This window comes from Micromonospora citrea, assembly GCF_049629545.1.
Lineage (GTDB): Bacteria > Actinomycetota > Actinomycetes > Mycobacteriales > Micromonosporaceae > Micromonospora > Micromonospora citrea_A.
In genome coordinates this window covers 1-57,671 of record NZ_JBNADX010000023.1, presented here as the reverse complement: position 1 = coordinate 57,671, position 57,671 = coordinate 1, and the positions used below count along the sequence as shown (strand labels likewise).

The 57,671-nt window shown below is 74.2% G+C and carries 45 protein-coding genes (1 of these 45 running past the window's edge); 23 read left to right on the top strand and 22 right to left on the bottom strand.

Annotation, left to right across the window (positions count from 1 at the left end; translation table 11 throughout):
- Window positions 1-3 carry the start of a type II toxin-antitoxin system Rv0910 family toxin gene (locus ACPFP2_RS22655; protein ID WP_424091185.1) on the bottom strand. 426 nt of this gene lie to the left of the window's left edge, so 3 of the gene's 429 nt are visible here — the first part of the coding sequence; its start codon is at window positions 1-3; its stop codon lies off the left edge, out of view.
- A gap of 57 nt (window positions 4-60) precedes the next feature.
- On the opposite strand from ACPFP2_RS22655, the gene ACPFP2_RS22650 reads away from it, so the two are divergent.
- Together ACPFP2_RS22650 and ACPFP2_RS22645 are read left to right on the top strand one after the other, a co-directional pair.
- Window positions 61-1,581 (top strand): hypothetical protein, encoded by a 1,521-nt coding sequence (locus ACPFP2_RS22650; RefSeq protein WP_424091184.1) that lies wholly within the window; start codon window positions 61-63, stop codon window positions 1,579-1,581.
- 37 nt (window positions 1,582-1,618) lie between these two features.
- The gene (locus tag ACPFP2_RS22645; RefSeq protein WP_424091183.1) at window positions 1,619-3,079 is read left to right on the top strand and encodes a flavin-containing monooxygenase; all 1,461 of its coding nucleotides are present in this window, start codon (window positions 1,619-1,621) and stop codon (window positions 3,077-3,079) included.
- Window positions 3,080-3,178: 99 nt separating this feature from the next.
- Here ACPFP2_RS22645 and ACPFP2_RS22640 read toward each other — a convergent pair whose 3' ends face one another.
- The 6 genes from ACPFP2_RS22640 to ACPFP2_RS22615 all read right to left on the bottom strand — a co-directional run bounded on the left by ACPFP2_RS22640 (window position 3,179) and on the right by ACPFP2_RS22615 (window position 10,816).
- Window positions 3,179-3,520 (bottom strand): MmcQ/YjbR family DNA-binding protein, encoded by a 342-nt coding sequence (locus ACPFP2_RS22640; RefSeq protein ID WP_424091182.1) that lies wholly within the window; start codon window positions 3,518-3,520, stop codon window positions 3,179-3,181.
- Between the two features lie 86 nt (window positions 3,521-3,606).
- Window positions 3,607-6,414 carry a hypothetical protein gene (locus ACPFP2_RS22635; RefSeq protein WP_424091181.1) on the bottom strand — a complete coding sequence of 936 codons (2,808 nt, stop codon included), beginning with the start codon at window positions 6,412-6,414 and terminating at the stop codon, window positions 3,607-3,609.
- Window positions 6,411-7,523: an ATP-binding protein gene (locus ACPFP2_RS22630; protein ID WP_424091180.1), complete on the bottom strand. Its 1,113-nt coding sequence runs from the start codon at window positions 7,521-7,523 to the stop codon at window positions 6,411-6,413. Before ACPFP2_RS22630 ends, ACPFP2_RS22635 begins: the two co-directional genes overlap by 4 nt.
- Window positions 7,524-7,536: 13 nt before the next feature.
- A complete protein-coding gene (locus ACPFP2_RS22625; protein ID WP_424091179.1) occupies window positions 7,537-8,916 on the bottom strand; it encodes a vWA domain-containing protein in 1,380 nt (459 codons plus the stop codon).
- Window positions 8,913-10,313 carry a hypothetical protein gene (locus tag ACPFP2_RS22620; RefSeq protein ID WP_424091178.1) on the bottom strand — a complete coding sequence of 467 codons (1,401 nt, stop codon included), beginning with the start codon at window positions 10,311-10,313 and terminating at the stop codon, window positions 8,913-8,915. The genes ACPFP2_RS22625 and ACPFP2_RS22620 overlap by 4 nt, the downstream gene beginning before the upstream one ends.
- Complete coding sequence (locus tag ACPFP2_RS22615) at window positions 10,313-10,816, bottom strand: hypothetical protein (protein ID WP_424091177.1); 504 nt, start codon at window positions 10,814-10,816, stop codon at window positions 10,313-10,315. The genes ACPFP2_RS22620 and ACPFP2_RS22615 overlap by 1 nt, the downstream gene beginning before the upstream one ends.
- Before the next feature lie 565 nt (window positions 10,817-11,381).
- On the opposite strand from ACPFP2_RS22615, the gene araB reads away from it, so the two are divergent.
- The 8 genes from araB (at window position 11,382) to ACPFP2_RS22575 (ending at window position 21,374) form a co-directional block, all read left to right on the top strand.
- A complete protein-coding gene (araB, locus tag ACPFP2_RS22610; protein WP_424091176.1) occupies window positions 11,382-13,082 on the top strand; it encodes a ribulokinase in 1,701 nt (566 codons plus the stop codon).
- Window positions 13,079-13,771, top strand: a complete 693-nt coding sequence (locus ACPFP2_RS22605; RefSeq protein WP_424091175.1) for an L-ribulose-5-phosphate 4-epimerase — start codon at window positions 13,079-13,081, stop codon at window positions 13,769-13,771. The genes araB and ACPFP2_RS22605 overlap by 4 nt, the downstream gene beginning before the upstream one ends.
- 146 nt (window positions 13,772-13,917) lie before the next feature.
- Window positions 13,918-14,919 carry an ABC transporter substrate-binding protein gene (locus ACPFP2_RS22600; RefSeq protein ID WP_424091174.1) on the top strand — a complete coding sequence of 334 codons (1,002 nt, stop codon included), beginning with the start codon at window positions 13,918-13,920 and terminating at the stop codon, window positions 14,917-14,919.
- Window positions 14,920-15,108: 189 nt separating this feature from the next.
- Window positions 15,109-16,653, top strand: coding sequence for a sugar ABC transporter ATP-binding protein (locus ACPFP2_RS22595; protein WP_424091173.1), 1,545 nt, complete (start codon window positions 15,109-15,111; stop codon window positions 16,651-16,653).
- Window positions 16,650-17,720 (top strand): ABC transporter permease, encoded by a 1,071-nt coding sequence (locus ACPFP2_RS22590; protein ID WP_424091172.1) that lies wholly within the window; start codon window positions 16,650-16,652, stop codon window positions 17,718-17,720. The genes ACPFP2_RS22595 and ACPFP2_RS22590 overlap by 4 nt, the downstream gene beginning before the upstream one ends.
- Window positions 17,717-18,709: a galactofuranose ABC transporter, permease protein YjfF gene (gene yjfF, locus ACPFP2_RS22585; RefSeq protein ID WP_424091171.1), complete on the top strand. Its 993-nt coding sequence runs from the start codon at window positions 17,717-17,719 to the stop codon at window positions 18,707-18,709. Before ACPFP2_RS22590 ends, yjfF begins: the two co-directional genes overlap by 4 nt.
- Window positions 18,710-18,738: 29 nt before the next feature.
- Window positions 18,739-20,244, top strand: coding sequence for an L-arabinose isomerase (gene araA, locus ACPFP2_RS22580; RefSeq protein WP_424091170.1), 1,506 nt, complete (start codon window positions 18,739-18,741; stop codon window positions 20,242-20,244).
- 101 nt (window positions 20,245-20,345) lie between these two features.
- Window positions 20,346-21,374: a LacI family DNA-binding transcriptional regulator gene (locus ACPFP2_RS22575; RefSeq protein WP_424091169.1), complete on the top strand. Its 1,029-nt coding sequence runs from the start codon at window positions 20,346-20,348 to the stop codon at window positions 21,372-21,374.
- A gap of 106 nt (window positions 21,375-21,480) precedes the next feature.
- On the opposite strand, the gene ACPFP2_RS22570 is transcribed toward ACPFP2_RS22575, so the two are convergent.
- Window positions 21,481-22,737: a hypothetical protein gene (locus ACPFP2_RS22570; RefSeq protein ID WP_424091168.1), complete on the bottom strand. Its 1,257-nt coding sequence runs from the start codon at window positions 22,735-22,737 to the stop codon at window positions 21,481-21,483.
- 210 nt (window positions 22,738-22,947) lie between these two features.
- On the opposite strand from ACPFP2_RS22570, the gene ACPFP2_RS22565 reads away from it, so the two are divergent.
- Both ACPFP2_RS22565 and ACPFP2_RS22560 read left to right on the top strand, forming a co-directional pair.
- Complete coding sequence (locus tag ACPFP2_RS22565) at window positions 22,948-23,424, top strand: macro domain-containing protein (RefSeq protein ID WP_424091167.1); 477 nt, start codon at window positions 22,948-22,950, stop codon at window positions 23,422-23,424.
- 390 nt (window positions 23,425-23,814) lie between these two features.
- Window positions 23,815-24,525, top strand: a complete 711-nt coding sequence (locus tag ACPFP2_RS22560) for a GAF and ANTAR domain-containing protein (protein ID WP_424091166.1) — start codon at window positions 23,815-23,817, stop codon at window positions 24,523-24,525.
- A 9-nt stretch (window positions 24,526-24,534) separates the two neighbouring features.
- Here ACPFP2_RS22560 and ACPFP2_RS22555 read toward each other — a convergent pair whose 3' ends face one another.
- A complete protein-coding gene (locus ACPFP2_RS22555; RefSeq protein WP_424091165.1) occupies window positions 24,535-25,272 on the bottom strand; it encodes a GAF and ANTAR domain-containing protein in 738 nt (245 codons plus the stop codon).
- Between the two features lie 291 nt (window positions 25,273-25,563).
- Here ACPFP2_RS22555 and ACPFP2_RS22550 point away from each other — a divergent pair, with 291 nt between their 5' ends.
- Window positions 25,564-26,196 (top strand): SGNH/GDSL hydrolase family protein, encoded by a 633-nt coding sequence (locus ACPFP2_RS22550; RefSeq protein WP_424091164.1) that lies wholly within the window; start codon window positions 25,564-25,566, stop codon window positions 26,194-26,196.
- Window positions 26,197-26,248: 52 nt separating this feature from the next.
- Here the strand turns inward: ACPFP2_RS22550 and ACPFP2_RS22545 are convergent, their stop codons facing one another.
- From ACPFP2_RS22545 to ACPFP2_RS22510, 8 genes are all read right to left on the bottom strand, one after another.
- Window positions 26,249-26,938, bottom strand: coding sequence for a hypothetical protein (locus ACPFP2_RS22545; RefSeq protein WP_424091163.1), 690 nt, complete (start codon window positions 26,936-26,938; stop codon window positions 26,249-26,251).
- A gap of 216 nt (window positions 26,939-27,154) precedes the next feature.
- Window positions 27,155-28,381: a hypothetical protein gene (locus tag ACPFP2_RS22540; protein WP_424091162.1), complete on the bottom strand. Its 1,227-nt coding sequence runs from the start codon at window positions 28,379-28,381 to the stop codon at window positions 27,155-27,157.
- A gap of 214 nt (window positions 28,382-28,595) precedes the next feature.
- Window positions 28,596-29,075, bottom strand: a complete 480-nt coding sequence (locus ACPFP2_RS22535; RefSeq protein WP_424091161.1) for a Rieske (2Fe-2S) protein — start codon at window positions 29,073-29,075, stop codon at window positions 28,596-28,598.
- A gap of 16 nt (window positions 29,076-29,091) precedes the next feature.
- Complete coding sequence (locus ACPFP2_RS22530) at window positions 29,092-29,745, bottom strand: DUF6529 family protein (RefSeq protein ID WP_424091160.1); 654 nt, start codon at window positions 29,743-29,745, stop codon at window positions 29,092-29,094.
- Window positions 29,745-30,506: a hypothetical protein gene (locus ACPFP2_RS22525; RefSeq protein WP_424091159.1), complete on the bottom strand. Its 762-nt coding sequence runs from the start codon at window positions 30,504-30,506 to the stop codon at window positions 29,745-29,747. Before ACPFP2_RS22525 ends, ACPFP2_RS22530 begins: the two co-directional genes overlap by 1 nt.
- An 87-nt stretch (window positions 30,507-30,593) precedes the next feature.
- A complete protein-coding gene (locus tag ACPFP2_RS22520; protein WP_424091158.1) occupies window positions 30,594-31,610 on the bottom strand; it encodes a LacI family DNA-binding transcriptional regulator in 1,017 nt (338 codons plus the stop codon).
- A gap of 217 nt (window positions 31,611-31,827) precedes the next feature.
- On the bottom strand, window positions 31,828-33,462 hold the full coding sequence (locus tag ACPFP2_RS22515) for a copper resistance CopC/CopD family protein (RefSeq protein ID WP_424091157.1): 1,635 nt from the start codon (window positions 33,460-33,462) through the stop codon (window positions 31,828-31,830).
- Window positions 33,463-33,494: 32 nt separating this feature from the next.
- Window positions 33,495-34,709: a PucR family transcriptional regulator gene (locus ACPFP2_RS22510; protein ID WP_424091156.1), complete on the bottom strand. Its 1,215-nt coding sequence runs from the start codon at window positions 34,707-34,709 to the stop codon at window positions 33,495-33,497.
- 93 nt (window positions 34,710-34,802) lie between these two features.
- On the opposite strand from ACPFP2_RS22510, the gene ACPFP2_RS22505 reads away from it, so the two are divergent.
- Entirely contained in the window at window positions 34,803-36,461 is a 1,659-nt protein-coding gene (locus ACPFP2_RS22505; protein WP_424091155.1) for an FAD-binding dehydrogenase, read from the top strand.
- 73 nt (window positions 36,462-36,534) lie between these two features.
- On the opposite strand, the gene ACPFP2_RS22500 is transcribed toward ACPFP2_RS22505, so the two are convergent.
- Window positions 36,535-37,989, bottom strand: a complete 1,455-nt coding sequence (locus tag ACPFP2_RS22500; RefSeq protein WP_424091154.1) for a cellulase family glycosylhydrolase — start codon at window positions 37,987-37,989, stop codon at window positions 36,535-36,537.
- Window positions 37,990-38,300: 311 nt separating this feature from the next.
- Here ACPFP2_RS22500 and ACPFP2_RS22495 point away from each other — a divergent pair, with 311 nt between their 5' ends.
- Both ACPFP2_RS22495 and ACPFP2_RS22490 read left to right on the top strand, forming a co-directional pair.
- Window positions 38,301-39,101 (top strand): SigB/SigF/SigG family RNA polymerase sigma factor, encoded by an 801-nt coding sequence (locus tag ACPFP2_RS22495; protein WP_424091153.1) that lies wholly within the window; start codon window positions 38,301-38,303, stop codon window positions 39,099-39,101.
- A 261-nt stretch (window positions 39,102-39,362) separates the two neighbouring features.
- On the top strand, window positions 39,363-43,883 hold the full coding sequence (locus tag ACPFP2_RS22490) for a HAMP domain-containing protein (protein WP_424091152.1): 4,521 nt from the start codon (window positions 39,363-39,365) through the stop codon (window positions 43,881-43,883).
- Window positions 43,884-43,908: 25 nt separating this feature from the next.
- On the opposite strand, the gene ACPFP2_RS22485 is transcribed toward ACPFP2_RS22490, so the two are convergent.
- Both ACPFP2_RS22485 and ACPFP2_RS22480 read right to left on the bottom strand, forming a co-directional pair.
- On the bottom strand, window positions 43,909-44,541 hold the full coding sequence (locus tag ACPFP2_RS22485) for a response regulator (RefSeq protein WP_424091151.1): 633 nt from the start codon (window positions 44,539-44,541) through the stop codon (window positions 43,909-43,911).
- Window positions 44,538-45,716, bottom strand: coding sequence for a sensor histidine kinase (locus ACPFP2_RS22480; RefSeq protein ID WP_424091150.1), 1,179 nt, complete (start codon window positions 45,714-45,716; stop codon window positions 44,538-44,540). Before ACPFP2_RS22480 ends, ACPFP2_RS22485 begins: the two co-directional genes overlap by 4 nt.
- A gap of 178 nt (window positions 45,717-45,894) precedes the next feature.
- Between ACPFP2_RS22480 and ACPFP2_RS22475 the strand changes: the two genes are divergently transcribed.
- The 7 genes from ACPFP2_RS22475 to ACPFP2_RS22445 all read left to right on the top strand — a co-directional run bounded on the left by ACPFP2_RS22475 (window position 45,895) and on the right by ACPFP2_RS22445 (window position 55,133).
- The gene (locus tag ACPFP2_RS22475; protein WP_424091149.1) at window positions 45,895-46,959 is read left to right on the top strand and encodes an ABC transporter permease; all 1,065 of its coding nucleotides are present in this window, start codon (window positions 45,895-45,897) and stop codon (window positions 46,957-46,959) included.
- Window positions 46,956-47,654 (top strand): ABC transporter ATP-binding protein, encoded by a 699-nt coding sequence (locus ACPFP2_RS22470; RefSeq protein WP_424091148.1) that lies wholly within the window; start codon window positions 46,956-46,958, stop codon window positions 47,652-47,654. Before ACPFP2_RS22475 ends, ACPFP2_RS22470 begins: the two co-directional genes overlap by 4 nt.
- Before the next feature lie 95 nt (window positions 47,655-47,749).
- Entirely contained in the window at window positions 47,750-48,847 is a 1,098-nt protein-coding gene (locus ACPFP2_RS22465) for an FUSC family protein (RefSeq protein ID WP_424091147.1), read from the top strand.
- A gap of 96 nt (window positions 48,848-48,943) precedes the next feature.
- The gene (locus ACPFP2_RS22460) at window positions 48,944-51,991 is read left to right on the top strand and encodes an AfsR/SARP family transcriptional regulator (protein WP_424091146.1); all 3,048 of its coding nucleotides are present in this window, start codon (window positions 48,944-48,946) and stop codon (window positions 51,989-51,991) included.
- A gap of 604 nt (window positions 51,992-52,595) precedes the next feature.
- Window positions 52,596-53,600: a twin-arginine translocation signal domain-containing protein gene (locus tag ACPFP2_RS22455; protein WP_424091145.1), complete on the top strand. Its 1,005-nt coding sequence runs from the start codon at window positions 52,596-52,598 to the stop codon at window positions 53,598-53,600.
- Window positions 53,597-54,364 carry a hypothetical protein gene (locus tag ACPFP2_RS22450; protein WP_424091144.1) on the top strand — a complete coding sequence of 256 codons (768 nt, stop codon included), beginning with the start codon at window positions 53,597-53,599 and terminating at the stop codon, window positions 54,362-54,364. The genes ACPFP2_RS22455 and ACPFP2_RS22450 overlap by 4 nt, the downstream gene beginning before the upstream one ends.
- Before the next feature lie 4 nt (window positions 54,365-54,368).
- Window positions 54,369-55,133, top strand: coding sequence for a CHAP domain-containing protein (locus ACPFP2_RS22445; RefSeq protein ID WP_424091143.1), 765 nt, complete (start codon window positions 54,369-54,371; stop codon window positions 55,131-55,133).
- A gap of 143 nt (window positions 55,134-55,276) precedes the next feature.
- Here ACPFP2_RS22445 and ACPFP2_RS22440 read toward each other — a convergent pair whose 3' ends face one another.
- Window positions 55,277-56,491 (bottom strand): hypothetical protein, encoded by a 1,215-nt coding sequence (locus ACPFP2_RS22440; RefSeq protein WP_424091142.1) that lies wholly within the window; start codon window positions 56,489-56,491, stop codon window positions 55,277-55,279.
- Window positions 56,488-57,671: HesA/MoeB/ThiF family protein (locus ACPFP2_RS22435; RefSeq protein ID WP_424091141.1), on the bottom strand; the 1,184-nt coding region annotated here is incomplete at its 5' end. The genes ACPFP2_RS22440 and ACPFP2_RS22435, both read right to left, overlap by 4 nt.

Below are 57,671 nucleotides of genomic sequence, written 5' to 3'. Positions count from 1 at the left end.
CATGACCGGGACGCTACGAAGCTATTGGCAGCATGTCAACAAGCTGCTACGTTCGGCCGCATGACAGGCCCCGCCGGCGTCGACCCGGCCGCCGCGGTCCTCATCGGAGTCGGCCAGGCGGCCCACCGCGACCGCACCGCCGCCACCCCGGCAGCGGCGCTCATCCGCACGGCGGCCCAGCGGGCGCTGGACGACACCGGCGCCGCCGCGGCCGTCCGCGCCCGGCTGCGCACCGTCGGCGTCGCCCACTGCCTGAGCTGGTCCGCCACCGACCCGGCAGCCACCCTCGCCGCCACGCTCGGCGCTCCCGCCGGCCGTACCCTGAGCACCCACCCCGGCGGCACCGCGCCCCTGGACCTGCTGCACCACACCGCCGCGGTGATCCGGGCCGGCGACGACCAGGTGACACTGCTCGCCGGTGGCGAGGGCATCCGGGCACTGCGCGCCGGCCTCGCCGACGACCCGGAGACCCCCGACGTCCCCGGCGCCCCGCAGGTCCTCGGCACCGACCGCGCCCCGTCGCACCCGGCCGAGGAACGCGCCGGGCTCTACCAGCCGCTCAACTACTACCCCCTGTTCGAGAACGCGATCCGCGCCGCCGGCGGCTGGCCCGGCCTGCGCGCCACCGACGCCCCCGGCATCGTCCCCGTCGCCGAGCACACCAGTTGGCTCGGCGACCTGTGGGCCCGATTCGCCCAAATCGCCGCGGCCAACCCGTACGGGTGCGTCGACGGCGACCCACCCGACGCCGAGCGGATCACCACCCCCGGCCCGGCCAACCGGCTCATCGCCCACCCCTACCCGAAGCTGCTGACCGCGAACATCGCCGTCGACCAGGCCGCCGCCGTGCTGCTCTGCTCCGCCGGCACCGCCGCCGCCCTCGGCGTGCCCCGCGACCGGTGGGTCTTCGTCGCCGCCGGCGCCGGGGCCACCGACCACTGGCACGTCGGCGAACGTGCCCACCTGCACCGCTCACCCGCCATCGCGTCCGCCGGGCGGGCCGTGCTCGCCGCCGTCGGCCGGGGCGTCGACGACCTCGCCCACCTCGACCTCTACTCCTGCTTCCCGTCCGCCGTGCAGGTCGCCGCCGCCGAACTCGGCGTCGACCTCGACCGGCGCACCCCGACCGTCACCGGCGGCCTGACCTTCGCCGGCGGGCCCGCCAGCAGCTACACCTTCCACGCCCTCGCCGAGCTGACCGGGCGGTTGCGCGCCGGCGCGCCCGACGACGCCGCCCTGGCCACCGCCGTGGGTTGGTTCCTCACCAAACACGCCGTCACCGTCCTCACCGCCGCGCCACCGCGCACGCCCTTCCGGTACGCCGACGTGCAGGGCGAGGTGGACGCCACGCCACGCCGCCGGCTCACCGACGGGCACCGGGGCGAGGCCACCGTGGAGTCCTGGACCGCCACCTACGACCGCGACGGCGAGCCGTCCGCCGCGTACGCGAGCTGCCTGCTGCCTGACGGCGCCCGCGCCCTCGCCGGCAGCACCCACCCCGACACCGTCACCGCCGTGGCGCAGGCCGACCCGATCGGCGCCCGGGTACGCCTCGACGGCGACGGCACCTTCACCATCTGACCCGACCGGCGCGCAGCGCGGGTGAGGAGTGCACGACGTGGACAGTGACCGCACGCCCCGGGTGGCGATCATCGGCTCCGGGTTCGGCGGGGTGGCGGCCGCCGCCGCGCTCCTGCGGGCCGGCTACGACGACATCGTGCTGCTGGAGAAGGCCGACGGGATCGGCGGGGTGTGGCGCGACAACAGCTACCCCGGGTGCGCCTGCGACATCCCCGCACCGCTGTACTCGTACTCCTTCGCGCTCAACCCGGACTGGTCGCGGCGCTTCCCGTCGCACGCGGAGATCCTCACCTACCTGCGCCGCTGCGCCGACGACCTGGGCCTGACCGGCCGGGTCCGGCTGCGCACCGAGGTCACCGACGCCACCTGGGACGAGGCCGGCTCCTGCTGGCGGGTGCGCACCGCCACCGGCGAGGAACTGGTCGCCGACGTGCTGATCCCGGCGGTCGGGCAGCTCTCCCGGCCGGTGGTGCCGGCATTGCCCGGCGCGCGGCGCTTCCCGGGCCCGGCCGTGCACACCGCCCGCTGGGACCCGACGGTACGCATCGACGGCGCCCGGGTCGCCGTGGTCGGCACCGGCGCCAGCGCGATCCAACTGGTCCCGGCGATCGCCGGACGCGCCGCCCACGTCACCGTGTTCCAGCGCACCGCCCCGTGGACCCTGCCCAAACCGGACCGCCGCTACGGGGCGCTGCGCCGCGGCGCGTACCGGCGGTGGCCGTGGCTGATGCGCCTGCCCCGGGCCGGCGTCTGGGCGATGACCGTGGTGACCGGGCTCGCCGTCACCGGCAACCGGGCCGCCGGCGCCCTGCTGCGCGCGCTGTCGGCCGCGCAGCGCCGTTGGCAGGTCCGCGACCCCGACCTGCGCGCCCGGGTCACCCCGGACGAACCGATGGGCTGCAAGCGGGTGCTGTTCACCAGCGACTGGCTGCCCACCCTGACTCGACCCGACGTCGACCTGGTCACCGAGAAGATCGTCGAGGTCACCACGGACGGCATCCGCACCGCCGACGGCGTCACCCACCCGTGCGACGTGCTGGTCTACGGCACCGGCTTCGCCGCCACCGACTTCCTCACCCCGATCCGGGTGACCGGCCGCGACGGCCGCCGTCTGGACGAGGTGTGGCACGACGGCGCGCACGCCTATCTCGGCATGGCCGTGCCCGGCTTCCCGAACCTCTTCCTCATGTACGGCCCCAACACCAACACCGGCAACACCTCGGTCGTCTACTTCCACGAGGCCCAGGCGCGCTACATCGCCCAGGCGGTACGCCTGATCGCCGCCGGCGGGCCACCGTTGGACGTGCGCGCGGGCGTGGCCGCCGCCTACGACGCCGACCTGCAACGGCGGCTCGCCGGCAGTGTCTGGACCGGGTGTCAGAGCTGGTACCGCACCCCCGGCGGTCGGGTCGTCACCAACTGGCCCGGCCTGGCGGGGGAGTACCGGCGCGCCACGGCCCGGCTCCGGCCCGCCGACTACGGCCGGCCGCCCACCTGAGCGACCTGCGGCGCCGTTCCCCGGCCCTGCGCGCGGGCGACCTGCGGCCCCGGGCCTGGTCGGTGCGCGCCTGATGTCCGGCAGGTGGGCGCGACCGGATCAGTGGCCCAGCCGTTGCCGGGCGAGGAACGCCGGCACCACCATCCGCCACGCCTCGGTGACCAGTCCGGTCATCTGCGCCCCGTCGAGCCGCTCGACCCGGCAGCACACCCAGTTGAACCGCAGGTCGGACGCGGGCGGCAGCAGGAACAGCTGCGGGTCGGCCGTGACGAGACCGGCGCGCTGCTCCTTCGGGAAGGCGAATCCCATGGTCTGCTCGTCGCGCGAGAACGCCACGTACACCAGCCGGCCGACCCGGAACTTCACCCGGTCGTGGATCAGGTGCTCGCTGCTGCGGGGCAGGGTCCGGGCCAGGGCGCGGACGTCGGCGACGGTGACCACCCCGCCACCGTAGCGCCGCCCCCCGACACGCCGACCGGCTCGCGGGGTCCGTGTCCCGGGCCCGCGAGCCGGCCGGCAGGCGTCGGCTACCGTCCGGCCGCCACCAGCAGCCCGGCCACGGCGTCGACCGTGCCCGGGTGTGCCGCCAGCAGCGCGGCCACCTCCGAGGCGCCCGGCGGCCCGTCCACCGGCCGCCAGGCGGCGTCGCAGCCGAGCAGCGCCGCCACCGCGTCCACCGGCTCCGGGTGTGCGGCGAGCAGCGCGGCGACCGGCCCCGCCGCGACGGCCGGGGTGGCCGGCACCGCCGGCGCGGGCGCGATCCACGGCGGCACCCAGGCGTCCAGCGCCGGCAGGGTGCCGGGGAAGGTCCGCCCCGCCTCGCGGACCAGCAGCGGCACCAGCTCCGGGCCCTGGTCGCGCAGGGTGGTGATCAGCGTCGGCAGCCAGGGCAGCAGCACCGGGTCGGGCAGCCGGGCGAACGCGGTCGACATCGTCTCCACCACGAACGGCGCCAGCGCCGGCACCGGCTCCAACGCCTGCACGAACCCGGAGAGGTACTGCGGGAACGCCGGCACCACCAGCGGGTTGCCGAGCAGCTCCGCGCAGCGCTCCCGCAGCTCGGCCAGCGAGAGCAGACCCAGCTGGTGCCGGGCGGCCCAGAGCAGGGCCACCTTCGCCGGGGTCTCCGGATGCGACTGCGCGACGGCGAGTTCGAGCTGCGAGCGGTCGCAGCCCAGCGACAGCGCCAGCCCCTCCATGCCGAACAGGAAGCCCAGCATCGCCCCGACCTGGCGGACGCCGGTCTCCTCGTCCACCACGGCGGTGGGCAGCAGGGTGCAGTAGTGCGCGTACCCGGTGGTGACGAACGCCCGGCACCAGGCGGGCAGCGCTCCCGACGCCCGATGGTGGGCGAGCAGCCGACGGATGCGGCGCAGCACCTCCGGGGCGTCGTCGACGGTGCGCTCGGCGGCGAGCAGCTCCACCGCCCGGGCGCCCAGTTCGTCGACCAGGCGAGGGCTGTCCAGCAGCCGGATGGCGTCCTCGACCGCCCCGAGGGCGACCGCCGCCGTCGCCCGGGGACCCCGCACCGCCCGGCGCAGCCGCTGCTCCAGCACCTGCTCGACGGTCACCCCCTCGTACCCCAGCTCGATCAGGGCACGCTGGTTGCGGCCCAGCGCCAGGTCCCAGCTCTCCTGGATCGACCGGTGCCCCAGCCGGCGCTCGCCCATGATCGGGCGGACCGCGTCCGGCGGGAGCAGGTGCCGCAGCATCCACAGCAGATCCGAGCAGGGCGCCAGCGCCGGATCGCCGTGCAGGTCCAGCAGCGCCCGCTGCACGGTCCGTTTCTCCAGGTCCAGCCCGAGCGGGGCCAACCGGTCCAGCACGTCGCGGGCCAGCGGCGGCAGGGCGTCGTAGCCGACCTGGCCGACCCGGTCGCCGCCGAGCAGGATCTCGCAGAGCCGCCGGACGTCGCGCCGGCCGGGCACCACGTCCTTCTCGATGCAGGTGACGGCCGCGTCGGCGAAGTCGTACGGGGTGGGGCGGGCCCGGTTGCGCAGCCCGGCCAGCAGGATCGACGTCTCGAACACCGCGATCGCGTCGGCCGTGCTGGCCAGGTAGCCGTTGCGTCGGGCCAGCCGCACGATGTCGACGCACCAGCCCCGCAGCTCCGCCTCGTCCAGGCCGCCCGGGGTGGGCGGCGCGGCCAGGAACCCGGAGAGCCGGTCGGTGACCGGGGCGGCGGGGGAGGGAGCGGGCCCGCCCTTGCCGCGCCGGGTACGCCCACCGCGCTGCCCGTCCAGGCGGAACGGGACCAGACCGGAGCGGGAGACCGCCTTCGTCCAGGCCGCGGCCGCGATGGAGACCGAGCCGGAGGCGAGGCCGAACTGCGCCTCGATCGCGGAATGGCTGGACGGGATCAGCCCGTAACGCCAGCGGGTGCCGGTGCGCGGAGTGATCTCGAAGGGCGGGGCGTCGGCGGCGAGCCCGAACTGCTCGACCCGGCTGGCGGCGTGGAACGCCCCGCACACGTAGAGACAGTCGGCCGGGTCGGCCCCGGACGCGGTCAGGTGCTGCCGCATCCGCGTCCACATGTAGCGCTCCCGGTCCTCGTCCCGGTCGGTCCGGTCCGACCCGGCCGGGCGCAGCCGCCGGAACAGGCTGCCGATGAGCACCATCACCTGCCGGTAGGTGTCGTGGTCGGCGTCGGCGAGGGGCTGCTCGACGTACTGGTCCCACCACTCCGACCAGTGCCGCACCTTGCCGTGGTGCAGCAGGTACGCCTCCAGCTCCGCGAAGCGGGGCCGCAGCTCGCCGATCTCCACCCCGACCGCGTCGCCGTGCAGCGCGGCGTCCTCGTCGAGGGCCGCCGGCGGCTCGGTGTCACCGCCCTCGGCGGGGGTGTCGTCGCGGGGCGTCCACTGGAAGACGTGGTCGGTGGAGCGGTCGACCAGCACCAGCTCGACGCCCGGGGTCTCCAGCGCGTACGCGATGGCCTGGTACTCGGCGGAGGCCTCGGTGACCGGCGCGACGACGCTGAGCGGGCCCCACTCGGCGGGGAAGCCCTCCAGTTCCGAGGCGAACGCCTGCACGGCCACCGGCAGGCGGCAGTTGCGCAGCTCGCCCAACAGCGGCTGGAGATCCTCGCAGAGCTCCAGGTAGATCACCTTGGGCTGCTTGGCCCGTAGCCGGCGCACCATCGCCAGCGCGGAGGCCGGCGAGTGGTGGCAGACCGGGAAGATCTCCAGCGGCTCGCCGAGGGCGCGGTCGACGTCGTCGACCATGCCGGCGAGGATGCCGGCCACCGCGTCGGGTGACCCGCCGAAGGTGGCCGCCGCCTCGGCGAGCTGCTCACGCAGCACCGCGAACGGGCCGGTGGGGGCGGGCACGGTCATGACAGCGACGCGATCGCCTGGCGGCCGCCGTCGAGGAAGCCCTCCCAGCCGCCGCCGTCCTGCTTGGCCCGCGGCTCGACCACGCCGTGCAGGTACTTGTTGAGGATCGCCAGGTCTTCCGGGCTGCGCCGGGCCAGCGAGCCCATCAGCGACCCGGCGAGGGTCTCCGGGCGCAGGGTACGGTCGCCGAAGAACTGGCTGTGCAGGATCGCGTCCTCCAGCACACCGATCTGCTCGGCGGTGGACAGCGCCGACTCCAGCTTCTCGTCGTCGCTGGTCGCCGACGCGGCGGCGGCCCGCAGGTCGGCGAAGCTCTGCAGCAGGATGTCCAGCAGGGTCGGTGGCACGTCCAGTTCGATGGAGTGCCGGCGCAGCAGCTCCTCGGTGCGGAACCGGACGATCTCCGCCTCGCTGCGCTTGTTGGTCACCACCGGGATGCGGACGAAGTTGAACCGCCGCTTCAACGCCGACGACAGGTCGTTGACGCCGCGGTCGCGGCTGTTCGCGGTGGCGATGACCGAGAAACCGGGCTTGGCGAACACGATGTTGTCGTCGTTGAGCTCGGGGATGGAGACGTACTTCTCCGACAGGATCGAGATCAGCGCGTCCTGCACGTCGCTGGTGGAGCGGGTCAGCTCCTCGAAGCGGCCGATGACGCCCCGCTCCATGGCGGTCATGATCGGCGAGGGGATCATCGACTCGCGGGACTGCCCGCGGGCGATGACCATGGAGACGTTCCAGGAGTACTTGATGTGGTCCTCGGTGGTGCCGGCGGTGCCCTGCACCACCAGGGTGGAGTTGCGGCAGATCGCGGCGGACAGCAGCTCGGCCAGCCAGCTCTTGCCGGTGCCCGGGTCACCGATCAGCAGCAGGCCCCGGTCGGAGGCCAGCGTGACGATGCTCCGCTCGACGAAGCTGCGGTCGCCGAACCACTTCTGCGCGATCTCCCGGTCCAGGCCGTCGGCCCGCTCGGAGCCCAGGACGAACAGCCGCACCATGCGCGGGCTCAGTCGCCAGGAGAACGGCTTCGGCCCGGTGTCGACCGACTCCAGGTAGTCGAGTTCGTCGGCGTACTTGACCTCGGCGGGGGCACGCAACATCTCGGACATGTGGTGATGACTCCTAGGTGAGGAAGCTCTTGAGCTCGAAGACGAGTTTGCGGATGTGACCGGAGATGACCGGGGTGCCCAGGTCCTTGAAGCGCTGCCGGAACCACGGGTTCACGCTCTGCTGGCCGGAGCTGTTGACCGAGCCGACCGGGATGAACCGCACCCCGGAGCGGTGCACGGCCTCGATGCCGTCGAACAGGGGCTGGGACCGGTCGAACTCGTAGAAGTCCGAGATCCACACCATGACGGTGTTCCTCGGCTCGACGATCTTCGGCCGGGCGAGCGCCATCGCCACCGGGCCGTCGTTGCCCCCGCCCAGGTTGGTACGCAGCAGCACCTCGAACGGGTCGTGCACCCACGGCGTCAGGTCCAGCGCCCGGGTGTCGTACGCGATGAGGTGCACGTCCACCTTGGGCAGCCCCGCGAAGATCGACGCGAGGATGGTGCAGTTGACCATCGAGTCGACCATCGAGCCGGACTGGTCCACCACCACGATCAGCCGCGACGGCGTGGTCTTGCGGGCGGTCTGCCGGTAGTAGAGCCGGTCGACGTAGAGCCGCTCGTCGTCCGGGCTCCAGTTGGTCAGGTTCTGCCAGATGGTGCGGTCCAGGTCGAGGTTGCGGAACACCCGCTTCGGCGGCACCGACCGGTCGATCGTCCCGACGCTGGTCTGCTCGACCTGTGTGCGCAGCACCTGGGCGACCTCGTCGACGAAGCGCCGGATCAGCGCCTTGGCGTTGGCCAGCGCCACCCCGGACAGGTTCGCCTTGTCCCGCAGCAACTGCTCGATCAGCGACATGCTCGGGGTCAGCCGGGCGGCCAGCGCCGGATCGGCCAGCACCTCGCGCAGGTGCATCCGGCGCACCAGGTCGCCCTCCAGCCCGGCCAGCGTGCCGCCCAGTCCGGCGCTCTGCCGGCGCAGCTCGCCCGGCGCCGCACCGCACGCCTGCTCGAACCAGCCGGCGTCGGACTGCCAGCGGGCCAACTGCCCGGCGCTGACCGGCCCCGCGCCGGTGGCGAAGACGTTGAGCAGCAGCTTCGACACCAGCGCGGCCCGGCGCACCTCGGCCGCACCCGGCCGGTGCGCGTCGGCGGCGCCGGCCTCGGGGGCGGACCCGGGGGACGTCGCCACCCCGGGTGGGTTCTCGTCGGTGGGGGCCAGCAGGCCGCGCAGCTCGTCGGCGAGCGCCGGGAAGCGCTGCACCACGGTGTCCACCGCGACGGCCGGGTCGAGCAGCGCCGCCGGCAGGCCGAGGTCGTCGACGACGGCCACGCTCGCCGACTCCAGGGTGGGCTGCTCGTCCGGGTCGAACAGCCGGGCCAGCAGCCGCCAGTACAGCACCTGCCGCCGGTTGGCGTCGGCGAGGTCGTGGGTGGGGATCGGCTCGGTCATCGGCGCAGCAACCGTCCCGCGCGCTCGCGCAGCACGGCCACGACGTCGCCCGCCCTGGCCTCGGCCTTGGCCACCTTCGGGTCGGTCACGCCGCACGCCCAGTCGCCGTTGTGGACCTCCACCACCTTGCGCTTGACGGTCGAGCGGACCGCGAGCGGCTGCACCAGCCACCGGCCGGCGTCCCAGCGGGCCAGGCCGATGCAGGCCGACGAGCCGGCGACCAGCTCCGGGGTGACCGGTCCGCAGGACGGCAGGCGCTCGACCGCCACGGCGAGCCGCTGCCCGTCCAGCTCCAGTTCGACACCGCCGTCGGCGCGGTGCACCGTGTAGCCCTCCAGCAGCACCGGCTCGGCGAGCACGGCCGGGTGCCGGTCCAGCGGCGGCGCGGCCGACGCCACGGCGGCGGGCAGCAGGACCCGCGCGGTGGCGAACGGGTCGGCCGGCTCGGCGGGGCGTACCGCGTCGTCGTGCCAGAGCAGGTCCGCACCGTGCAACGGCAGGTCGTCGACGGTCACGGCGCGCCGCTGCGCCAGCACGGTCAGCAGGACGGGGTGGGCCTGCAGCAGCTGCCACAGCGCCGGGCCGGAGATCGTGTCGACCTTCGCGGCGCCCACCGCGGTACGCACCAGGCGGGCCGGGCCCCCGTCGGCCGGTTCGAGGACGCCGTGCAGCTGGACCTGCACCGCCGTGTCGTGTTCGTGCACGTCCACCCCGAGCGGCAGCAGCCGGCCGGAGACCCGCTGCACCACCCCCGGGCTGACCGGCCCGGCCTGGGCCAGCAGCATTCCTCGGCTCCAGAGGTCGGCCCAGCGGCGGCTCGGCGCCTGCGGCATCGTCGCGACCGGGACGCAGGCCCGAAGCTCGGCCGCGAGGCCGTCGAGCAGCACCGCCAGCCGGCGCGTGCCCGGCGTGGCCAGGGCTGACTCGATCGGGGCGTCGGCGGCGGCGAGCAGCTCGTGGTCGACGCCGCGCCAGCCGGTCACCGCCAGCTCGTGCAGCCAGGCCCGCGCGCCGGCCGGGTCGGGCGTCACCTCGGTCGGCCCGGCCGCCGGCGCGGGCGTCCACGCCCGGCGCTCGCGCCCCAACGCGGCGTCGAGCCGGGCCAGCAGGGCGTCGTGGGCGGCGCCGAACAGCGCCGTGCGCGCCCCGGCGAGCACGGCGAGGTGCTCCTCGGCGACGGAGCCGGCGGTCACCTTGCCCACCGCCTCGGCCACCCGGTCGGCCAGCGGGGTGGACGCCACCGCCCCGGCGAGGGCGGCCAGCGCGGCCGCGTCGGCCTCGCCGACCCGGGCCAGGCCCCGGATCAGGGCGTCGTCGAAGCCGGCGGCGACGTCGAGCGCGTCGGCCAGCCCGGCCGGTTCGCCGTCGTGCAGCGCGGTGAGGTGGGTGCCCAGCATCAGCGGCCCGCCCCGGTCGCCGGGAACCAGTGCAGCTCGGGCGCCGGGGTGGCGCTGCCGGGCAGCTCCAGGTAGGCCAGGTGGCGCAGGAAGCGGCTGAACACCACCGCGGCGGAGGTCGGCTCGTGCCGAGCGTCCAACCGGCTCATCAGCTGCGCGCCGGTCTGCACCCCGTCGCCGGCCTCGACCCGCAGGTAGCGGGCGACCCGGTCGACGCCGTACTGGAGCACCGCCTCGTCGGCCAGTGCGTGCAGGTGCTTGCAGGGGGTGCCCCGCAGGCCGCCGCAAGGCCGGTTGTTGTTGGTGCTGCAGTGGTAGGCATGGGTGCCCGAGGCGACCGACGAGACGTACACCCGCTCGACGTCCGACCCGCTGGACACCACCCCCTGGAGCCGCCCGTCGGCCAGCTCCACGAAGGGCACCTTGGCCAGTTTGCGGGGCCGGGCGGGCGGCACCACCCGCACCGCGCTGCGCCGCTGGGCGGCCCCGTCCACGTCCGTCACTTCCGACCTCCCCGCCCGCCGGGAGACCGGCGACGCCCATGGTGAAGCGGCCGTCGGATCGCACCGACGCCGCCGTGACGACATGGATCATGGACCACGGGTACGACACGAATCCACGCCGGACACGCGGCGGCCCGGCCGGCGTCGCCGACCGGGCCGCGCTCGGGCGGTCAGGTCGGCAGGAAGGGCCGTTCGGCGCGGGAGGTGGCCGGACTCCGGTCGGGCGCCCGGAGTCGAGAGCGGGCATCGATGTGAGCGCTCACAGGGCGAAAGTATTGCCGGGGCATGTCCGACGGTCAACAGCCTCGTGGCGGGAGTGTCCGTCCGTCCGATGGCCGGTGACGTCCCGCCCGGTCGACCGCGCCGAGGCGGCTGTTCCGCGCTCGTCACCAGTGACCGCCCCCGCCCTCGTATCGACCGAGGTGAGAGCCGCTGTCCCCGTCGGGGGTGCCGGCCGAGTCCCGGACGGGGGCGCGCGGGGATGTCGAAGATGTTTCGGGACACGTCTTGACGGCCGCCCATGTGAGCGCTAACACTATGCGCAGCAGGCCACGGGAGGATGGGCATGGACGAAGCTGCAGGGCCGGACGACCGGTACGTCGTCGGCGTCGACTTCGGCACGTTGTCGGGGCGGGCACTGGTGGTACGGGTCGCCGACGGCGCCGAGCTGGGCACCGCGGTGCACGAGTACCGCCACGCGGTCATGGACACCGCGCTCACCGCCGCCGACGCCCGGCCCCTGCCGGCGGACTGGGCGCTGCAGGACCCCGAGGACTACCGCGAGGTGCTGCGGCAGGCCGTGCCCGCGGCGCTGGCCGCCAGCGGCGTCGACCCCGCCCGGGTGATCGGCATCGGCATCGACTTCACCGCCTGCACGGTGCTGCCCACCCTGGCCGACGGCACCCCGCTGTGCGAGGTGCCCGAGCTGCGCACCCGGCCGCACGCCTGGGTGAAGCTGTGGAAGCACCACGCCGCCCAGCGGCAGGCCGACCGGATCAACGCCCTCGCCCACGAGCGCGGCGAACCCTGGATCGGCCGCTACGGCGGCAAGATCTCCGCCGAGTGGCAGTACGCCAAGGCCCTGCAACTGCTGGAGGAGGACCCGGAGCTCTACGCCCGCGCCGAGCGCTGGATCGAGGCCGCCGACTGGATCGTCTGGCAACTCTGCGGCACCGAGACCCGCAACGTGTGCACCGCCGGCTACAAGGGAATCCGCCAGGACGGCCGCTACCCGTCCCGGGACTACCTCGCCGCGCTGCACCCGGACTTCACCGACCTCGTCGCCAAGCTCGACGGTCCGCTCCTGCCGCTGGGCGTCCGGGCCGGCGGGCTCACCGCGCAGGCCGCCGCCTGGACCGGCCTGCCCGAGGGCGTCGCGGTCGCGGTGGGCAACGTGGACGCCCACGTCACCGCCGCGGCCGCCCGGGCCCTCGAACCGGGTCGGCTGGTCGCCATCATGGGCACCTCCACCTGCCACGTCGTCAACGGCACCCGGCTGGCCGAGGTCGCCGGCATGTGCGGCGTGGTCGACGGCGGGATCAGCGCCGGCTCCTGGGGCTACGAGGCGGGCCAGAGCGGGGTCGGGGACATCTTCGGCTGGTACGTCGAGCACGCCGCACCCGCCGGCTGGGCCTCGCACGAGGCGCTGAGCGAGGCCGCGGCCGCCCAACCCGTCGGCGCGCACGGCCTGATCGCGCTCGACTGGTGGAACGGCAACCGCTCCCTGCTGGTCAACCACGACCTCAGCGGCGTCCTCGTCGGGCTCACCCTGGCCACCCGCCCCCCGGACGTCTACCGCGCGCTGCTGGAGTCCACCGCGTACGGCACCCGGATGATCATCGAGGCGTTCGCCGACGCGGGAGTGCCGGTGGACGAGGTGATCGTCGCCGGTGGGCTCACCGCCAACACGTTGCTGATGCAGATCTACGCCGACGTCACCCGGCGGCCGCTGGGCATCATCGGCTCGACGCAGGGCCCGGCGCTGGGCTCGGCGATCCACGCGGCGGTGGCCGCCGGGGCGTACCCCGACGTGCCGGCCGCCTCGGCGGCGATGGGCCGGGTGGACCGCGACGTGTACCGGCCCGACCCGCAGCGCGCCCGCGCCTACGACGACCTGTACGCCGAGTACCGCCGCCTGCACGACCACTTCGGCCGCGGCGGCGACGACACGCTGCTGCGGCTGCGGGCCATCCGCAACGCCGCCCGGCAGGCGGCCGACCCGACCCCGGCCACCGAGGCCGCGGCCCCCCTGGAGGTGATGGCATGAGCGTCGCCCTGCCCGCCGAGGTGGCCCGGCTGCGGGAGACCGTGGCGGGCCTGCACGCCGAACTGGTCCGCTACCAGTTGGTGGCGTGGACGGCCGGGAACGTCTCGGCCCGGGTGCCCGGGCGGGACCTGATGGTCATCAAGCCCAGCGGGGTGTCCTACGACGACCTGCGTCCGGAGAACATGATCGTCTGCGACCTCGACGGGGTGGTGGTCGACGGCGACCTCGCGCCGTCCAGCGACACCGCCGCGCACGCCTACGTCTACCGGGCGATGCCCGAGGTGGGCGGGGTGGTGCACACCCACAGCGGGTACGCCACCGCCTGGGCGGCGCGCGGCGAGCCCATCCCGTGCCACCTGACCGCCCAGGCCGACGAGTTCGGCGGCGAGATCCCGGTGGGTCCCTTCGCCCTGATCGGCGGCGACGACATCGGCAAGGGGATCGTGGCGACCCTGTCCGGGCACCGCTCGCCGGCGGTGCTGATGCGCAACCACGGCGTCTTCACCATCGGCCGGGACGCCCGGGCGGCGGTGAAGGCGGCGGTGATGTGCGAGGACGTGGCCCGCACCGCGCACCTGACCCGGGCGCTCGGCACGCCGGCGCCGATGGCCCGCGCCGACATCGACTCGCTCTACGACCGTTACCAGAACGTCTACGGCCAGCCGGGCACGCGTTCCGCCGCCCGCTGACCCGTCCGTGCTCCGACCGGACCCGCCCCCGCGGACCGGCCGGCCGATCGCATCACCGCACCACCCACCCGGTCCGGCGCCGTCCGGCGTGCCGTGCCGACCCGGCCGGGTGGCACCCCCACCTCACCCCCGAAGGAGTCACCGGCATGGTGCACATCCGTACCACCATCACCCGTCGCGGGCTCGGCGCCCTGCTCGCCGCCGGCCTGTTGGCGACCGGCCTGTCCGGCTGCGGCAACAGTGACACCGGCGGTGACGCCGGCGGCGACGACAAGATCGTCCTCGGGTTCTCCCAGGTCGGCGCGGAGAGCGGCTGGCGTACGGCGAACACCAACTCGATCAAGGAAGCCGCCGGGACGGCCGGCATCGAGCTGAAGTTCGACGACGCCCAGCAGAAGCAGGAGAACCAGATCAAGGCGATCCGCAACTTCATCCAGCAGAAGGTGGACGTGATCGCCTTCTCGCCGGTGGTGGAGTCCGGCTGGGACACCGTGCTCAAGGAGGCCAAGGACGCCAAGATCCCGGTGATCCTCACCGACCGCAGCGTCGACTCCGCCGACAAGACCCTCTACAAGACCTTCATCGGTTCGGACTTCGTCAAGGAGGGCCGCCTGTCCGGTGAGTGGCTGGTCGAGCAGACCAAGTCCGCGACCGGGCCGGTGAACATCGTCGAGCTGCAGGGCACCACCGGCTCGGCCCCGGCGAACGACCGCAAGAAGGGCTTCGCCGAGGCGATCGCGGTCAACCCCAACCTCAAGGTCGTCGCGTCGCAGAGCGGTGACTTCACCCGGGCCGGCGGCAAGCAGGTCATGGAGCAGTTCCTCAAGGCCAACCCGAAGATCGACGTGCTCTTCGCGCACAACGACGACATGGGCCTCGGCGCGCTGGAGGCGATCACCGCGGCCGGCAAGGTGCCCGGCAAGGACATCACCATCATCACCATCGACGCGGTCAAGGACGGCATGCAGGCCCTGGCCGACGGCAAGTTCAACTTCATCGCCGAGTGCAGCCCGCTGCTCGGGCCCCAGCTGATGGACCTGGTGAAGAAGGTGCACGCCGGTGAGTCGGTGCCCACCCGGGTGGAGACCGAGGAGACCACGTTCACCGTCGAGCAGGCCAAGGCCGCGCTGCCGACGCGCAAGTACTGACCCGCCGGACACCGGGCTACGCCCGACGTCCGCTCGCGACGAATCCTCGCCGTCACGGCGGCGGGCCGGCGGTGTCACCGACACCGCCGGCCCGGCCACCTCCCCGCGTCACGCGCGCCGACGGACCGGGACCGCCCCGTGCGGTCGCGCCCGCCCCGCACCGCCGAGAATCACGAAAGGTCTGGTGGGATGTCGCAGAGGCATCCGGTCCTGACGATGACCGCGATCAGCAAGCTCTTCCCGGGCGTACGCGCCCTCGACGGTGTCGACTTCCGTCTGTTCCCCGGTGAGGTCCACGCCCTGATGGGCGAGAACGGCGCCGGCAAGTCCACCCTGATCAAGGTGCTGACCGGCGTGTACGGCACCGACGCCGGGACCGTCACCCTCGACGGCGCACAGGTCTCCTTCACCGGCCCGATGCAGGCCACCGCGGCGGGCGTGAGCACCGTCTACCAGGAGGTCAACCTCTGCCCGAACCTGTCCGTGGCGGAGAACATCTTCATCGGCCGGGAGCCGCGCCGCCTCGGCATGGTCGACTGGCGCGAGACGCGCCGGCGGGCGCAGGCCCTGCTCGCCCGTCTCGACCTGCACATCGACGTCACCGAACTGCTCGGCAGCTACTCCCTCGCGGTGCAGCAGATGGTGGCAATCGCCCGCGCCGTCGACGTGCGGGCGCGGGTGCTGATCCTCGACGAGCCCACCTCCAGCCTGGACGCCGACGAGGTCGCGCAACTGCTGCGGATCATGCGGCATCTGCGCGACGAGGGCATCGCGATCCTCTTCGTCACCCACTTCCTCGACCAGGTGTACGCCATCGCCGACCGGATCACGGTGCTGCGCAACGGCCGCCTGGTCGGCGAGTACCCGACCGCCGACCTGCCGCAGATCGCCCTCGTCGAGAAGATGATCGGCAAGGAGCTGGACGCGCTGGAGCGCCTCGACTCCGAGGCCGGCCGGGACCGGGCGGCCGTCACCGCCGGAACCCCGCTGGTCGAGGCCGACGGGCTCGGCCGGACCGGCGCGGTGGCGCCGTTCAGCCTCACCATCCACGAGGGTGAGGTCGTCGGCCTGGCCGGGCTGCTCGGCTCGGGGCGTACCGAGGTCGCCCGGTTGCTCTTCGGCGCGGACCGCGCGGACCGGGGGCGGCTCACCGTGGCCGGGCAGCCGGCAGCCGTGCGCACCCCGGTGGCGGCGATCGACCGTGACATCGCCTTCTGCTCGGAGAACCGTCGCACCGAGGGGCTGGTCGGCGAGCTGACCGTGCGGGAGAACATCATCCTGGCGATGCAGGCGGCCCGGGGCTGGCTGCGGCCGGTGCCCCGACGCCGGCAGGACGAGCTGGTCCAGCGCTGGATCGAGGCGTTGAGCATCCGCCCGGCCGACCCGGACATGCCGGTGCGCAACCTCTCCGGCGGCAACCAGCAGAAGGTGCTGCTCGCCCGCTGGCTGATCACCGAGCCGCGGCTGCTGATCCTGGACGAGCCGACCCGGGGCATCGACATCGGCGCGAAGACCGAGATCCAGCGCCTGGTGGCCCAGCTCTCCGACGGCGGCATGGCGGTGCTGTTCATCTCCGCCGAGCTGGAGGAGGTGCTGCGGCTCAGCCACACGGTGGCCGTGATGCGCGACCGGCAGATGGTCGCCCAGCTGGCCAACGACGACTCGCTCGACGCCGACCGCGTCATGCGGGCCATCGCCAGCGGCGCGCAGCAGGAAGGGCTGGAGAAGGCATGAGCACCGTACGGACCCGCGTCACGACGATCACCGGTCACCGGCTGTTCTGGCCGCTGGTCGTGCTGCTGGTGCTGCTGGCGGCCAACACGATCCACCGGCCGAGCTTCCTGTCGGTCGAGCTGAAGAACGGCCACCTGTACGGCAGCCTCATCGACATCGTCCGGCTCAGCGCCCCGCTGATCCTGGTGGCCCTGGGCATGTCCCTGGTGATCGCCACCGGCGGCATCGACCTGTCGGTGGGCAGCGTGGTCGCGGTCAGCGGCGCGGTGGCCTGCCTGTACATCAGTGAGCAGCCCGACCAGGACAGCCTGGGCGGCGTGCTGATCGCGCTGGCCCTCGCCTTCGGCATCGCTCTGCTGCTCGGCGCCTGGAACGGCGTCCTGGTCGCCGTCATCGGCATCCAGCCGATCATCGCCACGCTGATCCTGATGGTCGCCGGGCGCGGCCTGGCCCAGTTGATCACCTCCGGGCAGATCATCACCGTCAACAGCGGGCCGTACCGGGCGATCGGGGTGGGGCACCTGCTCACCCTGCCGTTCGCGATCATCGTGGCCCTGGCGGTGACCCTGGTCGTGGCGGTGCTGACCCGGCGTACCGCGCTCGGCATGATCATCGAGGCGGTCGGCGGCAACGCCGAGGCCAGCCGCCTGGCCGGCGTCCGCTCCCGCCGCATCACCTTTCTCGTGTACGTGGTCAGCGCCGCCTGCGCCGCCATCGCCGGCTTCATGATGACCGCGAACGTCTCCAGCGCCGACGGCAACGCCGCCGGCCTCTGGGTGGAGCTCGACGCGATCCTGGCCGTGGTCATCGGTGGCACCTCGCTGGCCGGCGGCCGGTTCTTCCTCAGCGGCACCATCGTCGGCGCGCTGATCATCCAGACCCTGACCACCTCCGTGTACGCCATGAACATCGACCCGCAGACGGCCCTGCTGTTCAAGGCGGTCGTGGTGATCGCGGTCTGCCTCATCCAGGCCCCGGCGTTCCGCGCCCGGTTCCGACGTCGGCGCGCGTCCACGGTGGCCCCGTCGCCCGCCGCCGAAGAGCAGAAGGAGCAGGTCCCGGCATGACCACGACACCACTGGCCGCCCGCGCGGACCGCGCACGGTGGCGGGTGCCGCAACGGCACGTACCGGTGCTGGCCACCCTCGCCCTGCTGCTCGTCATGTACGGCGTCGGCGTCTCCCAATACCGCGCCTTCTCCAACGTCCAGGTCGTCTTCAACATCTTCATCGACAACGGCTTCCTGCTCGTCGTCGCGGTCGGCATGACCTTCGTGATCCTCACCGGTGGCATCGACCTGTCGGTCGGCTCGGTCGTGGCGATGACCGCGATGGTGTCGGCGTCCCTGCTGCGCGACGGCCTGCACCCCGCCCTGGTGCTGCTGGTCGCGCTGCTGATCGGCCCGACCCTCGGGTTCGCGATGGGCTGCGTCATCCACTTCTTCGACATCCAGCCGTTCATCGTCACCCTGGCCGGGATGTTCTTCGCCCGGGGCATGTGCACCTGGATCAGCTCGACCTCCGTCCCGATCACCGACGGGTTCTGGACCTCGGCGGCGCAGGCGCGCATCCGGGTCGGCGAGAACTTCGTGACCGTGAGCGTCCTGATCGCCCTGGCCGTGGTCGCGGTGGCGGCGTTCACGCTGGCCTACACCCGGCTGGGCCGCAACGTGTACGCCATCGGCGGCAACCCGCAGTCGGCGCTGCTGATGGGCCTGCCGGTCGGGCGGACCAGGATCGCCGTCTACACGATCAGCGGGCTCTGCTCGGCCGTCGGCGGCATCCTGCTGTCCTTCTACACCCTCTCCGGCGCCCCGCTGATCGCCGTCGGCATGGAGTTGGACGTCATCGCCGCGGTCGTCATCGGCGGCACCCTGCTCACCGGCGGCTCCGGCTACGTCTTCGGCACGGTGCTGGGCGTGCTGGTCCTCGGCGTGATCCAGACCCTGATCACCTTCGACGGCACCCTCAGCTCCTGGTGGACCAAGATCGTCATCGGTGGCCTGCTCTTCGCGTTCATCCTGCTCCAACGCCTCGTCGGCATCCGCACCAAGTGACCCCGACCAGTTCCACGGAAGGCACGCCCATGACCAGCACACCACCCGCCGCCGAGGTCTGGTTCCTCACCGGCAGCCAGGGCCTGTACGGCGAGAAGACCCTGCGCCAGGTGGCGGAGCAGTCGCGGCGGATCGCCGCGCTGCTCGACGCCGACCACGCCATCCCCGCCCGGGTGGTCTGGAAGCCGGTGCTCACCTCCAGCACGGAGATCTTGGCCGTCTGCCGCGACGCCGCCGTGCAGGGGGCGGTCGGGGTGATCGCCTGGATGCACACGTTCTCCCCGGCGAAGATGTGGATCTCCGGACTGGACGCGCTGCGCACCCCGCTGCTGCACCTGCACACCCAGGCCAACGTCGAGCTGCCCTGGTCCGAGATCGACATGGACTTCATGAACCTGAACCAGGCCGCGCACGGCGACCGCGAGTTCGGGTACGTGCAGACCCGGCTGGGGGTGGCCCGCAAGACGGTCGCCGGGCACGTCAGCAACCCGCAGGTCACCGCCCGCATCGCGGCGTGGACCCGGGCCGCCGTCGGGCACGCCGAGCTGCGGTCGCTGCGGCTGGCCCGCTTCGGCGACAACATGCGCGACGTGGCGGTGACCGAGGGCGACAAGGTCGAGGCGGAGCTGCGCTTCGGCGTCTCCGTCAACACGTACGGGGTCAACGACCTGGTCACCGCCGTCGACGCGGTGCCGGACAGCCGGGTCGACGAGCTGGTCAAGGAGTACGACGACGCCTACCGGCTCGTCGCCGAGCTGCGCCCCGGCGGGCAGCGGCGCGACTGTCTGCGCTACGCCGCCCGGATCGAGGCGGGGTTGCGCGACTTTCTCGACGCCGGTGGTTTCCGCGCCTTCACCACCAACTTCGAGGACCTCGGCGGGCTGCGCCAGCTGCCCGGCATCGCGGTGCAGCGGCTGATGGCCGACGGGTACGGCTTCGGCGGCGAGGGGGACTGGAAGACCTCCGTCCTGGTCCGCACGCTCAAGGCGATGTCGGTCGGCGCCGCCGGCGGGACGTCGTTCATGGAGGACTACACCTACGACCTCACTCCCGGCCGGGAACTGGTCCTCGGCGCGCACATGCTGGAGGTGTGCCCGAGCATCGCCGCCGCGACGCCGACGGTGGAGATCCACCCGTTGGGCATCGGTGGCCGGGAGGACCCGGTGCGGCTGGTGTTCGACGCCCGGCCCGGCCCGGCCGTGGTGCTGGGGCTGGCCGACATGGGGGAGCGGTTCCGCCTGGTCGCCAACGAGATCGACGTGGTCGCCCCGCCGCAGCCGTTGCCGAAGCTGCCGGTGGCCCGCGCGGTGTGGCGGCCCCGCCCGGACCTGCCCCGCTCGGCGGAGGCGTGGCTCACCGCGGGCGCCCCGCACCACACCGTGCTGTCCCAGGCCGTCGGGGTCGAGGAGTTGCACGACCTGGCCGACATGGTCGCCACCGAGCTGGTCGTCATCGACGCGCAGACGACCACCCGCCGGCTGACCGACGAGCTGCGGTGGAACCAGGCGTACTACCGGCTGGCGCGCGGCTTCTGACCGGCACGCGGGCGGGCGTCGTCCGGCGCGTCCCCACGGTGCCGGGGGACGCGCCGCCCGGCGTGATAACGCAGGGTCACGATGAGCACGAGGGGAACGGCATGGGCCAGCAGCCGCCCGCGCGGGCCGCGGTGATGAGCGACGTCGCGCGGCTCGCCGGTGTCTCGCACCAGACCGTGTCACGGGTGCTCAACAACCATCCGAGCGTGCGGGAGGAGACCCGGCAGCGGGTGCTGCGCGCCGTGCACCAGCTCAACTACCGGCCCAACGCCCTGGCCCGGGGGTTGGCCGGACGGCGGTCCCGGGTCATCGGCGTGGTCAGCTTCGACACCATCCTCTACGGCCCGGCGGCCACCCTGCTGGGGGTGGAGCGGGCTGCCCGGGCGGCCGGCTACGGCATCAACATCGTCGCGCTGGAGCAGCTCGACCGGGCCGGCATGACCTCGGCCATCGACGCGCTCACCGAGCAGTCCGTGGCCGGGGTCGTCATCATCGCGCCGATGATGACGGCGGCGGTCGCCGTGCACGGGCTGCCCACCGGGGTGCCCGCCGTGGTGGTCGAGTCCGGCGGGGGAGCGGGTGTGCTGCCCAGCATCTCCGTCGACCAGGTGACCGGGGCCCGGATGGCCGTGGAGCACCTGCTGGACCTGGGGCACGACACGGTGTGGCACGTCGCCGGCCCGCGGGACTGGCTGGAGGCCCGCGACCGTGTCGACGGCTGGCGACAGGCCCTGGAGGCGGCCGGCCGGCCGGCGCCACCGGTCCTCGTCGGCGACTGGAGTCCCCGCGCGGGCTACGAGATCGGGCTGTCCCTGGTGGACCGACCCGACGTCACCGCGGTCTTCTGCGCCAACGACCACCAGGCGCTCGGCCTGTTGAGCGCGTTGCACCAGCGTGGCAGGCGGGTGCCGGACGACGTCAGCGTGGTCGGGTTTGACGACATCCCCGAGGCCGAGTACCTGTCGCCACCGTTGACCACCATCCGGCAGGACTTCGACGAGGTGGGCCGCCGGTGCGTCGCGGCCCTGCTGGAACTGCTCGACGCCGACGGCCCGACTCCCGGCGTGGCGCCGCCGCAGGTGCCGCCGACGCTCGTGGTCCGGGCGAGCAGCGCCGTACGCAGGGGCTGATCCCGCCCGGCCACACCGCCGTTCGCCGCCGCCGGGATGGGCGGCGTCCGGCCGGGACGTGGGCTCCCGTCCGGACGCCGCCCACCACCGGCGACGGCTCAGCCGGTCAGCACCGGCGGATCGTGGAGTTGGTCAGGGTGATGTTGCTGATGGTCAGGTTGTCCGCGCAGGGGTTCTCCACGATCCGGTTGTTGACCAGGGTGAAGTTGCGCAGGGTGAGGTCGCGGTTGCCGGGGAACTCGGTGCGCTCGGCCAGGCGTACCTCGCCGCCGCCGCTGATCGTGCCGCCGTTGGCGGCGATGTTCACGCCGTAGCAGTTCTCGATCAGGATCGCGTTGTTGCCGGTGTTGGCGATGTCGACCCGGTCGACGGTGGCGCCGCCGGACTCGGAGACGCAGAAGATCCCCCGGCCGCCGCCGCGCGCCCGCACCGTGCCGACCCGGATGTTGGTCGGGTAGGAGGAGCCGATGCGGCCGTTGCGATTGGCCATCCGGAACGCGGCGTAACCGGTGCCGGTGCCGGCGTTCTCGGCGTCCACCATGGAGATCGTGGCGTTGATCGTCTGGTTGAGCAGCAGGCCGGACTCGCCGACGTTGCGAGCGGTCACGGTCCCGACGGTGAGCCCGTCGACGCCGTACGTCTCGACGGCGTGCGAGCGGGCCCCGGAGACGTACACGGAGTCGATCCGCACGTTGCGGGTCCACTGGCTGGTGTCGCCCCGGTTGTCGATCCGCACCCCCAGCCCGCCGGAGAGGCGCATGTCGATCTGACCGAGGATCACGTTGGTGACGTTGCGCAGGAAGATGCCGTACAGCGGAGTGCCGGTGACCGAGAGGTGCCCGACCTCGACCTGCGTGGTGCCCCGGGAGTAGATCGGGGCCTGGTCACCGGAGCCCGTGCCGGTCACGTTGATCGTGCCGCACACGTCGATGGCCGTGTAGCTGGGCAGCGAGATGCGCGAGGCCGCGCTGATCGATCCGGAGCCGCGGACCACGACGCGTTGCTTGCTCGTGCGGCCGCTGGTGAGGCTGTTCACCGCGGCCTGGACGGCGGCGCGCATGTCGGTGCCGGTGTAGACGGTCCGGGTGCCGTTGCGCGCGCTCCAGGTGCTTCCGCTGAGCGTGGCCTCGGCCTGGTAGGTGCTGCTGCCGCAGGCGGCCACGCTCGCCCGCCCGGTTGCGGTGGCCGCGCCGACGGACGCGGCGGCGGCGCCGATCGCGGTGGCCGCGGCGCCGATGGACGTCGGCGCCGCGGCGGCCGGCACGCCGACCGCCGCCTCGGTGCCGACCAGGGCCAGTGCGGCGCCGGCGGCCAGGAACAGGTGCCGACGGCGTGGTCGCGGGTTCGTCGTCGAGTACCTCATGGCGGAACTCCTCGGGGTGTGGTGGTGGAAGCGCCAGCGGCTGCGGGCGGGGCGGGCAAGCGCTTTCCGGCATCCCAATGTAGTGACATCTATCGATTGGAGTCAAACGGGGCGGCCGAGATCTCAGCACAGGGTGACGGCGCGACGACGCGCCGGGCCCGCCTGCAAAACCGGTGTCGCGGGGTGGTACCCGACCGGCAGGATGCGGACGTGATCCCACTGACCGTCATCCGCGGTGACGCGACCAGCCCGCAGGCCAGAGGACCGAAGGTGATCGCGCACCTCTGCAACGACCAGGGCGGCTGGGGGAAGGGCTTCGTGCTGGCGATCTCCCGCCGCTGGCCGGAGCCGGAACGCGACTACCGCGCCTGGCACCGGCGCCGGGCGGCCAACGACTTCGGGCTCGGCGCCGTCCGCCTGGTCCGGGTCGGCGGGGACACCTGGGTGGCGAACATGGTCGGGCAACGGGGGACCAGGACGGGCAGCAACGGCCCACCGATCCGCTACGACGCCGTGCAGCGCTGCCTGACCACCCTCGCCGACCAGGCGCGGGAGCGGGGCGCGTCGGTGCACATGCCGTGCATCGGCTGCGGGCTCGCCGGCGGCTCCTGGAGCCGGATCGAACCGATCATCACCGGTACGCTCTGCGCCCTCGACATCGCCGTCACGGTGTACGACCAGGGTTGACGGCCCGGCGTCGTCCACGAGCACGAGGGTGGCCCCGGTGAGCCGGAGCAGGCGGGTGAGGCAGCGGGGCGGCCGACGAAGCGGACCTCGGCGAGGTCCCGCACGACCCGCGGGATCTCCGCACCACCGAGACAGGCCGCCCTCACACATCCGCGCAGGTCAAGCCTGGTTCCGTCGTCCCGTCTCGCCCACCGGAGCGAACCGGCGCACCCGCGAGGGGTAGGGTTCGGGGTGCCGCGCCGCCTCGGCGAGAGGCCGCGCGGGAGCCGGTGTCCGCCCCGCCAGGGACGGCCGCCGCCGCCGGGCCGCCGACGGTCCGACGTGCCCGACGCCCGCCGCGTGTCCCTCCACCCTTTCCGGAGGGACGCCCCGTCGTGAGGGGGCCGACCCATGGCACAGACACCGATCGACCCGCGGGACGCCCTGGCCGAACTCGGGCGGATCCGACTCGACCAGGTCGGCGTCGACGACGTGCTGCGCTCCGTCGCCGACCTGGCCCGGCGCAGCGTCCCCGGCGCGACCGAGGTCTCGGTCACCCTCCTGCAGGGCGACACCCCGCACAGCGTGGCCTACACCGGCGACCTCGCCTTCTCCCTCGACGAGTGGCAGTACCAACAGGGTTGGGGTCCCTGCCTGGACGCCTCGATCAGCGGCGACGCGATCTCCGTGCCCGACACCACGACCGAGGACCGCTGGCCGGCCTGGGCCACCCGGGCCCGCCAGGTCGGCGTCGGCAGCTCGCTCTCGATCGGCCTGCCCATCCAGGAGGCGGTGGTGGGCACCCTCAACGTCTACGGGAGCGCCCCGCACGCCTTCGACCCGGACGCCATGGAGCTGGCGAAGACCTTCGCCGCGTACGCGGCCGTGGCGCTGGCCAACGCCCACTCCTACGAGAACGCGACCACCCTGGCCGAGCAGATGCGCGCCGCGATGCAGAGCCGCGCCGTCATCGAGCAGGCCAAGGGCATCATCATGGGCGACCGGCGCTGCACGGCCGAGGAGGCGTTCGGCATCCTGGTGAAGCTCTCCCAGGACACCAACCGCAAGCTGCGCGACGTCGCCGCGCTGCTCGTGGCGCGGGCCTCCGGCGACGCCGGTTGAGCCCGGCCGTCAGCTGCCCGGTCGAGCCCCCTGGCGCGGCGCCACCGCAGCCGTGCTGACCTGACGCACCAGCGCCTCCGCGACCTCCCGGACCTTGCGGTTGGAGTTCTGCGAGACCGTGGCCAGGATCCGGAACGCCTCGTCGGCCGTACAGCGGCGCTGGCCCATGACGATGCCCTTGGCCTGCTCGATGACCGCGCGGCTGTGCATCGCCGCCTGCATCTGCTCGGCCAGGGTCGCGGCGTTCTCGTACAGCTGGGCGTTGGCCAGCGCCACCGCCGCGTGGTCGGCGAAGGTCTGTGCGGCCTCGGTCACCTCGTCGAACGCCCCCGGCTGCGCGCCGTAGACGTTGAGGGCGCCGACCACCGCCTCCTGGATGGGCAGGCCGATCGACATGGAGCTGCCGGCGCCGGCCGCGTACGCCAGCCGCGCCCACTCCGGCCAGCGGCTCTCCGCCGCCATGTCCGTCACGACCAGCACCGTGCCGGTGGTCGCCGCGTCCAGGCAGGGGCCACGTCCCTGCTCGTACTGCCACTGGTCCAGCCGCAGCGCCAGCTCCCCGGTGTGGGCCGCGGTGTTGGCCGCGCTGCCGTGCACCAGGGTCACCGACACCTCGCAGGCGCCCGGGATGCTGCCCCGGGTGAGTGCGACGATCCGGTCGAGGACCGCGTCGAGAGGCGTCTCGTCGTGGCGGATGGTGCCCAGCTGGATGAACGCCTCGGTGAGATCCAGGGGTGACTGCGGCATGGCGTCTGACGTCCTTGCGAACCGGCGCAATCGTTCCGGCGGTGCCGGGCAGCGCGTGACGGAATCGGCCCGCACCGGCGACCGCCAAGGGCGGCCGCGAGGACGGACCGGGGACCAGCGCCGCTGCTTGACGCTCGCTCGCGACGCCCGGGGGCGTCGGCTACAGCGTCCCACTCTAGCGTCCCGCCCGGTCCCGGTGACCGTCGCACCGCCCGCACGCCGTACCGACGGTGGCGGCGTCGCGCCACTGCGGCGATGATGATCGGGACGACGGCCGGAGGAGGCGACGGGGTGACGGTTCGGGTGCCGCGCGACGGGCGCGTGCTCTTCATCGGCGACAGCATCACCGACGCCGGCCGCGACCGTGCCGACGGCGCCGACCTCGGCCAGGGGTACGCGATGATGGCCGCGGCCTGGTTCACCGCCCGGCACCCCGGGCACCGGGCCACCTTCCTCAACCGGGGGATCGGCGGCGACCGGGTGCGTGACCTGCGTTCCCGCTGGGACGCCGACTGTCTCTCCCTCGCCCCGCAGGTGGTGTCGGTGCTGATCGGCATCAACGACACCTGGCGGCGGTACGACCACGACGACCCGACCGGCGTCGAGGAGTTCGCCCGCGACTACCGCCACCTGCTGACGACGGCGCGGGAACGGCTCGACGCGGCGCTGGTGCTCGTCGAGCCGTTCGTGATCCCGCTCGACGACGGGCAGCGGGCCTGGTGCGAGGACCTCGACCCGAAGGTCGAGGTGGTACGCCGTCTCGCCGCCGAGTTCGACGCGGCCCTGGTGGCGGTGGACGCGGCCTTCGCCGCCGCCGACACCGACGACCGGGTCTGGACCACCGACGGGGTGCACCTGACCCCGTTCGGGCACGCGGTGCTGGCCCAGCACTGGCTGCGCGCGGTCGGGCCCGCGACCGACTGACCCGCCGTCCCGTCCGGCGACCCGGTCCCCCGGGCCGGGTCGCCGGACGGGGTCACCGCGACACCGGCGGCCCGGTCAGCCGGTCGTTCCTCGCCCGCCGGGCCGGCCGGGTGGACGACCAGTGCCCGGCCCCGGCGTTGCGCCGCCCGGGCGGGAACGGCGACAGCCGCCACGTGGAGTGCACCAGCAGACCGTTGCCGAGCGGGAAGTCGCCCTGCGCCTGGTAGCCGTGCCGCAGGTGCAGGTCACGATGCGCGCCGGTCCAGGTCTCCGCGTACGTCGGCAGGCCGAGGGTGTCCATCCACCGCTGGCTGCCGGCGAGGACCGCCTCCGCCCGGTCGGCGCGTCGGGGGCCGGCCGGCACGGCCAGGAACGCAAGGTGGTTGTGCGGCTGGGCGGGGCGGTGCGTGGCGAGGGCCCGGTCGAGCAGGAGGAACCGGTCGACCTGCCCCTCGCAGGCGTCGGCGAGGCGCTGTTCGTACCGGACCGGCGCCGGGATCGGCCGGTAGTGGTGGAACCAGACGGTGGCGGCGGTGCCGTCGGCGAGCAGGAACGCGTCGCCGAACAGCAGCGCGTGTTCCACCCAGAGGCGGGCCACGTCGGCCAGTACGTCGCGTCTGCGTCGCTCGTCGGGGACGAGCCAGGCGGCGACCACGGTGGGGGCGACGGTGGCGGTGACGAGCTCGACGATCAGGTCGACGTCGCGCCAGCGGGCGCGTACGACCGGTGGGGACGAAATCATGGGAAGCTCCCTGGTCAGCGGGATGTGCTCATGGCGGGTGGCCGGTACGCCGGATGCGTCCACGGGCGCGACGGCGACGGGGACGACGGCGCGGCGGCGGGCACGGCATGGCCGGCGGAACGGTGCGTGCTCAGGGGCGGCCGGGCGGTGTCGACGTGCCCGACCGGGCGACGTCACCGGTGCCGCGGCCCTGCGGTCCGTGCCGGCCGGGCCGGCTCAGGCGGGTCGGCTGCCCGGGCGCGGCGAGCGGGAGGGCAGGGCGTCCGGGCCGGCCGGACGGCAGCGCAGTCCCCGGTTCGCGGGCGGCGTCCAGGCCGCCGGACCGGTGTCGGCCGCGCTGAGCTGTAGGCCGCCGGACGTGCCGGCGTGGCTCGGCGCGCCGGCCGGGCTCGGGTGCGCCGGACGGAACAGGTCCGGGGCCGGGCTGCGCAGGGCAGGTCGGGCGGCGTCCGGAGACGGCATCGCCGCCGAGTGCCGGTGCGTGGGCGTGTGCGCGACGGTGCCCGGCCCGGCTGCCGCCGCCTCGGCCGGCCCGGTGCCCGGCGCCGACGGTGCGGCGACGGCGGTCGGTGCGGTGGGGGTGGGCCGGGCGACCACCGGTGGCTCCCGGCCGGTGGAGGCGGCGCCCACCGGGGCCACCAGCCGCACCAGCGGATCGACCGGCTCCAGGACGGGGCTCAGGAGGTCGCGCAGCGGCTTCGCCGCCCGGTTCACCGGGACGAGCACCGGCGCCAGCACCCCGGAGACCGGCGTGATCACCGGCCGGAGACCTCCTGCCACCGGCCCGATCACCCGGTCGCGCAGCGGCCCGGTCACGGGTGCGAGGGCCCGTGCCGCAGGTGCCACCACCTGGTCGTGCAGTGGTCCGGTGACGGGGTCGAGGGCTCCGGTCGTCGGCGCGGTCAGCCGGTCGTGCAGTGACCCGGTGACGGGTGCCAGGGCGCGTGCCGCAGGTGCGGCCGGCCGGTCGGGCTGGTGCGGGGTGGTCGGGGAGGGCGCGGGCTTGGCCCCGGCGTCCGTGTCCGGGCTCGGCCGCACGGCGCGCTTCGCCGGGGAGGCGGTCCCGCGCCGGTGCCCGGCGGCGGCGCCGGACGCCGCTCCGTGCCGGCGGACCGGTCCCGCGTCGGCCTGCTGTCGCGACGGCGCCGCGGTGTGCCGCCCGTCGGAGCCGCCACCGGATCCGGGCGGGGCCGGGTCGGCCGCGCCGGGTGACGTCGACGGGCGCGCCGGCGGTGGGTCGGCGACGACGGGGGAGAGGGAGGCCCGGAGCAGGCCGGTCACGCCCTCGACGGCTCCCTCCACGAGGGTGGCCGGTGGGGAGTCGGCGGCGTACGCCGCGCCGGAGGTGGCCGTGTCGTAGCCGATCCAGGCGCCGGCGACCGCGCCGAGCAGGAGCCCGAGGCGCACCACGCCCCGCGCGAACCGCCCACCGCGTCGACCCATCGGTGCCGCCCCTCCCGACCTCGGTGCTCCCGAGGTGCGACAGGAGAACTCTACCGAACGACGCCGTCCGGTGACGTACCGCGCATGGGCGCGTCGCGCGTCGTCCGGCGGGCCGTAGCCGCCGAGCACGGGCGGGTCGGCCGCCGACACCGCCGATCGGACGCGCTCCACCGGGGCGACGGTTGCGAGCCGCCGATCGGACGGACGTCGCCGGCTACGCCAGCCGGATGTTGTCGCCGTCGACGGTGACGCCCGCGGCGGGCAGCGGCTGCCGGGCCGGGCCACCCCTCACCGCGCCGTCGGCGATGTCGAAGGCGCTGTTGTGGCAGCGGCAGACGATGGCCCGCTCCCTGACCTCGCTGACCGTGCAGCCGGCATGGGTGCACTTCGCGGCGAACGCCTTGATGGTGCCGGCCTCCGGCTGGGTCACCACGACGCCCTCGGCGGCGAAGACCTTCCCGCCGCCGACCGGGATGTCGGCGACCGTGGCCAGGGCGGCCGCCGCCGCGTCCGCCGGCGCCGCCGCACCGCCGGACGCCGCCGGGGCACCCCCCGACGCCGCTGGTGCGCCCCCCGGCGCGGCCGCCTCGCCGTACGTCTGGCAGCCGGTCAGCAGCACACCGGCGCCCGCGGCGCCCGCGCAGGCCAGCACCGTCCGCCGCGACGGGCGCCGCCCTCCGTCGACGTCACTCATCGGAGTGCCTCTCCTCTCACGTGCCCACCCCGAAGGTGGTGAAGTACCACAGCGACGACGTCAGCCAGACGCCCATCAGGACGGTGAAGACCACGCCGCCGGCCACCGGCAGCACCCAGCCGGCCAGGCCCGGCCGGGGCAGGGCGAGCATCTTGGTGCTGAACGCGCCGAAGAAGAGGCAGCCGAGCAGCGAGTGGGTCAGCGTGCGCAGGTCGTGGTCGGCGAAGCCGAGCGCGTACAGGCAGTGCACCGCCACCGGCACGGTCAGCAGGAAGGCGATCCGGCCCGACCAGCGGTGCGCGGTCCCCGCCCAGGACGGCGAGAGGCCGCCGAGGCGACCCCACATGGCCAACGCGGAGAGCAACTGGACCACGGCGAAGGCGGCGGCGCCGCTGCCGAGCCACACCTTCACCGCCTGGGGGCTGGAGAAGCCCGCCACGTTGACCGCGATCCCGGTCGGCGTGTGCAGCCGACCGTAGACGCCCAGGGCGACCGTGACGGCGGCGCCGACCAGCAGCGGCACCACCAGCGACGCCCGTGGCGCGGTCACCGGCAGGGGCGGGATCGGGATGGACGACTCCGGGCGGGTCGGCGGCTCGGGCAGCACCTGCACGGCCACCGTCTCCTCGCCCGGACGGGTGTCCCCGATGGTCCTGCGACGGCCGGCCATCAGTCACCGGCACCGGGATCCGTGGCCACCGGTTCGGCCCGCACGGTCACGCCGTCCACGATGGTGGTGCCGAACGCGGGGTCCAGCGGCGGGGCCGACACCGGCTCGCCGGCGCGGGTGACCACGCCGATCTGGCTGCCGTCCGGCAGCAGGATCCAGCCGCCGTCCACTCCGTCCCGGCGCTGCTGGGCGGTGGCCCGGTACAGCACCGGCGCCGGGCCGGCGGCGGCCTTGGCGGTGAACGCCCACCGTCTGCCGTCGGCGACCAGTTCGCCGGAGGCCCGACCGTCGCCGAAGGTGCCGGTCAGCTTCGCGTCCTTCTTGCCGGTCAGGTCGAGCCGGCCGTCGGCCGCGGTGCCCCGTAGCCAGATCTCCAGCCGCCTGCCGTCGCAGACGTAGGCCACCGCCTCGCCGTCACGGGCGGTGATCGCGATGGTGGCGCCGCCGTCGAGCCGGCCGGTCCAGTTGCCGGTGGCCTTCCTCCGTTCGGCTCCCGCCGTGGGCGGCGCCGGTGGCGGGCTCGTCGGTGTCCCGGGCCGGCCCCGCTGTTCCGAGGGCTGCGCGGGCGCGGACTGCCCACCGGGCGGGACCGGTGTCGCAGACGCGGCGGGGACCTCCGGCGACGCCTCGGCCGAGGCGGCGGGCGCGGCGGCGGGCTTCGGATCGGCCCCACGCGGCGCCGCCTGGGCGCTCATCGCGAACAGGACGGCGGCCATCCCGGCCCCGGTCAACAGGGTCAGCAACGGGGTGATGCGCTTCATCAGCAGCTCCCTTCATCCGGTCGTACGGTGACGGAGCCCCAGTCGTTCAATGTCGCGCAACATCCGTCGGCCGCGGGCCGGCCAGCGTCACCCCACCGCGCGGGTGCTGTGCCGCACGACCAGCGGCGTGGCCAGCTCGATCCGGCGGCTGTCGAGTTCCTCGCCGTTCATCAGCGCGAGCAGCATCCGGGTGGCCATGGCGGCCATCTCGGTCAGCGGTTGCCGGACGGTGGTCAACGGCGGGATGGCCCAGCGGGCGCCGTCGACGTCGTCGAAGCCGACGACACTCATGTCGTCGGGCACCCGGGCACCGCGCTCGTAGAGGGCCTCGTACGCCCCCCAGGCGGTCTCGTCGGAGCAGGCGAAGATCGCGGTGGGTGGCCGGGACAGGTCGAGCAGGGCGTTGGTCTCCCGGTAGCCGGAGGGCGCGGTGAAGTCCCCGGCGCGCACGTACCCGGCGGGAATGCGCTGCCCGGCGGCGTTCATCGCGGCCCGGTAGCCGTCCACCCGGGCCCGGCTGCACGGCACGTCGGGCGGGCCGCCGATGACCGCGATCCGGCGGTGCCCGAGGCCGAGCAGGTGTTCGGTGGCGGCGAGACCCCCGGACCAGTTGGTGGCGCCGACGGACGGGATGTCGGGGGTCGGCTGCCCGGCCGGGTCGATGACGACCACCGGTATGCCGAGTTCGGCGAGCTGGCCGTGCTGGCTGGTGGACAGGTCGGACAGGACGAGCAGGACCCCGTCGCAGCGGCGGGCGGAGAGTTGCTCGATCCAGCGCCGGTCGGGGCGGCTGCGGTGCCGGCCGTGGGCGGCCGAGACCACCACGCCGAAGCCGGCGCGGTGGGCGTGCTCCTCGACCCCGTCGATGATCTGCATGGCCCACGGGCTGCCCAGGTCCCGCAGCACCAGGTCGATGAGGCCGGCCCCGCCGGCGGGGCGACCGGCGGTGCGGCCGGTGTAGCCGCGCTCGTCGAGCAGCGCCTGCACGCGTTGCCGGGTGGTGGCCGCCACGTCGGGCCGGCCGTTGAGGACCTTGGAGACGGTGGGCACCGACACGCCGGCGTCGCGGGCGATCTGCGCCAGGGTCGCGCGTTGGTTGTCCATGAACTCACTCCCGATGGATCACCCGGTCAGGCCGGCAGCATACCCCGAAAGTTTCGACGCTCGCGGACGGCCACGCCGCCGGCCGTCGCGGGGGCGGACGTGTGCCTTCCGCCCCTGCCCAGGAGCAGTCCCGGCGCGGCCGGTAGCCGAAACCTGACAGAAACTTTCGAGTGTCGCCGGGAATGCCGGCGCCGACCCGCGCGCGTACGGGCCCGGCTCAGCGCACGGGCACCGTGGCGGTGACGGTGGCCTGCTCGATCTCGCTGGTACGGACCGTGAACCGGATCCGCCACTGCCCGGCCACCGGGAACCGGAGCTCCGCGCTGCCGTGGTTCGGCTCCGGTGTCTCGACCGGCACGGTGACCGGCTCGACCCCGGCCTCCGGCAGGGCCAGGCTCACCGTCCACTCGGCGACCGGCAGCGCCTCGCCCCCGGGCGTGTAGACGTAGGCGTGCAGCGAGTTCGGCGCGCCGAGCTTCACCGGGTAGACGTCGAACTGGAGCGTGTACAGGCCGGTGGTCAAGGTCTGGGCCACCCCCTCGCGCGCCGCCCGGGCGGCCTCGGCGCCGGCGGTACGCCCCGGCGGGGTCTGCACCAGCACGGCGGTCAGCGCCAGCACCACGGCGGTGGCGACCAGCTCGACCCCGGCCGCCCGGGCGATCGTCCCCGGACGGGCCGCCGCCGTGCCGCGCCGGACCAGACGGCGCTGCCTCGCGGCGACGGCGAGCACGCCGGCGAGCAGCGTCGCCTTGCCGAGCAGCAGCCGCCCGTAGCCGGTGTCGACCAGCGCGCCGGGCCGGCCCAGTTCGAGCGCCGCCTGCCCGAGGCCGGTGGCGACCAGCCAGCCGACCGCGAGCGTGGCCCACCGGGACCACGCCGGCAGGATCCGGGCCAGCACCCGCTCATGGGTGCCGCGCAGCAGGAACGCCACCAAGCCCAGCAGTCCGCCCAGCCAGACGCTCACCGCGGCGAGGTGGACGACGACGGCGGCGACGCTCACCTGCGGCAGCGGCGAGGCGACGGGATGCCCGGCCAGCGGCCAGGTGGCCAGCCCGGCCACCCCGACGAGCGCCAGCGCCGCCCGCCGCCCCCGCCCGGCCCGGCCCGCCACGACCGCCGGCAGCAGCGCGGCGGCGACACCGGTGACCGCCACCCGCACGGCGAGCACCACGCCCACGTCGCTGTCGCCGACCGCCGCCAGGTCCCCGCCGGTGAGGTCGCCGACTGGCACCCCGACCATGTCCGCCGCCTGCCCTACCCAGGTGGCGGCGGTCGCCGCGACCAGCAGGGCGAGTCCGGCGTACGCGGTGACGGCCGCGCCCCGGCGGGAGCGCCGGCGGGGCCACAGCGTCGCGGTGAGCAGGGTGGGGCCGACGACCAGCACCAGCCCCAGGTAGCCGGCGTACTTGGCGACGGGCACCAGGACGCCGGCCGGCTGCGGGTCCGCCTCGTCGTCGGCCTGCGGCGGGCTGACCGAGGGAGCGCCGGCGGAGTAGGTGAAGCTGCCGGCCACCGGATGGCTGTCGGCGGAGATCACCCGGTAGCTCACCAGGTACGTCCCGAGTGGCCGCTCCGGCACCCGGACCGGGATCCGCATCGTCGTCCCGCGGACCGACGGCTCGCCGGTGTGCACCCGCCGGCCGTCCGGGCCGAGGACCTGCACCCGGCCCGCGACGGGGGAGACCGGCTCGCTGAAGGTGACCACCACCTCCGACGGCGGGGACCCGAGCACCGCGTCGCGCACCGGGGCGGTGGCGACCAGCACGGCGTGGGCGGACGCCGGGGCCGCCGGGAGCAGCGGGACGCAGAGCAGGGCGAGCAGCAGCCCCAGGACGGCCGATCGGGTACGCACACACTCTGGTTCGTACGTGACGGCCGGAAGGTTCAACGCGCGGAGGGATCGGGTCCGCCGGGCCGGTCGGTGCCGAGGTGGTGGCGTAGGGCGAGCTGGAGGGTGAGCCGGGCGTCGGGTTCGTCGAGGGCGCCGCCGAACACCGCGCGCAGCTGGCGCATCCGATAGCGGACGGTCTGCGGGTGGGTGTGCAGCTCCTCGGCCACGGCGACCACCTGCCCCTGCCGGCGCAGCCAACTGTGCAGCGTCTCGGCCAGCGCCCGCCGGGTGGCCGGCCGCAGACCGGCCAGCGGGGCGAGCCGGGCGGCGGCGAGGTGGTCGGCGAGGCCCGGCTCCCACGCCAGGAGCAGGGTGAGCAGGTGCTCGTCGGCGGTGACGGGCGCGTCGGCGGGGAGCCGGCCCTCCTGCCGCAGGGCCAGGGCCCGCCGCGAGATCCGGTACGACAGCCGGGCCCGGCCCAGCTCGACGGTGGGGCCGAGGGCCGCCCGTCGGCCGGTCAGCGCCTGCCGGGCCCGGTCGAGGCGTCCCGGGGCGCCCGGGTCGGGCAGCACGACGCGGACGGCGTCATCGACGACGGTGGCGATCGCGCCCCCGCCGATCGTGCGGGCCAGGTGCTCGGCGTCGGCGCCCTCGACGCTGAGCACGGCCACGGTGCGGGGCAGCACCCAGCGGGCCGCGTCGGCGGCGGCGTGCAGCGCGGTCTCGCCCGGGGGCTCGGGCTGGACGAGCAGGGTGATCAGGCGGCGTCGGGTGGTCGCCCAGTCCTGCGCGGCGTCGCGCTGTTCGTCGAGGAAGCCCTCCGCCGCCGCGCCGGCCAGGGCGTCGGCGTAGCCGAACAACGCCCCGGCGATGACGTACAGGTCCGCCGGGGCGGTGTCCGGGCTGTGCGCGACCAGGAAGGCCCAGATCTCGCGTGCGCCGAGGGTGAGCACCGTGCGCAGGGCGTCGACCCGGTGGCCCTCCCGGTACTCGGTGCGCCCGAGCGCGTGGAACACGGTGCGGGTGGCGGTCAGGTCCCGGCCGGGGTCGGCGAGCGCGTCGACGAAGGCGTCCACCGCGGTCTGCACGCCGAGGGCCAGCCCCTGGCCCTGCCCGCCGGTGAGCGAGCGGCCCTGGGCCCGCATGGCGGCCCGGACGGTGCCGAGGATCCGCTCGTGCAGCGGGTCGCGCAGGCCGCGTACCTGCTCCCCGACGGCCGGGGCGAGGCCGGCGAGGCCCGGCTCGATGTCGATGAGCGCGTCGGGCACCGGCACTCCTTGTCATCCCGGTGACAAAACAGGGCGGGCATCTTGCGCGCCGATGGCGATGATATTGGCAGCGTCGTACGTACCGTCGGGGGTGTGGATACCGATGTCATCGTGATCGGCGCCGGCCTGGCGGGCCTGGTCGCCGCCGCCGAGGCCGCCGACGCCGGCCGCCGGGTGCTGCTGCTGGACCAGGAGCCGGAGCAGAACCTCGGCGGGCAGGCGCACTGGTCGTTCGGCGGGCTCTTCCTGGTCGACTCACCCGAGCAGCGGCGGATGGGCATCCGCGACTCGGTCGAGCTGGCCTGGCAGGACTGGACGGGCAGCGCCGCCTTCGACCGGCCGGAGGACCACTGGCCACGCCGGTGGGCCGAGGCGTACGTGCACTTCGCGGCCGGGGAGAAGCGGGCCTGGCTGCGGGGGATGGGCCACCGGCTGTTCCCGGTGGTCGGCTGGGCCGAGCGGGGCGGCGCGGCGGCGCACGGACACGGCAACACCGTGCCCCGCTTCCACATCACCTGGGGCACCGGCCCCGGCCTGGTGGAGCCGTTCGTCCGGCGGGTCCGGCAGGCCGAGGCCGAGGGGCGGGTGCGGCTGCTGTTCCGGCACCGGGTGGACGAGCTGGTCACCACCGGCGGCGTCGTCACCGGCGTGCGCGGCGCGGTCCTGGAGCCCGACGACGCCCCGCGCGGGCAGCGCACCTCCCGGGCGGTGGTGGGCGACTTCGGGTACGCGGCGCAGGCGGTGATCGTCACCTCCGGCGGTATCGGCGGCGACCACGACCTCGTCCGCCGGGCCTGGCCGGCGCGGCTGGGCACCCCGCCGGTCCGGATGGTCGCCGGGGTGCCGGCGTACGTCGACGGGCGGATGCTCGCCATCACCGAGGCCGCCGGTGGGCAGGTCGTCAACCCGGACCGGATGTGGCACTACACCGAGGGGCTGCGCAACTGGGACCCGGTCTGGCCCCGGCACGGCATCCGGATCCTGCCCGGCCCCTCGTCGCTCTGGCTCGACGCCACCGGCCGGCGGCTGCCGGCGCCGCTCTTCCCCGGCTTCGACACCCTGGCCACCCTGCGGCACCTGCGCGCCACCGGGTACGACTACAGCTGGTTCCTGCTCACTCAGAAGATCATCGAGAAGGAGTTCGCGCTGTCGGGCTCCGAGCAGAACCCGGACCTGACCGGTCGCAGCGTCCGCCAGGTCCTGGGCCGGGTACGTCCCGGCGCGCCCGCCCCGGTGGAGGCGTTCAAGCGCCACGGCGCCGACTTCGTGGTCGCCGACGGCCTGCCCGAGCTGGTCGACGGGATGAACGAGCTGGCCGCCGAGACCGACGGGCCGCAGCTCGACGCCGCCGAGGTGCGCCGCATCGTCGAGGCGCGGGACCGGGAACTGGCCAACCCGTTCGGCAAGGACGCCCAGCTGCACGCGATCCGGGGCGCCCGCCGGTACCGGGGTGACAAGCTCATCCGGGTCGCCACCCCGCACCGGTTGCTCGACCCGGCGGCCGGTCCGCTGATCGCCGTGCAGCTGCACGTGCTCACCCGCAAGACGCTCGGCGGGCTGCACACCGACCTGTCCGGCCGGGTGCTGCGGGCCGACGGCGAGCCGCTGGGCGGGGTGTACGCCGCCGGCGAGGTGGCCGGGTTCGGTGGCGGCGGGATGCACGGGTACAACGCGCTGGAGGGCACCTTCCTCGGCGGCTGCCTCTTCTCCGGTCGTACCGCCGGCCGGGCCGCGGCCGCCGCCGTGGGCTGAGCGCGCCCGCCGCACGGCGCGGCGCCCCGTCCCGGGGTGGGACGGGGCGCCGCTGTGTGGTGGTGGGACGGGGTCAGCTGGTGGGGAAGTTGTCCGGGGTGCGGATCCGGTTGCGCATGAAGTTGCCGGACTCGGTGAGCACCGCGGTGCCGGCGTAGGTGCTGCCGTTGCAGGTGCCCGGCTTGAAGGCGGCGCTGCCCTCGGCCTTGTCGGAGTACGTCCAGTTCGCGTAGCTGATCTTCAGCCGGTCCATCAGGTCCACCCAGGCGGTGCTGCTGGCCGTGTCGACGCCGCCGTCACCGGTGTACGACACCGTGCCGAACTCGGTGACGAACATCGGCAGCCGGGCGGCCGCCCGCTCCAGCTCGGCCCGGTAGCTGTCCCGGTGCGAGGCGGCGTAGAAGTGGAACGCGTACATGACGTTGGCGGCGTTGACCGGGTTGTTGATCACCTCGGTGGCGTTGCCGCCCTCCGAGACGCCCAGCGAGGACCAGCCGCGGGTGCCGACGATGACGATGCCGTCCGGGTCGTTGGCGCGGATGACCGGGATGACCTGCTCGGCGTAGTTCTTGATGGTCTGCCAGCTGACGCCGTTGGGCTCGTTCGCGATCTCGTAGATCACGTTGTTCTTGTCGGCGTTGCGGGCGGCGACGTTGGCGAAGAAGGTCTTGGCCCGCTCCAGGTTGTACATCGGGTCACCGGGGGTCAGCGTGTGGAAATCGATCAGCGCGTACATGCCGCGTTCGCTCGCCTCGTCCACCAGGGTGTTGACCCGGTTGGTGAAGGCCGTCGGGTTGGTCTCGTAGCCGTCCTCCTGCACGTACATCGCGATGCGCAGCAGGTCGGAGCGCCAGTCGGTGGCCAGCGCGTCGAGCGAGGCGTCGTTGTAGCAGTGCGGGAACCACTGCAGGCCGTGCGTGCTCATGCCGCGCAGCTGGATCGGCCTGCCGTACTGGTTGCACAGGTTGACCCCGCAGACCCGCAGCTGTCCGTTGATCGCCACCGGCGTCTGCCCGGTGGGCGGCGGGGTGGTCGGTGGCGGGGTCGTGGGCGGCGGCGTCGTGGGCGGCGGGGTGGTCGGCGGCGGGGTGGTGGGGGTGGTGCTGCCCGTGCAGACGGTGCCGTTGAGGGTGAACGACGTGGGCGAGGGGTTGCTGGCGCCGGTCCAGGTGCCGTTGAAGCCGATGGTGGTGGATCCGCCACCGGCCAGGGATCCGTTGTAGCTCACGTTGCGCGCGGTGACGGACTGGCCGCTCTGCTGGTACGTCGCCGACCAGCCCTGGCCCACCCGCTGGCCCGGGTCGGGGAAGGTGAAGCCGAGGGTCCACCCGTCGACGGCGTCGCCGAGGTTCGTGATGGTGATGTTCGCGGTGAAACCGCCGGCCCAGGAGTTGGCCGTGTAGGTGACGGCGCAACCGGTCGCGGCCATGGCGTTCGTGGTCGGCAGCAGCGTCGACGCGCCGAGGGTCAGTGCGGCGGCGGCGCCGGCCGCGAGCAGGTGCCGCCGGGCGGAACGGGGAATGTTCATGGGACCGTCTCAATCTCGGGTCGGGTGCACGGGGGGCGTCGGTCGACCTCCGGGAGCGCTCCCACAGGAGCGTAGAGGTGTCCGTAACATCCGTGCAACATGTCGATGCGTCGAAGTGTGTGTGACCTCGGAGATTCGACGTCCGGACGACGAGTCGCCGCGCCCGGACTCCGTTCGGAGCCCGTTTCACCCCGTGCGTTCTCTTTGTCCATCGTCCGTTCGGTTGATTAGTGGCCGACCATTGGTCTAGGGTGGGTGCCTGAGCGGGGGACTGCTAGGTCCACCACGCCGTACGGCACGGAAAGGACGACATGATCACCACGACCGTCAGGGCAACCAGCAGCACCTCGGCCACCGGCAACGAGGAGCGCGCCGGCGAGCTCATCACGGCGCTCGCCGTGATGCCGGCGGAGCACCCCGAGCGGTCCGCGCTGCGCGACAAGGTGATCGAGGCGTGGCTGCCGCTGGCCAACCACCTCGCCGCCCGCTACAGCGGCCGCGGCGAGCCCAACGGCGACCTCGCCCAGACGGCGGCCCTCGGCCTGATCAAGGCGGTGGACCGGTTCGACGCCTCCCGGGGCGTCGACTTCGCCGGCTTCGCCATCCCCACCATCCTCGGTGAGATCAAGCGGCACTTCCGCGACCGCACCTGGAACATCCGGGTCCCGCGCCGGCTGCAGGAGCTGCGGCTGCGCATCACCGAGGCCAACGGGACCCTGACCCAGACGTTGCACCGGGCCCCCACGGTCGCCGACATCGCGGCCCACCTCGAGATCACCGAGGAAGAGGTCCTGGAGGGCCTGGAAGGTGCCCGCGCCTACAACGCCGTCTCGCTGTCCACCCCGATCGGCGACGGCGAGAGCGCCACCGAGCTGGGCGACACCCTCGGCGCCGAGGACAACGAGTTCGAGCTGGCCGAGCTGCGGGTCGCCCTCGGCCCCGCCCTGGCCACCCTCGACGAGCGTGAGCAGAAGATCCTCACCCTGCGCTTCTACGGCAATCTCACCCAGAGCGAGATCGCCGCGCAGGTCGGCGTCTCCCAGATGCACGTCTCGCGACTGCTCGCCCGCGCGCTGGTCAAGCTGCGCGGCCAGCTGGTCGACGCCCACTGACCTCCCGTACGCCCGGTCGCCGTGCCGGCCGGGTGACGCGGCGCACCGAACGCCCGCACCGTCGTCGAGCCCTCGGCGACCGTGCGGGCGTTCGCGTGCCCGCCGAAGGGTGGCGGCGGCCCCTCGCAGGCTGCCGGGCCCGGACCCGTGCGCAGGTCAGCGCCCGGCGTCCCGGTGTGTGGACGACGCCGGAGCTGTGCATACTTGCGCGGTTGATGTTGGCTCGCGGGTTCGCCCGGCGGTGGCGCATAGGTGGTTCTGGTGCTCGACAAGACGGCGGAGACGCGACTGCACGGCACCGGCGCCACGGCCTCCCCGGTGGCGGACCCCGGGCTGCGGCAGCTGCTCGCCGGCCTGACCGCGGTACGCGACGGTGACTTCGGCACCCGGCTGCCGGAGGACGCCGACGGCCTGCTCGGGGAGATCGCCACCGTCTTCAACGGCATGGTCGACCAGCTCTCGCTCTTCACCTCCGAGGTGACCCGCGTCGCCCGGGAGGTCGGCACCGAGGGGCAGCTGGGCGGCCAGGCCGAGGTGCCCGGGGTCTCCGGCACCTGGAAGGACCTCACCGACTCGGTCAACGCCATGGCCGGCAACCTCACCGATCAGGTGCGCGACATCGCCGAGGTGGCCACGGCGGTGGCCCGGGGCGACCTGTCGCAGAAGATCACCGTCGACGTCCGGGGCGAGATCCTCGAACTGAAGGTCACCATCAACACGATGGTGGACCAGCTCTCGTCGTTCGCCGACGAGGTGACCCGGGTGGCCCGCGAGGTGGGCAGCGAGGGCCGCCTCGGCGGCCAGGCCGAGGTGCCCGGCGTCGCCGGCACCTGGCGCGACCTGACCGACTCGGTGAACTTCATGGCCGGCAACCTCACCAGCCAGGTCCGCAACATCGCCCAGGTCACCACCGCGGTCGCCCAGGGCGACCTGTCGCAGAAGATCACCGTCGACGCGCGCGGCGAGATCCTGGAGCTCAAGAGCACCATCAACACGATGGTGGACCAGCTGTCCAGCTTCGCCGCGGAGGTGACCCGGGTCGCCCGGGAGGTCGGCACCGACGGGCGGCTCGGCGGTCAGGCACAGGTCAGCGGCGTCGCCGGGACCTGGCGCGACCTGACCGACTCGGTCAACTCGATGGCCGTCAACCTGACCGACCAGGTCCGCAGCATCGCCCAGGTGGCCACCGCGGTGGCCCGGGGCGACCTGTCGCAGAAGATCACCGTCACCGCGCACGGGGAGATCCTGGAGCTGAAGAACACCATCAACACGATGGTGGACCAGCTCTCGTCGTTCGCCGACGAGGTGACCCGGGTGGCCCGCGAGGTCGGCACCGAGGGGCGCCTCGGCGGCCAGGCCGACGTGAAGGGCGTCTCCGGCACGTGGAAGGACCTCACCGAGTCGGTCAACGTGATGGCCGACAACCTCACCGCCCAGGTGCGCAGCATCGCCGAGGTGACCACCGCGGTCGCCAAGGGCGACCTGACCCAGAAGATCCGGGTCGACGCGCGCGGCGAGATCCTGGCCCTGAAGGAGACCATCAACACGATGGTCGACCAGCTCTCCGCGTTCGCCGACGAGGTGACCCGGGTGGCCCGTGAGGTGGGCACCGAGGGTCGTCTCGGTGGCCAGGCCCGGGTGTCCAACGTCGGCGGCACCTGGAAGGACCTGACCGACAACGTCAACGAGATGGCCAACAACCTCACCAACCAGGTCCGCTCGATCGCCCTGGTCGCCACCGCCGTGGCCCAGGGCGACCTGAGCCGGCAGATCACCGTGGAGGCCAAGGGCGAGGTCGCCGTCCTCGCCCAGACCATCAACACGATGGTCGGCACCCTCGGCGCGTTCGCCGACGAGGTGACCCGGGTGGCCCGTGAGGTGGGCACCGAGGGTCGTCTCGGTGGCCAGGCCCGGGTGCCGAACGTGGCGGGCACCTGGAAGGACCTGACCGACAACGTCAACTCCATGGCGAACAACCTCACCGGCCAGGTCCGCAACATCGCCCAGGTCACCACCGCCGTGGCCCAGGGCGACCTGACCAGGAAGATCGACGTGGACGCGCGCGGCGAGATCCTGGAGCTCAAGACGACCATCAACACGATGGTGGACCAGCTCTCCAGCTTCGCCGCCGAGGTGACCCGGGTGGCCCGCGAGGTCGGCAGCGAGGGCCGCCTCGGCGGCCAGGCCGAGGTCGAGGGTGTCTCCGGCACCTGGAAGCGGCTCACCGAGAACGTCAACGAACTCGCCGGCAACCTGACCCGGCAGGTGCGCGCCATCGCCGAGGTGACCAGCGCGGTGGCCACCGGTGACCTGACCCGCTCCATCACGGTGGAGGCCCCGGGCGAGGTCGGCGAGCTCAAGGACAACATCAACTCGATGGTGGAGTCGCTGCGCGAGACCACCCGTACCAACCAGGAACAGGACTGGCTCAAGACCAACCTGGCCCGGATCTCCGGGCTCATGCAGGGCCACCGGGACCTCGAGGTGGTCGCCGGTCTGGTGATGAACGAGCTGGCCCCGCTGGTGGCCGCGCAGCTCGGCACGTTCCTGCTGGTCGACGACACCACCGGGGGCACCGCCCTGCGGGTGATCGGCGGGTACGGCCACGACGCCACCCGCCGCCGGTACGCCCTCGGCGACTCCCTGGTCGGGCAGGCGGCCGTCAGCAAGCGGGCGATCGTCGTCGACGCGGTGCCGGCCGACTACGTCACCGTCTCCTCCAGCCTCGGCGCCGCCGCCCCGCTGCACCTGGTGGTGCTGCCCGTCCTCTTCGAGGACCAGGTGCTCGGCGTCATCGAGCTGGCCAGCATGAGCCGCTTCACCGATATCCAGCGGGACTTCCTCGACCAGCTCACCGAGACCATCGGCGTCAACGTCAACACCATCGTCGCCAACGCCCGCACCGACATCCTGCTCACCGAGTCCCAGCGGCTCGCGGCCGAGCTGCAGGCCCGGTCCGAGGAGTTGCAGGCGCGCTCGGAGGAACTGCAGCGCTCCAACGCCGAGCTGGAGGACAAGGCGGCGCTGCTGGTCCGGCAGAACCACGACATCGAGACCAAGAACTCCGAGATCGAGCAGGCCCGCCAGGAGCTGGAGGCCCGGGCACAGCAGCTCGCGCTGGCCTCGAAGTACAAGTCGGAGTTCCTGGCGAACATGAGCCACGAGCTGCGTACCCCGCTGAACTCCCTGCTCATCCTGGCCCAGCTGCTGGCCCAGAACCCGAACCGGAACCTGACCGCCAAGCAGGTGGAGTACGCCACCGTCATCCACTCGGCCGGCACGGACCTGCTCCAGCTCATCAACGACATCCTCGACCTGTCCAAGGTCGAGGCCGGCAAGATGGACATCAACCCGGAGACGTTCGACCTGTCGGCGCTGCGCGACTACGTCGACGCCACCTTCCGTCCGCTGACCACGCCGCGTGGCCTGGAGTTGGACCTGGTCACCGGTCCCGACGTGCCGACCCAGTTGCACACCGACGAGCAGCGGCTGCGCCAGGTGCTGCGCAACCTGGTCTCCAACGCGGTCAAGTTCACCGAGACCGGACGGGTGCAGCTGCGCATCGAACGTGCCCGCCCCGAGGAGCTGCCCGACACCATGCCGGAGCGGGAGCAGGTGATCGCCTTCCGGGTCGTCGACACCGGCATCGGCATCGCCGAGCAGCACCTCACCGCGATCTTCGACGCCTTCCAGCAGGCCGACGGCACCACCAGCCGCCGCTACGGCGGCACCGGCCTGGGCCTGTCCATCAGCCGGGAGATCGCCCACCTGCTCGGCGGCCGGATCACCGCGCAGAGCGTGCTCGGACAGGGCAGCACCTTCACCCTGTACCTGCCGGCCCGCAGCACCGCCACCGCCGTGGCGGCCACCGGCGACGACCCCGCCGCGCTGCCGGCCGTGCGAGCCCAGGCCACGCCGGAGGCCGTGGAGCACTGGCGTACGGAGCAGCTGCGGCGGGTGCTGGTGCTGGAGCACGACGACATGGGCCTGCTCACCCTGCTGGCCCGGGGTGTCGCCCTCGGGATGACCGACCTGCCGGTCGAGGTGTCGACCGTGATGGACGCGGCACCGGCCCTGGAGGCGCTGGACGCGCAGCGGCACCACCTGCTCGTCGTGCACCTGGACATGCCCGACGACAGCGGCGGCGCCCTGCTGCGGGCGTTGCACGACCAGCGGGGCCAGCGGGCCGTGCCCGTGCTGGCGTACCACGGCAGCCCGCTCAGCGCCGGCCAGGAGGCCCTGTTGCAGGCGCTGGCCGAGGACCGGCCGCTGGAGATCCTGCGCAGCCTCGACGACCTGCGCGAACGCATCGCCCTGCACCTGTCCGCCGACGCCCCGGAGCGGGTGGTGCCGTTCACCCCGGCCGGCACCGACGCGTCGGCGCCGGGCGACCCGTTCCACGTCGCGCTGGCCGGGCGCAAGGTCCTCGTCGTCGACGACGACGCGCGCAACGTGTTCGCCCTGACCAACATCCTGGAGCTGCACGGCATCGACGTCGTCTACGCCGAGAACGGCCGCAAGGGCGTCGAGACGCTCATGCGCCACGACGACATCGACCTGGTCCTGATGGACGTCATGATGCCCGAGATGGACGGGTACGCCGCCACCGCCGCGATCCGCGCCATGCCCCGCTACGCCGACCTGCCGATCATCGCGGTGACCGCCAAGGCGATGCACGGCGACCGGGAGAAGAGCATCTCCTCCGGGGCCAGCGACTACGTGACCAAGCCGGTGGACGCCGACGACCTGCTGCACTGCATCCACCGCTGGCTCAACGCCTGAGCCCGACCGGCGCGGCGCCCGGGCCTCAGCGGCGGATCAGCCCCCGCTGCCGGGCCGCCGCGACGGCGGCCGTGCGCGAGTCCACGCCGAGCTTGCCGTAGACGTGCACCAGGTGCGTCTTGACGGTGGCCTGGCTCAGGTGCAGCCGGCGGCTGATCTGCTGGTTGGACAGCCCGTCGGCGACCAGGCGCAGCACCTCGCTCTCCCGGGGCGTCAACGCGACCCCGGGTGAGCGCACCCGGTCGATCAGCCGGTGGGCGACGGCCGGGGCGAGCGCCGACCGCCCGGCCGCCGCCGAGCGCACCGCGGCGGTCAGCTCCTCCGGCGGGGCGTCCTTGAGCAGGTAGCCGGCAGCGCCGGCCTCGACCGCGGCGAGGATGTCCGCCTCGGTGTCGTACGTGGTCAGCACCAGCACCCGGGGCGCGTCGGGGCGGGCGACGATGGCGGCCGTCGCCTCGACCCCCTGCATGCCGGAGCCGAACTGCAGGTCCATCAGCACCACGTCCACCGGCTGCCGGACGCAGACCGCCACCGCCTCCTGCGCCGTGGCCGCTTCGGCGACCACGGTGAGGTCCGGCTCGGTGGCCAGCAGGGCGCGCAGCCCGCAGCGGACCACCGGATGGTCGTCGGCGAGCAGCAGCCGGATCGGCCGGTTCACCCGGGGACCTCCGCCGTCCGCTCCGGCGGGGTGAAGCTCGCGGCCACGGCGGTGCCCTGCCCGGGCCCGGACTCCACGCTCAGCGTCCCACCCAGCTCGGCCGCGCGGGCCCGCATCGAGCCCAGGCCGAACCCGCCGTCGGCGCCGCCCGGGTCGAACCCGACGCCGTCGTCCACCACGTCCAGGGCGACCTGCCGGCCGAGGTAGCTCAGGGTCAGCTCCACCCGCCCGGCACGGGCGTGGGAGACGGCGTTGGCCAGCGCGGACTGGGCGATCCGCAGCAGCGCCACCTCGTACGGGGTGGGCAGCGGTCGGGGCGTGCCGTCGAGACGGAACCGCACCACCGGGCCGGCGTCGCCGCCACCGGTGGCACAGAGCCGGCGCAGCGCCTCGGGCAGCGACCGCGCCGCCAGGGCGGGCGGGGTGAGCGCCCGCACGAAGCGCCGCGCCTCGGCCAGGTTGTCCTGCGCCGCCCGGCGGGCCTGCTCGACGTGGCCGGCGACCACGTCCGGCCGCTCGGGCATCGCCCGTTGCGCGGCGCGCAGCAGCAGTTGGATGCTGGACAGCCCCTGGGCGAGGGTGTCGTGGATCTCCCGGGCGAGACGTTCCCGTTCGGCGAGCACCCCGGCGGTGTGCTGGGCCTCGGCCAGGTCGGCCCGGGTGGCGGTGAGCTGCTCGATCAACCGGCGGCGGCGTTCGCTCTCCCGGTACAGGGCCTGGTAGCCGAGGACGGTGGCGACCGCGACGGCGGCCCCGATCACCGGACCGATCACCCCACCGGGGGCGAGCGCGCCCTGGTGCCGGGCGACCCCGCCGACCGCCGCCGCCGTGGTGGCGGCCACCGCGACCGCCCCCCACCGGACGGGCAGCAGGTGCAGGTGCAGCAGGAACAGCGGGAACGCCAGCCACACCGCGTCCGGGGTGAGCCAGAGCAGCCCCGCCCAGCCCACGGTCAGCACGGCCAGCCAGCCGAGCGCCGTACGACGCGAGCGGGACAGCGCCGCCGCGGCGGCCCACCCACCGGCCAGCGCCGCCGTGGCGAGCAGCACGCCGGCACGCTGCGGCTGCCCTCCGGCCAGCGCCCGTCCCGCCACCACGACGAGCAGCGCGGCGACCAGCAGGTACAGGCCGATCCGCGCCGCGCGTGGCGGCGGGACGGACGGGTGCGGGCTCACGATGCCTCCAGGCTAGGCCGCGGCTCGCCGCCGCCATCAACCAAAGGGATGATCCCGCGCTGCGCACTTCGAGGGCCGGCCACCCACCGGCGGGGCGATGGCGGCGCGGCCGCACCGGGCGAGCGTGGACGGCGTACCACCACGCCACCGGGCGTGGCCCCGCAACGGAAGGCTCGTCATGTTCGTCGCCTGGAGGGACCTCCGGTTCGCCAAGGGTCGCTTCGCCCTGATGGGCGTCGTCGTCACCCTGATGACCCTGCTCGTCGTGCTGCTCTCCGGCCTGACCGCCGGCCTGGGCCGGGAGAGCACCTCGGCGGTCACCGGGCTCGCCGCCGACCACCTCGTCTTCGCCGTCCCCGACGGCGACCTCTCCTTCACCGGCTCCCGGGTCACCGACGCGCAGTGGCGCCGCTGGCGCGAGACACCCGGGGTCACCGCCGCCGACCCGCTCGGCGTCGCCACCCTGCGCGCCGCCGCCGGCGACCGGACGGCCCCGCTCGCCGCGTTCGGCGTACCCCCGGGGTCCGCCCTGGCCCCCGACGGGCTCGGCGACGGGCGGGTCGTGCTCTCCCGCGGCGCCGCCGACGCCCTGGCCGCCGGGCCGGGCACGACCGTCACCCTCGGCGCGGTCCGGCTGAGCGTGGCCGCCGTCGCCGGGGACGCCTCCTACAGCCACACCCCCGTCGTGTGGACCTCGCTGGCCGACTGGCGGCGCACCGCCCCCGGCGTCCCCGGCGACGCCGCCACCGTCGTCGCGTTGACCACCACCGGGAACGTCCGCTTCGACGCCGTCGACCGGGAGGTGGGCACCCGGACGGTCACCCGGGACGCGGCGCTGTCCGCGATCGGCTCCTACACCTCCGAGAACGGGTCGCTGCAACTGATGCGCGGGCTGCTGCTGGTGATCTCCGCGCTGGTCGTCGGTGCGTTCTTCACCGTCTGGACCATCCAGCGCGCCGGCGACGTGGCCGTGCTCAAGGCGCTCGGCGCCGCGACCGGTCACCTGCTGCGCGACGCGCTCGGGCAGGCCCTGACGCTGCTGCTGGCCGGCACCGTGGCGGGCACCGGGCTCGCCGTGGCCGTCGGCGCGGCGGCGGCCGGGCAGGTGCCGTTCGCGCTGACCGCCGGCTCGGTGCTGTTGCCGGCGGTGGTGACCGTCCTCCTCGGCGCCGTGGGCGCCGCCCTGGCCGTACGGCGGGTCACCGCCGTCGACCCGCTGACCGCCCTGGGGAGCGCCCGATGACCCTCGACCTGTCCGACGTCACCCTGACCTACCCCGACGGCGACACCCGCCTCACCGCCCTGGACGGGGTCGACCTGCGCGTGCCGGCCGGCACCGTCACGGCCGTCATCGGTCCCTCCGGCTCCGGCAAGTCCAGCCTGCTGGCGGTGGCCGCCACCCTGATCCGCCCCGAGCGGGGGCGGGTGGTCGTCGCCGGGGTGGACACCGGCGGCCTGGACCGGGCCGGGGCGGCGGCGCTGCGCCGGACGCGGATCGGGATCGTCTTCCAGCAGCCGAACCTGATCGCCTCGCTGACCGCCGCGGAGCAGCTGCAGGTGATGGCGCACCTCGCCGGCCGTCCGGTACGCCCGGCCCGCGCCCGCGCCGAGCGGCTGCTGGCCACCGTCGGGCTGGCCGGCCAGGTGGACCGCCGTCCCCACCAGCTCTCCGGCGGGCAGCGGCAGCGGGTGACCATCGCCCGGGCCCTGATGAACGACCCGGCGGTGCTGCTCGTCGACGAGCCCACCAGCGCCCTGGACCACGACCGAGGCGCGGCGGTGCTCGACCTGATCGTCGAACTCACCCGTGAGCGCGGCACCGCCACCGTGCTGGTCACCCACGACCGGGGGCACCTGGACCGGGCCGACCGGGTGGTGGAGATGGTCGACGGCCGGCTCGCCGTGCCGACCGGGTGCGGCCGCCGGCCCGGCGACTAGGTGCGCGTCGGCGGGGTAAGAAGCGCCATGCCGTCGCCCGGACGCCCGCCGCGTCCCGCGGGCCGACCGGTCCCGGTCCGGCGCGCGGGGCCCCCGTGAGCGCCGTCGGTCCGAAGCTGCGCCGGGAGGCCCGGGAGGCGTACGAGCGGCTGCGCACCTACTTCCTCGTCGCCGTGCAGGCCGGGGTGGCGGCCGGGCTGTCCTGGTTCGTCGCCAGCAGTCTGCTGCACAACCCGCAGCCACTGTTCGCGCCGGCCGCCGCGGTCGGCACCATCGCCGCGGCGATCGGCAACCGGATCCGGCGGACCGCCGAGCTGCTCGCGGGGGTGAGCCTCGGCGTGCTCGCCGGTGACCTGATCATCGAGGTGATCGGCGCCGGTCCCTGGCAGACCGGACTGGTGGTGGCGCTGGCCATCTCGGTGGCGGTGGTGTTCCGGGGCAGCGGCGCGGTGATGGTGCAGGCGGGCAGCACCGCCGTGCTGCTGGGCACCGTGTCGCCGGCCGGCCCGGACCTCGCCATCCCGCGTACGGCCAACGCCGTGATCGGCGGGGGAGTGGCCGTCATGGTGGCGTTGCTGATCCTGCCGTTGAACCCGGTGCGGGTGGTGCACCGGGCGGCCGGGCCGACGCTCGACCTCTTCGCCCACCAGCTGACGGTGGCCTCCGAGGCGCTGGCGCGCGGCGACGTGGACCGGGCCGAGGCGGTGTTGCAGCGGCTGCGGGCCGCCGAGGTGGAACGACGGCAGACCACCGAGATCGTGGCGGCGGCGCGGGAGGTGGCCATGCTGTCGCCGTGGCGGTGGCGGCGTCGGGCGTTGCTGCGCCGCTACGAGCACGCCGCCGAGCACCTGGAGCTGGCGTTCACCAACAGCCGCAACATGGTGCGCCGGATGGTGAGCCTGCTGGAGGCCCGGGAGCCGGTGCCGCCGGACCTGCCGGCCGCGATCGAGCACTTCGGGCAGGCGCTGCGGCTGCTGCACCGCGACTTCCTGGCCGGTCGTACCCCGGACATCGCCCGGGCCCGGGCGATGGAGGCGGCCGGGGAGGCGCAGCGGGCCCGCACGGCGGGGCTCGGGTTCTCCGGCACCATCGTGGTGTCGCAGGTGAGCATCGTCGTCAGCGAGCTGCTCCAGGCCTCCGGCCTGCCCAAGGGGGAGGCGGACCGGACGGCCGGCCTGCACGCGCGCCGCTGAGCGCCGGCGGTGGCCGTCCCCTGCCGGCCGGCACGCGTCCCCGGTCACCGGGCAGAGCGATGACGGTCGATCGCAGCGGTGGTACGGTCGGCGGAGATGGCCAGCTTCTCGATCCTCGGCCCGCTCGACGTCACCGTGGCCGGTCGCCCGGTCACGCCCCGCAGCAGCAAGCAGCGTGCGGTCCTCGCGGTCCTCCTGGTCAACGCCAACCGGGTCACCCCGCTCGACCGGCTGCTCGGCGCGCTGTGGCGCGACGACGCGCCGGACACCGCCGTCGGGCAGGTGCAGACGCTGATCTGGCGGCTGCGCGGCGTACTGGGCGACGCGATCGGCACCCGACCGGGCGGCTACCAGCTCACCGTCGCCCCCGGCGAACTGGACGCCGAGGTCTTCGCGAGCACGGCCGCCGAGGCCGCCGAGCTGGCCCGCGCCGGCCGGCTGGCCGACGCGGCGGCCCGATACGGCGACGCGCTGGCGCGGTGGCGGGGGCCCGTCCTGGCCGATGTGCGGCTGCCCGGCGACCCGCACGCGACCGGCTTCCACGCGGCCGTGGCGGAGCTGACCGAGCAGCGTCTCGCCGTGGAGCGGGACCGGGTGGACGTCGAGTTCGCCCTCGGCCGGCACGCCGAGCTGATCCCCGCGTTGCACCGTACGGTCGAGGACGAGCCGCTGCGCGAGGAACTGCGCGAGCGGCTGATGCTGGCGCTGCACCGCAGCGGGCGACGGGCCGAGGCGCTGGAGGTCTACCGGCAGGGCCGCCAGGTGATGGTCGCCGAGCTGGGCCTGGAGCCCGGACCGGCCCTTCAGCACCTGCACGCCCGGATCCTCGCCGGCGACCCGCTGCTCGACGGCGTCGACCCGGCCCCGGCGGCGGGCCCCGCCCCCGTCCCGGCCGCGCAGCTGCCGATGGCCGCGGCGGACTTCGTCGGCCGCCACGACCTGGCCGCCGCGCTGGCCCGCCACCTCACCGCCGCGTCCGGGCCCGACGACGGTACGCCGACCGGCGCGCCCCGGCCGGCCGCGCCCCGCATCGTCGCCGTCTCCGGCGCGGCCGGCAGCGGCAAGACCACCCTCGCCGTCCAGGTGGGACACCTGGCCCGCGCGCACTTCCCCGACGGTCAGCTCTTCGTGGACCTGCACGGCGGGGCGGAGCCCCTCGACCCGGTCACCGTGCTGGGCCGGTTCCTGCACGCCCTGGGTGAGGAGCCCCGCGCCGTGCCGGCGGAGCTGGACGAGCGGGCCGCGCTGTTCCGGGCGCGGACCGCCGGGCGGCGGCTGCTCGTGGTGCTGGACAACGCCGCCGACGGCACGCGGCTGCCACCGTTGCTGCCGGCCGACCCGGGCTGCGCGGTGCTGGTCACCGCCCGACGGCGGCTCACCACCCTGCCCGGGGCGTACCACGTCGACCTCGGGGTGTTCACCGCCGAGGCGGCCGTCGACCTGCTGCGGCACGCGATCGGCGCGCAGCGGGTCGAGGCGGAGCACGCGGACTGCCTGCGGGTCGCCGAGCGCTGCGGGCACCTGCCGTTGGCGATCCGCATCGCCGGTGCCCGGCTGGCCGCCCGACCGCACTGGCCGGTGGGGCGGCTGGCCGATCAGCTCGCCGACGAGCGGGCCCGCCTCGACGTGCTGCGCACCGGCGACCTGGCGGTACGGTCCAGCCTGGCCACCAGCTACCAGGAACTGGACCCGGTCGAGCGGCGGCTGCTGCGGCTGCTCGGGGTGGTCGACCTGCCCCGGGTGCCCGGCTGGGCCGGGGCCGCCCTGCTGGACCTGCCGTTGGCCGAGGCCGAGGAGCTGATGGAACGGCTGGTCGAGGCGAGGCTGGTGGACGCCGACCGGGGCGCGTACCGGCTGCACGACCTGGTCCGGGCGTACGCGGGGGAGCTGCGCGCCGACGACCGGCCGGCCGACGAGGGCACGGCGGCGCTCGGCCGGCTGCTCGGCGGCTGGCTGACGCTGGCCGACGAGGCGTACCGGCGTACCAACGGGGGTTTCCGGCGCGGCGCGGGCGGCGCGGCCGCACGCTGGTCACGCTGGACGGCCGCCGACCTGGACGCCCTGCTCGCCGACGCGGTCGGCTGGTTCGAGGCGTCGCGGGGCATGCTGACCGGCGCGGTACGCCGGGCGGTCGCCGCCGGACTGCACGAGCCCGCGTGGAACCTGGCGAACACGCTGAGCCGCTTCTTCGAGCTGCGCGAGCACCTCGACGACTGGGGTGCCACCGCCCGGGCGGCACTGGACGCGTGCGGGGCTGCCGGCGACGACCTCGGCCGGGCCTGGCTGCTGCGCTCACTGGGCGAGCTGCACCTCAACGTCGACCGGCTCGACGACGCGCTGGCCTGCTTCGACCCGGCGCTGGCGCTGTTCGAGCGACTCGGCGAGCGGCAGGGCCAGGCGCTGGTGCTGCGCGCCGCCGGCACCGCCCACCGGCTGCGCCACGCCGACGCGGAGGCGATGGCCGCGCTGAGCCGGGCCAAGGCCATCACCGTGGAGTTGCGGGACCGGCCCGGCCAGGCCCAGGTCCTGTTCGGACTCGGCGCGGCCCATCGGGTGGCCGGTCGGCCCGGTCCCGCCGAGGCGGCGTTCCGGCAGGCGCTGGCGATCTTCCGGGAACTCGACGACCGGTTCGGCGTGGCGTACACCTCGACCAGCCTGGCCCTGGTGCTCGGCGGGCGGGGCGCCGACGCGGACGCGGCCCGGCTGCTGCGCGGCGCCCTGGACCTCTGCCGCGAGCTGGGCTACCGCCGGGGCGCGGCCATCTGCCGGGGTCACCTCGGTGACCTGCACCTGCGCGCCGGGGAGCACGAGCGGGCGGTGGCCGAGCTGACCGAGGCGGTCACCGGCAGTCGGGAGGTCGGCGACGGCATCGGCGAGCTGATCGCGCTGCGCCGCCTCGGCGCGGCGCTGCTCGCCCTCGGCCGGCTCCCGGCGGCCCGCTCCGCCCTGCGCTCCTGCCTGGCGCTGTGCCGCCGGTACGGCGAGGACGCCGAGCGGGACCGCGCCCTGCGCCTGCTCGGCGAGGCCCGGGCCCGGGCGCTCACCGCGGCCGCCGACCCCGCCGCGCTCCCGCCGGCGGCGCTCCCGCCCGTCGGTGTCCCGCCCGAGGTCGCCTCGCCGCAGGCGGGTCCGCGCGGGGTGTGATCGCGCCCCCGCCTGGCATGTGGCAGGGGCCGAGTCAGCCGAGTCGCGCGCTGCGGCAGCCGATGCGGCGTCGGGCGGACGTGACCGGGTCGGCCGCCTCATGGTGAGGCTACGGACCTGATGGCATGGATGGATCAGGCTGGCGCGACCGGCCCGCCGTCTCGTCCGGTGGTGGTCACCCCCCCCGGCCGGTCGGTCGCGGCCGACGACGAGGCGAAGGCGCGGTGTCCTGGGTGGCTGGTCGTGGTGCCGGTCAGCCGATCCATCCCTGCTATCAGGTCTGTAGGCAGCGATCGGACCGATGGTCCAGCGGCCTGGCCGCACTCCGGACGCCCGCTTCGCCCGGACGCAACCGCACCCACCAGACGCCCCCGCCGGCCCAGACGCCCCCGCCGGCCCAGACGCCACCGCACAGGCCCGGTAACCATCGAGCCGGGCGCGACACCAGGGGCGGGCCGGTGGCGGTGGCATCCGCCCCGTGCGGCGGCGGGGAGGCGGCGGGCGCGAGCGGGATGAGAGCGGGCTGAGAGGACCGGGGGCCGTCCGGCCGGGATGGTGGTCACCGAGCGCCACCGCTCGACCACCGCGACAGGGGAGGCTCCACATGCCCGACAGCACCATGGCACCACCACCGGCGGAGTGGCCCGGACTGTCCCGACGCCGGTTCCTCGGCGGCGTCGGCGCGTCCGCGGCCGCGCTGACCGTCGGCTCGGTGCTCGGCACCGCCGAGTCCGCGTCCGCCGCCTACTACATGAAGTGGGGTGCGGTCGTCTCGCCCGGCGACGCCAGCAACAACATCGACTTCAACCGCAAGGTCGACATCCTGCGGCGGATGCGGCCGCAGACCGCCCGGATCTCGATGTTCTGGGGCGATCCGTGGAACCGCCGGTTCAGCGACGCGCAGCTGGAGGCGCTGCGCGGCACCGGCCTCACCGAAATGATCATCCAGTCGTCGGAGGACCCGGACCCGAACCTGGCCCGCCACCAGCTCAACCTGATGCTGCCCTACATCGACGCCCACCCGAACACGCTGTTCGTCTGGGAGTTGGGCAACGAGCCGGACTGGCACCTGCCGAACGACCCGTGGCTGGCCCGGTGGAAGCGACTGGCCACCATCCGGGACAACAAGCCGGCACAGGACCGGGGCAACCTGCTCTGGGCGATCAACATGCCGGCCGGCCGGTGGAACGGCGACGGCAGCGGCTTCACCTTCGGCACCTCCGGGCGGTACTTCGACGCGTTCGTCCGGGACACCGGCGACGGGCTCGGCGGCATGCTGTCCGGGCCGTACCAGCCGGACGTGGTGACCGTGCACTGCTACAGCTCCACGTACCTGACCCGGGGCGCGGACGGCGGCGGCGAGCGCAACCCGTACAAGATGATCGACTACGTGCGGGGCTGGAACTCCCGGATCAGCATGAAGGTCACCGAGGCCGGCATCGACGGGGCGAAGTCCGACCGCGGGTACCGGTACGTCAACTTCGGCTCGTCGGTCGCCAACGAGACCGCCGGCCAGATCGACAGTGTCTGCTTCTACGGCATCCCGCCCGCCGAACGGCAGTACGGCATCTGGGAGACCGAGGCCGACCAGATCGGCACCCACCCGTGAGAATCCGTGCCCTGCTCGCGGCGGCCACCGTCGCCGTCGCCACCCTCGCCCTGACCCCCGCGCCCGCCTCCGCCCACACCGTCAGCGTGATCAACGGCTACACCGTCAACCTGCGCACCGGGCCGGGCACGTCGTACCCGTCGATCGGCACCGTCACCGGCGGGCAGCGCGTCGCCATCGCCTGCACCGTACGCGGGCAGAGCGTGACCGGCCCGTACGGCGCCACCGACGTCTGGGACTACCTGCACCTGGAGGGGTACGTGTCGGACGCCTTCCTCTACACCGGCGCCTCCGGCGCGGTCGGGCCGCCCTGCGGCGGCGCGCAGCTGCACTGGGACGCCGCGTCGATGAACCTCGGCGTGGAGCAGCCCGGCACCCGCCGCCTCTACAACGAACTCAAGGCGACCCCCGGCTGGAACCCGCGCGGCGGCGACCGGCACTTCGCCGGCATCTACGTCAACAAGCCCGGCGAGCACGGCGAGGGCCGGGCGCTGGACTACTGGATGGACGCAGACAACGCCACCGAACGGCAGACCGGCTGGACCATCGCCAACCACCTGCGCGCCAACGCTGGGGCGTACGGCGTCCAGACGATCATCTGGAACGACAAGGTCTGGCTCTCCAGCAACCCCAACGCCGGCTGGCAGGAGTACGACGAGGTCGGCAACTGCGGCAGCACCAGCAAGACCTGCAAGCACAACGACCACATCCACATCAGCCAGAACTGGGCCGGTGCGGTGCTCAAGACCTCCCACTGGATGTGACCCGATGAAGCGACTCCTCGCGGCGGTCGCCGCCGCCACCGTCGGCCTGCTCACCCTCACCGCCGCCCCGGCCACGGCGGCCACCACCGCCCGCATCGACACCGGGGGCGGGGCGGCCAACCTCCGCTACGGCCCCGGCACCATGTACCACGTCACCGGGACGGCGGCGAACGGCTCCACCGTCACCGTCGTCTGCACCACCCGGTCCCAGACGGTCAACGGCCCGTACGGCTCGTCGACCATCTGGAACAAGCTCAGCAACGGCTCCTGGGTGGCCGACGCCATCACCTTCACCGGGGTCAGCTACCCGGTGGAGGGGGAGTGCCCGGCCACCGGCCGCCGCCCGACCGGCGACGACTACCCGTACCGGGGCAACCCGAACATCGTCGACCGTTGGGCGATGTACTCCGGACAGTGCACGTCCTTCGTGGCCTGGCGGATGGAGCAGCTGCAGGGCTACTTCCACAACAACGGCTGGCGCAACGGCATCGCCGGGCACTGGGGCAACGCCCACGAGTGGAACGACAACGCGGTGCGGCTCGGGTACCGGGTGGACCGCACCCCGCGCGTCGGCGCCATCGCCCAGTTCGAACCGTACGCCGGTGGCGCGTCCTCGCTCGGGCACGTCGCGTACATCGCCGGGGTGAGCGCCGACGGCGCCACCGTGACCCTTCAGGAGTACAACTGGGCCACGCCCCTGGGCTGGGGCATCCGCACCGTCCCGATGAACCAGATCAGCAACGTCATCCACTACGCCGCCGGCACCTGAGCCGGGCGGGGAGACGGGTGTGGCGGGGCCGACGGGATCCGGCCCCGCCACACCGTGTCCACCTCGACGGCGTCAGCCGCGCAACGGTGCTCGGACCGATCTCCGCCTTGCCGACCGCCGCCGGTGTCGGCATGGCGGCAGTATCACAGGTCGGGGGCGACCGCGCCGACCCCGCCGCCCGGGCGGCGTCGGCGGGCGACCTGGCGCAGCAGCCCCAGGCCGGTGCGGGCCGCGCCGGTGAGGGCGATCGCGGTGGGCAGGAAGATGAAGACCAGCGCGGCGACGCCCGACCAGCCGGCGAGGCTGCCCAGCCCGCTGTCGCGGATCGCCCCGACGGCCATGCCGAGCACCCGCAGCAGACCCGGTATGCCGAAGTAGACGAGATACCCGGCGGCGTAGAGCAGGCCCGGCACGTAGAGGACGACGAACAGCCGGGCCCAGGCCAGCTCCCGGCGGGTCACGGTCGCGAGCACGTCGCGGTCCTCGGTGGACTCCCGGCGCAGCCAGCGCCGCAGCACCGCGCCCTTGACCACCCACAACCGGCGGCTGCCCGTCGCGGCGGCGAAGAGCGCGTACACGTCGGTGCGGGCGAACACCCAGCTCTGGATGAGGATGCCGCTGATCTGCACGACGACGGTGAGACGCAGCACGCCGACGGCGGTGGGCCCGAGCCGGTCGGCGAGAAGCTCCTGCGCCAGCAGCAGCACACCGACGGACGCCGCGTCGAGCGCCATCCCGGCCAGCAACGGCCCGATCCGGCGGCGTCGGGGCACGCTCCACAACCGGGTCAGGTCGGCCTGGAAGACGACGAACCACAGTCGCCGGCTCACCGACAGGGAGCTGCGCAGGCCGATCCGGGCGGTCGCCGCGACGTGTCCCGCCTCGTGCGCCAGGATGCACAGCACGGTGATCAGGGAGCCGAGCAGCAGGCTGGACAGCGCCGATCCGGTCGGTGCGAGGTCGGTGTAGTGCGGGCGCAGCTGCGGGCGTACGACGAGCAGTACGACCGCCACGGCGGTCAGCGCCGCGTGGCAGGCCCAGCCGACAGGGTGGAACAGCACCCGGCCGAGCAGCCGCCACCCGGCGGGGGCGTCGGCCGGCGCCTCGGGCTCGGCCAGCAGGCCGTGCGCGGTCAGGGTGGCGAGGAAGTCGGCCACGTCGACCGGCTCGCCGGCGAGTTCCTCGGCGCGGGCGGCGCAACGCTGCACGCTCTCGCCGTCCTGCAACCAGCCGATGATGCGCGCCCCGAGCTCCGGCACGGCGAGGTATTCGCCCGAGTGCGGGCTGCCGACGATGTGCACGTCGCCGTCGGCGACCACGGTCAGCGCGGCCACGCCCGCGACCGCCGGCGCGTTCACCGGTCGCCCTCCGTGCCCCGGGCGTCCGGGTCGACGGGACGCGGCGGAACGCCGGCGGCACGGCCGGCGCAGAGCCCGCAGTCCGGGTGCCGCCGCCAGACGGTCGACTCGACGCGCATCCGCCCGCCGACCTCGACCGTCTGGTAGCGGGCGGCGGCCACCGGCTCCTCCATCCCGCTGAGGTACCGCTGCGCCTCGAGGGAGATCAGTCCGGACAGCAGTTGGGCCACCGGTCCGGTGGCGCTGTTGACCGGATCGATGCTGCGCCGCAGCCCGTCACGGACCCACCCGTCGCGGCCGCGTCCGTCGTCGTCGCGGTGCAGCTCCAGGCAGAGCCGGCAGGGGGTGTGGCCGGGCCGCACGGACCAGTAGAACAGCGTGGACATGGTGAAGCCGCCGGCGACGTACGGCACGTCGAGTGCGAAGCAGGCCTCGTTGGTGATCAGCTGCATGCCGGCCGGCTGGTCCGCGGCGAGCACGACGAGGTCCACGTCGGCGCCGAGGGCACGGATCGTCTCGACGTCGGTGACCTCCTGGGCGACGGCGTCGACGACGGTCTGTGGGGCGTACCGGCGGGCCCACTCGGCTGCCGCGGCGACCTTGGGCCGGCCGATCTCGGCGGTGCCGTAGATGAACTGGCGGGCCAGGTTCTTCGGCTCGACCGTGTCGAAGTCGACGATGCGCACCCGGCCGACGCCGAGGCCGAGCAGGGACTGCAGCACCCCGCCGCCCAGCCCGCCCGCGCCGATCACCAGGACGGACGCGTCGGCGACCGCCCGGTGCAGGTCCCGGCTGGAGCGGTGCAGGTCGGCGAAGGTGTCGTAGAAGCGCAGGTTGCTCTCGTGCCGGCGCAGGGTCTCCGGGTCGGCCCCGGCGTCGCTGTCCTCCAGCAGCCCCATCGCGTCGAGCGCGTCGATCGAGTCGCGTACGTCGGCGGTGGCGACCGGATGGCCGAGGCGGCTCAGCGCGTCCGGCAGCTCGGCGACCGGGCGGGTGCCCTGGGCGAGCAGGTCGACCAGCGCGGCCACCTGACCGTTGTCGTCGGCGAGGTGGATCCGTTCGGTGGGGGTGCGGTAGATGACGACCGCGTCCCCGGTGACGATGACGTGGCGGGACTTCAGCCTGGGCCGCATGCCGGCGCGCTCCTCTCGTGCTCGGGTGATGGGGTACGACGGCGCGG

What these genes read in the sequence shown, in the direction of transcription:
- ACPFP2_RS22650 (WP_424091184.1), top strand. Translation starts at nt 61, where the DNA reads ATGACAGGCCCCGCCGGCGTCGACCCGGCCGCCGCGGTCCTCATCGGA.
- ACPFP2_RS22635 (WP_424091181.1), bottom strand. Translation starts at nt 6,414, where the DNA reads ATGACCGTGCCCGCCCCCACCGGCCCGTTCGCGGTGCTGCGTGAGCAG.
- ACPFP2_RS22630 (WP_424091180.1), bottom strand. Translation starts at nt 7,523, where the DNA reads ATGTCCGAGATGTTGCGTGCCCCCGCCGAGGTCAAGTACGCCGACGAA.
- ACPFP2_RS22625 (WP_424091179.1), bottom strand. Translation starts at nt 8,916, where the DNA reads ATGACCGAGCCGATCCCCACCCACGACCTCGCCGACGCCAACCGGCGG.
- ACPFP2_RS22620 (WP_424091178.1), bottom strand. Translation starts at nt 10,313, where the DNA reads ATGCTGGGCACCCACCTCACCGCGCTGCACGACGGCGAACCGGCCGGG.
- araB (WP_424091176.1), top strand. Translation starts at nt 11,382, where the DNA reads ATGGACGAAGCTGCAGGGCCGGACGACCGGTACGTCGTCGGCGTCGAC.
- ACPFP2_RS22605 (WP_424091175.1), top strand. Translation starts at nt 13,079, where the DNA reads ATGAGCGTCGCCCTGCCCGCCGAGGTGGCCCGGCTGCGGGAGACCGTG.
- ACPFP2_RS22600 (WP_424091174.1), top strand. Translation starts at nt 13,918, where the DNA reads ATGGTGCACATCCGTACCACCATCACCCGTCGCGGGCTCGGCGCCCTG.
- ACPFP2_RS22595 (WP_424091173.1), top strand. Translation starts at nt 15,109, where the DNA reads ATGTCGCAGAGGCATCCGGTCCTGACGATGACCGCGATCAGCAAGCTC.
- ACPFP2_RS22590 (WP_424091172.1), top strand. Translation starts at nt 16,650, where the DNA reads ATGAGCACCGTACGGACCCGCGTCACGACGATCACCGGTCACCGGCTG.
- yjfF (WP_424091171.1), top strand. Translation starts at nt 17,717, where the DNA reads ATGACCACGACACCACTGGCCGCCCGCGCGGACCGCGCACGGTGGCGG.
- araA (WP_424091170.1), top strand. Translation starts at nt 18,739, where the DNA reads ATGACCAGCACACCACCCGCCGCCGAGGTCTGGTTCCTCACCGGCAGC.
- ACPFP2_RS22575 (WP_424091169.1), top strand. Translation starts at nt 20,346, where the DNA reads ATGGGCCAGCAGCCGCCCGCGCGGGCCGCGGTGATGAGCGACGTCGCG.
- ACPFP2_RS22570 (WP_424091168.1), bottom strand. Translation starts at nt 22,737, where the DNA reads ATGAGGTACTCGACGACGAACCCGCGACCACGCCGTCGGCACCTGTTC.
- ACPFP2_RS22560 (WP_424091166.1), top strand. Translation starts at nt 23,815, where the DNA reads ATGGCACAGACACCGATCGACCCGCGGGACGCCCTGGCCGAACTCGGG.
- ACPFP2_RS22555 (WP_424091165.1), bottom strand. Translation starts at nt 25,272, where the DNA reads ATGCCGCAGTCACCCCTGGATCTCACCGAGGCGTTCATCCAGCTGGGC.
- ACPFP2_RS22545 (WP_424091163.1), bottom strand. Translation starts at nt 26,938, where the DNA reads ATGATTTCGTCCCCACCGGTCGTACGCGCCCGCTGGCGCGACGTCGAC.
- ACPFP2_RS22540 (WP_424091162.1), bottom strand. Translation starts at nt 28,381, where the DNA reads ATGGGTCGACGCGGTGGGCGGTTCGCGCGGGGCGTGGTGCGCCTCGGG.
- ACPFP2_RS22535 (WP_424091161.1), bottom strand. Translation starts at nt 29,075, where the DNA reads ATGAGTGACGTCGACGGAGGGCGGCGCCCGTCGCGGCGGACGGTGCTG.
- ACPFP2_RS22530 (WP_424091160.1), bottom strand. Translation starts at nt 29,745, where the DNA reads ATGGCCGGCCGTCGCAGGACCATCGGGGACACCCGTCCGGGCGAGGAG.
- ACPFP2_RS22525 (WP_424091159.1), bottom strand. Translation starts at nt 30,506, where the DNA reads ATGAAGCGCATCACCCCGTTGCTGACCCTGTTGACCGGGGCCGGGATG.
- ACPFP2_RS22520 (WP_424091158.1), bottom strand. Translation starts at nt 31,610, where the DNA reads ATGGACAACCAACGCGCGACCCTGGCGCAGATCGCCCGCGACGCCGGC.
- ACPFP2_RS22500 (WP_424091154.1), bottom strand. Translation starts at nt 37,989, where the DNA reads ATGAACATTCCCCGTTCCGCCCGGCGGCACCTGCTCGCGGCCGGCGCC.
- ACPFP2_RS22495 (WP_424091153.1), top strand. Translation starts at nt 38,301, where the DNA reads ATGATCACCACGACCGTCAGGGCAACCAGCAGCACCTCGGCCACCGGC.
- ACPFP2_RS22475 (WP_424091149.1), top strand. Translation starts at nt 45,895, where the DNA reads ATGTTCGTCGCCTGGAGGGACCTCCGGTTCGCCAAGGGTCGCTTCGCC.
- ACPFP2_RS22470 (WP_424091148.1), top strand. Translation starts at nt 46,956, where the DNA reads ATGACCCTCGACCTGTCCGACGTCACCCTGACCTACCCCGACGGCGAC.
- ACPFP2_RS22460 (WP_424091146.1), top strand. Translation starts at nt 48,944, where the DNA reads ATGGCCAGCTTCTCGATCCTCGGCCCGCTCGACGTCACCGTGGCCGGT.
- ACPFP2_RS22455 (WP_424091145.1), top strand. Translation starts at nt 52,596, where the DNA reads ATGCCCGACAGCACCATGGCACCACCACCGGCGGAGTGGCCCGGACTG.
- ACPFP2_RS22445 (WP_424091143.1), top strand. Translation starts at nt 54,369, where the DNA reads ATGAAGCGACTCCTCGCGGCGGTCGCCGCCGCCACCGTCGGCCTGCTC.